56 protein-coding genes and 1 riboswitch (1 of these 57 running past the window's edge) are annotated in these 57407 nt (G+C 65.0%); of the genes, 31 read left to right on the forward strand and 25 right to left on the reverse strand.

Annotated features, from left to right (window positions below):
• Nucleotides 1-25 precede the first annotated feature (25 nt).
• The gene (locus tag MAB_RS18555; protein WP_005080743.1) at nt 26-895 is read left to right on the forward strand and encodes a purine-nucleoside phosphorylase; all 870 of its coding nucleotides are present in this window, start codon (nt 26-28) and stop codon (nt 893-895) included.
• Nucleotides 892-2505: a phospho-sugar mutase gene (locus MAB_RS18560; protein ID WP_005080741.1), complete on the forward strand. Its 1614-nt coding sequence runs from the start codon at nt 892-894 to the stop codon at nt 2503-2505. The genes MAB_RS18555 and MAB_RS18560 overlap by 4 nt, the downstream gene beginning before the upstream one ends.
• An 11-nt stretch (nt 2506-2516) precedes the next feature.
• Here MAB_RS18560 and upp read toward each other — a convergent pair whose 3' ends face one another.
• Nucleotides 2517-3158 carry a uracil phosphoribosyltransferase gene (gene upp, locus MAB_RS18565; protein WP_005116009.1) on the reverse strand — a complete coding sequence of 214 codons (642 nt, stop codon included), beginning with the start codon at nt 3156-3158 and terminating at the stop codon, nt 2517-2519.
• A 280-nt stretch (nt 3159-3438) separates the two neighbouring features.
• Here upp and MAB_RS18570 point away from each other — a divergent pair, with 280 nt between their 5' ends.
• The 7 genes from MAB_RS18570 (at nt 3439) to MAB_RS18600 (ending at nt 9690) form a co-directional block, all read left to right on the forward strand.
• Entirely contained in the window at nt 3439-3765 is a 327-nt protein-coding gene (locus MAB_RS18570; RefSeq protein ID WP_005070331.1) for a type VII secretion target, read from the forward strand.
• A 2-nt stretch (nt 3766-3767) separates the two neighbouring features.
• On the forward strand, nt 3768-5120 hold the full coding sequence (locus MAB_RS18575; RefSeq protein WP_005056137.1) for a C40 family peptidase: 1353 nt from the start codon (nt 3768-3770) through the stop codon (nt 5118-5120).
• Nucleotides 5095-5448, forward strand: coding sequence for a hypothetical protein (locus tag MAB_RS18580; RefSeq protein ID WP_005098393.1), 354 nt, complete (start codon nt 5095-5097; stop codon nt 5446-5448). Before MAB_RS18575 ends, MAB_RS18580 begins: the two co-directional genes overlap by 26 nt.
• Nucleotides 5448-5789, forward strand: coding sequence for a YbaB/EbfC family nucleoid-associated protein (locus MAB_RS18585; protein ID WP_005056134.1), 342 nt, complete (start codon nt 5448-5450; stop codon nt 5787-5789). Before MAB_RS18580 ends, MAB_RS18585 begins: the two co-directional genes overlap by 1 nt.
• Nucleotides 5790-6229: 440 nt before the next feature.
• Nucleotides 6230-7204: a GAF domain-containing protein gene (locus tag MAB_RS18590; RefSeq protein WP_005080737.1), complete on the forward strand. Its 975-nt coding sequence runs from the start codon at nt 6230-6232 to the stop codon at nt 7202-7204.
• Nucleotides 7205-7267: 63 nt separating this feature from the next.
• Nucleotides 7268-8266, forward strand: a complete 999-nt coding sequence (locus MAB_RS18595; protein ID WP_005080736.1) for a GAF domain-containing protein — start codon at nt 7268-7270, stop codon at nt 8264-8266.
• Nucleotides 8267-8361: 95 nt separating this feature from the next.
• Nucleotides 8362-9690: a hypothetical protein gene (locus MAB_RS18600; RefSeq protein ID WP_005111962.1), complete on the forward strand. Its 1329-nt coding sequence runs from the start codon at nt 8362-8364 to the stop codon at nt 9688-9690.
• Nucleotides 9691-9697: 7 nt separating this feature from the next.
• On the opposite strand, the gene MAB_RS18605 is transcribed toward MAB_RS18600, so the two are convergent.
• The 3 genes from MAB_RS18605 to MAB_RS18615 are packed head-to-tail and all read right to left on the reverse strand — an operon-like array spanning nt 9698 to nt 12470.
• Entirely contained in the window at nt 9698-10786 is a 1089-nt protein-coding gene (locus tag MAB_RS18605; protein WP_005080733.1) for an adenosine deaminase, read from the reverse strand.
• The gene (locus MAB_RS18610; RefSeq protein WP_005111964.1) at nt 10783-12072 is read right to left on the reverse strand and encodes a thymidine phosphorylase; all 1290 of its coding nucleotides are present in this window, start codon (nt 12070-12072) and stop codon (nt 10783-10785) included. Before MAB_RS18610 ends, MAB_RS18605 begins: the two co-directional genes overlap by 4 nt.
• A complete protein-coding gene (locus MAB_RS18615; protein WP_005056128.1) occupies nt 12072-12470 on the reverse strand; it encodes a cytidine deaminase in 399 nt (132 codons plus the stop codon). Before MAB_RS18615 ends, MAB_RS18610 begins: the two co-directional genes overlap by 1 nt.
• Nucleotides 12471-12813: 343 nt before the next feature.
• Between MAB_RS18615 and sdhC the strand changes: the two genes are divergently transcribed.
• The 5 genes from sdhC to MAB_RS18640 all read left to right on the forward strand — a co-directional run bounded on the left by sdhC (nt 12814) and on the right by MAB_RS18640 (nt 16901).
• On the forward strand, nt 12814-13152 hold the full coding sequence (gene sdhC, locus MAB_RS18620; RefSeq protein ID WP_005056127.1) for a succinate dehydrogenase, cytochrome b556 subunit: 339 nt from the start codon (nt 12814-12816) through the stop codon (nt 13150-13152).
• Nucleotides 13149-13631: a succinate dehydrogenase hydrophobic membrane anchor subunit gene (locus tag MAB_RS18625; RefSeq protein ID WP_005080729.1), complete on the forward strand. Its 483-nt coding sequence runs from the start codon at nt 13149-13151 to the stop codon at nt 13629-13631. The genes sdhC and MAB_RS18625 overlap by 4 nt, the downstream gene beginning before the upstream one ends.
• 25 nt (nt 13632-13656) lie before the next feature.
• Complete coding sequence (gene sdhA, locus MAB_RS18630; RefSeq protein ID WP_024571046.1) at nt 13657-15411, forward strand: succinate dehydrogenase flavoprotein subunit; 1755 nt, start codon at nt 13657-13659, stop codon at nt 15409-15411.
• 1 nt (nt 15412) lies between these two features.
• Complete coding sequence (locus tag MAB_RS18635; RefSeq protein WP_005056123.1) at nt 15413-16195, forward strand: succinate dehydrogenase iron-sulfur subunit; 783 nt, start codon at nt 15413-15415, stop codon at nt 16193-16195.
• Between the two features lie 106 nt (nt 16196-16301).
• The gene (locus MAB_RS18640) at nt 16302-16901 is read left to right on the forward strand and encodes a carboxymuconolactone decarboxylase family protein (RefSeq protein WP_005111966.1); all 600 of its coding nucleotides are present in this window, start codon (nt 16302-16304) and stop codon (nt 16899-16901) included.
• Here the strand turns inward: MAB_RS18640 and MAB_RS18645 are convergent.
• Together MAB_RS18645 and MAB_RS18650 are read right to left on the reverse strand one after the other, a co-directional pair.
• Nucleotides 16898-17806, reverse strand: a complete 909-nt coding sequence (locus MAB_RS18645) for a sigma-70 family RNA polymerase sigma factor (RefSeq protein ID WP_005111969.1) — start codon at nt 17804-17806, stop codon at nt 16898-16900. The two genes, MAB_RS18640 and MAB_RS18645, sit on opposite strands and share 4 nt — an antisense overlap.
• Before the next feature lie 25 nt (nt 17807-17831).
• Nucleotides 17832-19523: a tetratricopeptide repeat protein gene (locus MAB_RS18650; RefSeq protein WP_005088368.1), complete on the reverse strand. Its 1692-nt coding sequence runs from the start codon at nt 19521-19523 to the stop codon at nt 17832-17834.
• 195 nt (nt 19524-19718) lie between these two features.
• On the opposite strand from MAB_RS18650, the gene MAB_RS18655 reads away from it, so the two are divergent.
• Entirely contained in the window at nt 19719-20747 is a 1029-nt protein-coding gene (locus MAB_RS18655) for an SMP-30/gluconolactonase/LRE family protein (protein ID WP_005080724.1), read from the forward strand.
• 65 nt (nt 20748-20812) lie between these two features.
• Nucleotides 20813-22102 carry a D-alanyl-D-alanine carboxypeptidase family protein gene (locus tag MAB_RS18660; protein WP_005056119.1) on the forward strand — a complete coding sequence of 430 codons (1290 nt, stop codon included), beginning with the start codon at nt 20813-20815 and terminating at the stop codon, nt 22100-22102.
• Here MAB_RS18660 and yhjD read toward each other — a convergent pair.
• From yhjD to MAB_RS18675, 3 genes are all read right to left on the reverse strand, one after another.
• Nucleotides 22099-23127: an inner membrane protein YhjD gene (gene yhjD, locus MAB_RS18665; protein ID WP_005080722.1), complete on the reverse strand. Its 1029-nt coding sequence runs from the start codon at nt 23125-23127 to the stop codon at nt 22099-22101. The genes MAB_RS18660 and yhjD overlap by 4 nt on opposite strands.
• Before the next feature lie 19 nt (nt 23128-23146).
• Nucleotides 23147-24169 carry a tryptophan--tRNA ligase gene (gene trpS, locus MAB_RS18670; protein ID WP_005111973.1) on the reverse strand — a complete coding sequence of 341 codons (1023 nt, stop codon included), beginning with the start codon at nt 24167-24169 and terminating at the stop codon, nt 23147-23149.
• Nucleotides 24170-24233: 64 nt separating this feature from the next.
• Complete coding sequence (locus MAB_RS18675; protein WP_005080720.1) at nt 24234-25055, reverse strand: exodeoxyribonuclease III; 822 nt, start codon at nt 25053-25055, stop codon at nt 24234-24236.
• A gap of 153 nt (nt 25056-25208) precedes the next feature.
• Between MAB_RS18675 and MAB_RS18680 the strand changes: the two genes are divergently transcribed.
• Nucleotides 25209-26087 carry an alpha/beta fold hydrolase gene (locus MAB_RS18680; RefSeq protein ID WP_005080717.1) on the forward strand — a complete coding sequence of 293 codons (879 nt, stop codon included), beginning with the start codon at nt 25209-25211 and terminating at the stop codon, nt 26085-26087.
• Between the two features lie 80 nt (nt 26088-26167).
• Here the strand turns inward: MAB_RS18680 and MAB_RS18685 are convergent, their stop codons facing one another.
• Nucleotides 26168-28405: an NADP-dependent isocitrate dehydrogenase gene (locus MAB_RS18685; RefSeq protein WP_005077471.1), complete on the reverse strand. Its 2238-nt coding sequence runs from the start codon at nt 28403-28405 to the stop codon at nt 26168-26170.
• Nucleotides 28406-28599: 194 nt separating this feature from the next.
• Nucleotides 28600-28747, forward strand: a riboswitch (SAM riboswitch).
• A gap of 172 nt (nt 28748-28919) precedes the next feature.
• On the opposite strand from MAB_RS18685, the gene MAB_RS18690 reads away from it, so the two are divergent.
• The 4 genes from MAB_RS18690 to MAB_RS18705 are packed head-to-tail and all read left to right on the forward strand — an operon-like array spanning nt 28920 to nt 32928.
• A complete protein-coding gene (locus tag MAB_RS18690; protein WP_005080715.1) occupies nt 28920-30281 on the forward strand; it encodes a bifunctional o-acetylhomoserine/o-acetylserine sulfhydrylase in 1362 nt (453 codons plus the stop codon).
• Nucleotides 30278-31432, forward strand: a complete 1155-nt coding sequence (gene metX, locus MAB_RS18695) for a homoserine O-acetyltransferase MetX (protein ID WP_005080712.1) — start codon at nt 30278-30280, stop codon at nt 31430-31432. Before MAB_RS18690 ends, metX begins: the two co-directional genes overlap by 4 nt.
• 24 nt (nt 31433-31456) lie before the next feature.
• Nucleotides 31457-32194 carry a class I SAM-dependent methyltransferase gene (locus MAB_RS18700; RefSeq protein ID WP_005056110.1) on the forward strand — a complete coding sequence of 246 codons (738 nt, stop codon included), beginning with the start codon at nt 31457-31459 and terminating at the stop codon, nt 32192-32194.
• Nucleotides 32195-32250: 56 nt separating this feature from the next.
• Entirely contained in the window at nt 32251-32928 is a 678-nt protein-coding gene (locus tag MAB_RS18705; RefSeq protein ID WP_005080710.1) for a hypothetical protein, read from the forward strand.
• Nucleotides 32929-32932: 4 nt separating this feature from the next.
• Here MAB_RS18705 and MAB_RS18710 read toward each other — a convergent pair whose 3' ends face one another.
• The 3 genes from MAB_RS18710 to MAB_RS18720 are packed head-to-tail and all read right to left on the reverse strand — an operon-like array spanning nt 32933 to nt 34807.
• A complete protein-coding gene (locus MAB_RS18710) occupies nt 32933-33262 on the reverse strand; it encodes a DUF3017 domain-containing protein (RefSeq protein WP_005080708.1) in 330 nt (109 codons plus the stop codon).
• Nucleotides 33259-34104 carry a bifunctional methylenetetrahydrofolate dehydrogenase/methenyltetrahydrofolate cyclohydrolase gene (locus tag MAB_RS18715; protein ID WP_005056107.1) on the reverse strand — a complete coding sequence of 282 codons (846 nt, stop codon included), beginning with the start codon at nt 34102-34104 and terminating at the stop codon, nt 33259-33261. Before MAB_RS18715 ends, MAB_RS18710 begins: the two co-directional genes overlap by 4 nt.
• A gap of 52 nt (nt 34105-34156) precedes the next feature.
• Nucleotides 34157-34807 (reverse strand): nitroreductase family protein, encoded by a 651-nt coding sequence (locus MAB_RS18720; protein ID WP_005080706.1) that lies wholly within the window; start codon nt 34805-34807, stop codon nt 34157-34159.
• Between the two features lie 89 nt (nt 34808-34896).
• On the opposite strand from MAB_RS18720, the gene MAB_RS18725 reads away from it, so the two are divergent.
• Both MAB_RS18725 and MAB_RS18730 read left to right on the forward strand, forming a co-directional pair.
• The gene (locus MAB_RS18725) at nt 34897-36075 is read left to right on the forward strand and encodes an NADH:flavin oxidoreductase (RefSeq protein ID WP_005080704.1); all 1179 of its coding nucleotides are present in this window, start codon (nt 34897-34899) and stop codon (nt 36073-36075) included.
• 10 nt (nt 36076-36085) lie between these two features.
• Nucleotides 36086-36403: a hypothetical protein gene (locus MAB_RS18730; protein WP_005070367.1), complete on the forward strand. Its 318-nt coding sequence runs from the start codon at nt 36086-36088 to the stop codon at nt 36401-36403.
• A 23-nt stretch (nt 36404-36426) separates the two neighbouring features.
• Here MAB_RS18730 and MAB_RS18735 read toward each other — a convergent pair whose 3' ends face one another.
• The gene (locus tag MAB_RS18735) at nt 36427-36837 is read right to left on the reverse strand and encodes a winged helix-turn-helix transcriptional regulator (protein WP_005080703.1); all 411 of its coding nucleotides are present in this window, start codon (nt 36835-36837) and stop codon (nt 36427-36429) included.
• Nucleotides 36838-36923: 86 nt separating this feature from the next.
• Between MAB_RS18735 and MAB_RS18740 the strand changes: the two genes are divergently transcribed.
• The gene (locus tag MAB_RS18740; protein ID WP_005080700.1) at nt 36924-37517 is read left to right on the forward strand and encodes an NAD(P)-dependent oxidoreductase; all 594 of its coding nucleotides are present in this window, start codon (nt 36924-36926) and stop codon (nt 37515-37517) included.
• 93 nt (nt 37518-37610) lie between these two features.
• Complete coding sequence (locus MAB_RS18745) at nt 37611-40196, forward strand: ATP-binding cassette domain-containing protein (RefSeq protein WP_005091701.1); 2586 nt, start codon at nt 37611-37613, stop codon at nt 40194-40196.
• A gap of 15 nt (nt 40197-40211) precedes the next feature.
• On the opposite strand, the gene MAB_RS18750 is transcribed toward MAB_RS18745, so the two are convergent.
• The 3 genes from MAB_RS18750 to MAB_RS18760 are packed head-to-tail and all read right to left on the reverse strand — an operon-like array spanning nt 40212 to nt 42125.
• Entirely contained in the window at nt 40212-40766 is a 555-nt protein-coding gene (locus MAB_RS18750) for a pentapeptide repeat-containing protein (protein ID WP_005080696.1), read from the reverse strand.
• Nucleotides 40767-40825: 59 nt separating this feature from the next.
• Complete coding sequence (locus tag MAB_RS18755; protein ID WP_005080692.1) at nt 40826-41176, reverse strand: VOC family protein; 351 nt, start codon at nt 41174-41176, stop codon at nt 40826-40828.
• Between the two features lie 25 nt (nt 41177-41201).
• Complete coding sequence (locus MAB_RS18760; protein ID WP_005080689.1) at nt 41202-42125, reverse strand: helix-turn-helix domain-containing protein; 924 nt, start codon at nt 42123-42125, stop codon at nt 41202-41204.
• Nucleotides 42126-42175: 50 nt separating this feature from the next.
• Here MAB_RS18760 and MAB_RS18765 point away from each other — a divergent pair, with 50 nt between their 5' ends.
• Nucleotides 42176-42637, forward strand: a complete 462-nt coding sequence (locus MAB_RS18765; protein ID WP_005080688.1) for a tRNA (cytidine(34)-2'-O)-methyltransferase — start codon at nt 42176-42178, stop codon at nt 42635-42637.
• Here the strand turns inward: MAB_RS18765 and MAB_RS18770 are convergent.
• Nucleotides 42634-45915: an error-prone DNA polymerase gene (locus MAB_RS18770; protein ID WP_021268755.1), complete on the reverse strand. Its 3282-nt coding sequence runs from the start codon at nt 45913-45915 to the stop codon at nt 42634-42636. The genes MAB_RS18765 and MAB_RS18770 overlap by 4 nt on opposite strands.
• 151 nt (nt 45916-46066) lie before the next feature.
• Between MAB_RS18770 and MAB_RS18775 the strand changes: the two genes are divergently transcribed.
• The 3 genes from MAB_RS18775 to MAB_RS18785 all read left to right on the forward strand — a co-directional run bounded on the left by MAB_RS18775 (nt 46067) and on the right by MAB_RS18785 (nt 48459).
• Nucleotides 46067-47044 (forward strand): alpha/beta hydrolase, encoded by a 978-nt coding sequence (locus MAB_RS18775; RefSeq protein WP_005091697.1) that lies wholly within the window; start codon nt 46067-46069, stop codon nt 47042-47044.
• A gap of 63 nt (nt 47045-47107) precedes the next feature.
• Nucleotides 47108-47707 (forward strand): TetR/AcrR family transcriptional regulator, encoded by a 600-nt coding sequence (locus MAB_RS18780; RefSeq protein ID WP_005080680.1) that lies wholly within the window; start codon nt 47108-47110, stop codon nt 47705-47707.
• Complete coding sequence (locus MAB_RS18785) at nt 47704-48459, forward strand: nucleotidyltransferase domain-containing protein (RefSeq protein ID WP_005094416.1); 756 nt, start codon at nt 47704-47706, stop codon at nt 48457-48459. Before MAB_RS18780 ends, MAB_RS18785 begins: the two co-directional genes overlap by 4 nt.
• A gap of 80 nt (nt 48460-48539) precedes the next feature.
• Here MAB_RS18785 and MAB_RS18790 read toward each other — a convergent pair whose 3' ends face one another.
• From MAB_RS18790 to MAB_RS18800, 3 genes are read right to left on the reverse strand one after another with little or no spacing between them, the layout of a single operon-like run.
• Nucleotides 48540-49034, reverse strand: coding sequence for a hypothetical protein (locus MAB_RS18790; protein WP_005094418.1), 495 nt, complete (start codon nt 49032-49034; stop codon nt 48540-48542).
• Entirely contained in the window at nt 49031-49543 is a 513-nt protein-coding gene (locus tag MAB_RS18795) for a PH domain-containing protein (protein ID WP_005080674.1), read from the reverse strand. Before MAB_RS18795 ends, MAB_RS18790 begins: the two co-directional genes overlap by 4 nt.
• A complete protein-coding gene (locus MAB_RS18800; RefSeq protein ID WP_005094420.1) occupies nt 49540-49989 on the reverse strand; it encodes a hypothetical protein in 450 nt (149 codons plus the stop codon). Before MAB_RS18800 ends, MAB_RS18795 begins: the two co-directional genes overlap by 4 nt.
• A gap of 129 nt (nt 49990-50118) precedes the next feature.
• Here MAB_RS18800 and MAB_RS18805 point away from each other — a divergent pair, with 129 nt between their 5' ends.
• Both MAB_RS18805 and MAB_RS18810 read left to right on the forward strand, forming a co-directional pair.
• Nucleotides 50119-52131: an SDR family oxidoreductase gene (locus MAB_RS18805; protein ID WP_005094422.1), complete on the forward strand. Its 2013-nt coding sequence runs from the start codon at nt 50119-50121 to the stop codon at nt 52129-52131.
• A 230-nt stretch (nt 52132-52361) separates the two neighbouring features.
• Nucleotides 52362-53393: a nucleoside hydrolase gene (locus tag MAB_RS18810; protein ID WP_005094425.1), complete on the forward strand. Its 1032-nt coding sequence runs from the start codon at nt 52362-52364 to the stop codon at nt 53391-53393.
• 9 nt (nt 53394-53402) lie between these two features.
• Here MAB_RS18810 and MAB_RS18815 read toward each other — a convergent pair whose 3' ends face one another.
• The 4 genes from MAB_RS18815 to MAB_RS18830 form a co-directional block, all read right to left on the reverse strand.
• Entirely contained in the window at nt 53403-55013 is a 1611-nt protein-coding gene (locus MAB_RS18815; protein WP_195158026.1) for a DNA polymerase Y family protein, read from the reverse strand.
• Nucleotides 54991-55683, reverse strand: a complete 693-nt coding sequence (locus MAB_RS18820) for a hypothetical protein (RefSeq protein WP_005094429.1) — start codon at nt 55681-55683, stop codon at nt 54991-54993. Before MAB_RS18820 ends, MAB_RS18815 begins: the two co-directional genes overlap by 23 nt.
• A 173-nt stretch (nt 55684-55856) precedes the next feature.
• Entirely contained in the window at nt 55857-56504 is a 648-nt protein-coding gene (locus MAB_RS18825; RefSeq protein ID WP_012296686.1) for a LuxR C-terminal-related transcriptional regulator, read from the reverse strand.
• A protein-coding gene (locus MAB_RS18830) for an ATP-binding protein (protein ID WP_021268753.1) crosses the window boundary here: on the reverse strand, nt 56501-57407 show its 3' portion. 371 nt of this gene lie beyond the right edge of the window; only the last 907 of its 1278 coding nucleotides appear in the window; its start codon lies off the right edge, out of view — the gene reads right to left on this strand; its stop codon occupies nt 56501-56503. The genes MAB_RS18825 and MAB_RS18830 overlap by 4 nt, the downstream gene beginning before the upstream one ends.

A 57407-nucleotide genomic window follows, 5' to 3' on the forward strand; every position in this document is an offset into this window, starting at 1 on the left:
CCCATCATGGTTAGGCTCCGTAGCTGTGACCGATGAGGCCCCCGCACGCGGGAGGTACCCCCAGCCCGCGCGACGAGTCGACGACGCCGATGACCGGCTAGCTCCCGACGATGCCGCAGCCCTGGCCGCCGCGGAGATCGCGACCCGTACCGGCGTCCCGGCCCATCGTGTCGCGGTGGTCCTCGGATCCGGCTGGGCGCCGGCGGCCGGGGAACTAGGCACCCCCGCAACCACGATTCCCATGGCGGAGCTGCCCGCATTCAGCCCACCGAGCGCGGCGGGGCACGGCGGCTCGGTGTTGTCGGTGCCGATCGGCGGTAGCGACGAGCGGATGCTGATCCTGCTGGGCCGGATCCATGCGTACGAGGGCCATGATCTGCGTCATGTGGTGCATCCGGTGCGCACGGCCTGCGCTGCCGGCGCGCGGACGATCATTCTCACCAACGCGGCGGGAGGTCTGCGCGAGGATTACGCGGTGGGCCAGCCGGTACTGATCAGCGACCATCTCAACCTGACGGCCCGATCACCCCTGGTGGGTGCACAGTTCGTCGACCTTGTCGACGCGTACTCTCCGCGACTTCGGGCCTTGGCCCGGGAAATCGACGACAACCTCACCGAGGGGGTGTACGCAGGCCTACCGGGTCCGCACTACGAGACTCCCGCGGAAATCCGCATGCTGCGCACGCTGGGCGCGGATTTGGTGGGCATGTCGACGGTGCAGGAAACCATCGCGGCGCGGGCGGCCGGGGCCGAGGTGCTGGGGGTTTCCCTGGTGACCAACCTCGCGGCCGGAATGACCGGCGAATCCCTGAATCATGAGGAGGTGCTGGCGGCGGGCCGAGCGTCGGCCACCCGCATGGGCCAACTTCTACGCGCGGTGATTGGTCGGCTATGACTGTGGCAGCAGAAACGATCCAGGAGTGGATCGACCACGACCCGGATCCCCAGACCGTCGCCGAGCTGCGCGCGTGCTCCGAAGACGAGCTTGCCCAGCGTTTCTCGGATCCACTGGTGTTCGGCACGGCGGGCCTGCGCGGCCCCGTGCGCGGCGGCCCGAATGGAATGAACCTGGCGGTGGTGTTGCGCACCACCTATGGGCTGGCCAAGGTCCTCAAGGATCGATGCCTGGGCGGCTCCACCGTGGTGGTGGGCCGCGACGCCCGCCACGGATCCGAGAAGTTTGCGCTAGGCGCGGCCGAAGTCCTTGCTGCCGAAGGATTCACGGTGGTGTTGTTACCCCGTCCGCTGCCGACGCCGGTGCTGGCCTTCGCGGTGCGGCAGGTGGATGCGGCGGCAGGCATCCAAATCACCGCATCCCATAATCCGCCCGCGGACAACGGCTACAAGGTGTACTGGTCGGGCGGAGCCCAGATCATCTCCCCCACCGATCGTGAAATCGAAGCGGCAACGGCGGCAGCGCCTTTCGCCGATCAAATTCCCCGCACCCCGGTCGAGCCCACCGGCGAGTCCTTGATCGATGCCTATGTTCAGCGCGCCGCGACGGTGCGCCGCGGCGCGGGCAACTTGCGTGTCGTCCTCACCGCACTTCACGGGGTCGGTGGCGCCACCGCCGTGGCCACCCTGAACGCCGCGGGCATCACCGACATCCACCTGGTGGACGAGCAGTTCCAGCCGAATCCGGACTTTCCCACTGTCGAGTTTCCGAATCCGGAAGAACGAGGCGCCTCCGACGCGGTGCTGGCCCGGGCCGCCGAGGTGGACGCGGCCCTGGCGATCGCCCTCGATCCCGACGCCGATCGATGCGCCATCGGAGTCCCCACCACCACGGGTTGGCGCATGTTGTCTGGAGATGAAACCGGTTGGCTGCTGGGCGATTACATTCTTTCCACACAACCGGATTCCTCGATTCCTCCGGTGGTTGCCAGCACGGTGGTCTCCTCACGCATGCTGGCGCGCATCGCGGCATCCCTCGGCGCCCGCCATGTGGAAACCCTTACGGGGTTCAAATGGCTGGTACGCGCGGCAGATTCCGATCTCGTCTATGCCTATGAGGAAGCCATCGGTCATTGCGTGGATCCGGTGGCGGTCCGCGACAAGGACGGCATCTCGGCGGCGGTGCTCGCCTGCGACCTGGTCACCCATCTACGCGAGCTCGGCACCAGTGTGGAGGAAAAACTCGAGAACCTTGCGATCCGGCATGGCATCCACGTGACCTCTCAGGTGTCACGGCGCATGGACTCACTCGAGGACATCGAAGCGATGATGACCCGACTGCGCCAGAACATCCCCGCTGCCTTGTCCGGATTTCCCATCACCGCGGAAGATCTTCTGGAGCGACGCGGCCAGCAGCGCACCGACGCGGTGGTCCTCTCGGGCGAGATCGGCGGGTCGTCCATCCGTCTGGTACTCCGGCCGTCGGGAACCGAACCAAAAGTCAAGTGCTACATCGAGGTCCGCGAACCCGTGATCACCGACCCCACCGTGGCGCGGATCTGGGCCGGGGTGGTGGTCTCCGAGCTGGAGGCTTACGCCCGGAACATCTGACGCGGCCCGAGCTATCGGGGCCCGAACTGGCGATCACCGGCATCGCCCAACCCGGGCACGATGTAGGCGGCGTCGTTGAGACCCTCGTCGATCGTGGCAGTGAACAGCCGCACGGACGTCGACGGGCCGAAACGCTCAGCGCACTCTTGGATCGCCGTCACACCCTGCGGAGCCGCGACCACACAGAGCATGGTGATGTCGGCGGCACCGCGCGCGTGCAATAGCTCGAGTGTGTAGACCATCGATCCGCCGGTAGCGAGCATCGGGTCCAGCACGAACACCGGCTGCGCCGAGAGGTCCGCCGGAAGCGATTCCAGATACGGAGTGGGTTGCCAGGTGTCCTCATCGCGCGCCATCCCCACGAATCCCACACGCGCCTCGGGGATGAGGGCGTGCGCCTGATCGACCATGCCCAGTCCCGCCCGCAGAACCGGCACCAGCAACGGCGGATTGGCCAATCGGTAGCCCGTTGTCTCCGCCACCGGCGTGCGCACCGTCGACGACTCCACCGGCACCGAACCGGTGGCCTCGTAGACGAGCATCAGGGTCAGATCTCGCAGCGCAGTCCGGAAAGCCGCGTTGTCGCTGCGGGCATCGCGAAGGGTGGTCAACCGGGCCGCGGCAAGCGGATGCTCAACTACGTGCACATGCATGGACCGACCCTAAAGCAGCAAGCATCGATCCCCATCACCGCGGGTGTGACGGGCATCACCGCGAACGCTCAGTGGGCGGATATCTCAGTATCGTTCCCAGCAAAGCCGAGCAAGCTATGCTGAGCAGGTAATACGACGGGGTGGCCACGTTGCCGAAAAATCTTTCAAAAAGTTTGAGAAAGATGGAACCGAATCGCGACTACACCCGTCGTATCCAAGTACAAGGCGAAAACTGCCCGAAAACAGGCGGTAGCCGAACCACCGAGGAGATGGAGGGGACATGCCAGAGGAATTGTCGGCCGATACAGATTTGTTGCGCGGCGTTGGCGGCGTACAGATGGGCATGGGCGGAACGCTCGCGGCGGTGGGCACCGCTGTCAGCATCTTTCCGGTCGCCGCGCTGGCCCCTGTCTTTGGCCCGATCGGCGCTCACTATCTGGGCGCCTTCGCGATGACCTCGGCCAAGCAAGGGCTCGACGTCGGTCAGCTCGCGATGAACGTCACCGAGTCCGGCGTGACCACCAACGTGGCGAGCAACGGCTATGACGACGCCGACGACAACATCGGTAAGAACATCAGTGCCACCGTCGAGGGAATCGAGGCCTGACCATGGTTGAGACAAGTCCAATCTCGCCCAGCCGCTTGTCCGAGGCTGTCAACACCAACTACCCGGATTTCTCCAACAATCCCTTCTCTTCCGGCTTGATCGGGCCAGCCATGGACATGGCGGGCACCGTCGGTCCCGGCCAGTTCAAGGAGGGCCAGGACCCCAGCAAGATGCTGGAAAGTGGCATGCAGGTCATGCAACAGGTCATGCAGCAGGGCCTGCAGGCGGGTAGCTCACTCATCGGCTCCTTCGCCGGTGCCGCCGCTCAGGCCCTGGGACAGTTCGCCGGCATGGCGGGCCAGGCACTCAGCAGCATGGCCACCCGCAGCGGCGCCATGGGCGCCAACGTGGGGCAGGCATCCGAGTCGACGGCTCGTGCTACCAGCCTGATCACCGAGGCTCTCCAGGAGTTCCAGCACACCTCGGAGGCATTGACGCCGTTGCTCTGGGTTCCGGGTGTTGCCGCGGAGCTCGCGGAGGCGGCCAGCCGATGCACGGCGCGCGTTGCCGAGCACACCGCGCAGCTCGAGGGTGAGCTCGCCGGACAAGCCGGCGAACTCACCGGCATGGCGGGCGCCGACATGGGCAACCCCGCCACCCCTGCTTCGGGGAGCGTCCAGCCCGCCATGTCGGCCATGCAGGGCGGACTTCAGGCCGGAACACAGGCCATGTCCGGTGTCGCAAGCGGCGTCACCCAGACCATGAGCTCGATGGGCCAGGGCCTCGGCCAGATTCCGCAGGCTCTCACCGGTCTGCTCAGCGGTGCCGGTGGCGGTAGCGGTTCCGCCAGCGCGCTGGCGGGCGGCTCGGGACTGAACGGCATTGCCGCGGGCGCCCTGGCCAACCCGTTCGGAGCGGGCGGCGGCCACGCCTCCAGCACCGCCGGTGGTACCTCCAGCGGGTTGGGCAGCGCCAACGCCAGCGCGGCCAAGATGCTGCTCGACCCGCGCAGCATGGGCAAGGGCGTGCAGCTGTTCCTCCCGGACGGCAGCACCAGCCAGGCTCCGAATGCCGCCGCCGCCGAAGCCGTGCGCAAAGCGCTCAGCCAGGTGGGTGTGCCCTATGAGTGGGGCGGCACCAAGCCCGGCGTCGGCCTGGACTGCAGCGGCCTGACCCAGTGGGCCTACGGGCAGTCCGGCGTCGATATCCCTCGCCTTGCCCAGGAGCAGGGCGTGGGCGTCAAGGTCGATCAGGGATCGGTGATGCCGGGTGACCTCGCGGTGTGGGATGGCCACGTCGCCATGGTGATCGGCAACGGCATGATGGTCGAGGCCGGTGATCCGGTCCAGATCTCCCCGATCCGAACCACCAACGCCGGACAGGGATTCCATGGATTCTACCGACCCACTTCCTAGTTCGGGAGTGCCGCGGCCCGAGCCGCGTGCGAGCATCGATATGACAAATCGTGCTCGCACGCTGCGGGTCAAGGTCTCCGAATTCGGCCTGCCGCTTGAGGTTCACATCGAACCCGACATGCTCAGTCGCGGCGCGTCGGCACTGGCACAGGAGATCAAGAACCTGTGCGAACTCGGTGCCGCGCGCTGCGGCGCGGCACGGCGCGAGGAGCTTGCCGAAAGCGGCATCCCTGACTACCTACTCGACAGGATCGGCCTGGCGACGCCAGCTCAAGTCGCCGATATAGAACTGCGGCAGTCCGAAGAGCAGATGGAACGGAGATCCTGATGACCGAACCTGACCTCACCTTCTTCCGGGCGCTCGAACAGCAGTACCAGGAGACCATGACGCGGGCCCGCGCCGGCGGCCATATCCTGAACAGCGCTGTCGAGGAGTTGAAAGGCCTTCGGGGATGGGCCCGTTCGGCGCAGGGGCATGTCGAGGCGGAAGCCAACGGCAACGGTGCGCTGACCAACCTGAGACTCGACGACTCCGTCACCAAGCTATCGCCCAAGATCGTCGGGCAGATCGTGGTGGCCACCGCGGCCGCGGCCGCGGGGCAGGCGTTCGATCATCGTGAACGCGTGCTGGCGCAGCTGCTGGTGGACCTCAAGAATCCGCAGCCGTAACCGATTACGAGTCATAACGGCGCAGGCTCGCTGCACTGCGGGCCGGAGCGGACGCGGGCCCACCCCTACACCCCAACGCCTTACGTCGACTCTTAAGTCGTTGGGCCAGTACGGCATTGGAGGACCAGGTGGGCACGTGGGCACCAAAATACTACGGTCGCCGTCACACCTACCGACCCCTCGTTTGCGCACCGGTAGGTGCTCGTGGCGACCAATTCGATGGGCTGTGTGCGCGGCCTTGAGACCGCCGGGCATAGCCCATCGACGCTGCGGGCACGGCCCGAAGACACAGGGTCCGTACTTAGCCCGCCGATCGCGGGAGCCAGCCGAAAATATCGCGTCTGACCTGGTCTTCGCAACCTTTTGGGAATACTGGGCCCCCTTGCCCAGCGGGCGGCGCTGCCGGATCGGCGCATGTCCTGCGCTGATAGCATCCGAATGTGGCGCGCGAGTGGCTGCTCCTGGAAACACTCGGTGACGAGCCAACTGTCATCGCATCCGGCAGCCAGCCACGGAACATGGTGCCCCTGAGCACATTCCTGCGCCGCAATCGTAATCTCGGCCTGCTTCGCCGAGTCATCACCGCCGCGACAAAAGCAAACAAGGCCCTCACCATCGGCCCACCCGATTCGGACTCGGTCATCGACGTCCGCCCGGTCGCCATGCCCGACGGCAGGGTGCACGGCGTATGGCTGTGGACGGGATCGACGGCGCCTCACACCGTCCCGCCCGCCGAGGGCGGTGCGGTGGTTCTCAACGCCGATACCGGCGTCCTGCGCATCAGCGACGGCGCCGCGTTGGCCATGGGAATCGCCGCGGACGAACCACACGACGAAATAAGCATGCCCGAGCTCTACCGCTATCTTTCGCCCAATCCCGGCGAGACGGACGTCCTCGGGCTGATCGTCACCGCGACGGAGGGCATGACCTACAGCGCCACCTGGCCCGGCGTGGACAGCGACGGAAAGCCCACGTTGTGCCACTTCGCAAGCCGGCTGGTGCTGGAGCCCAATGGTGACGGCGTCCCCGAGCGTCTGGGGCGCGCGATCAACTTGCGAGTGGGCCAACCTGCCCCGCCGGTACCGCTGCTCGAACAACAAGTCCTCGAAGCCGCCAGCGAACCTGGCGCGTATCGCGCCCTGGTCATGATCGCGTCACGCAAGTTACTCAAGTGGATCGATCCGCCTGCGCCCGAATGGCATTGGGAGTTCGACCCACTAGGCCGCGCGAAAGTTCACCCCGACGATGAGGCGAACCTGAACTTCATGATCGACAACTCCGTCTTCGGCGCCACCGAGGCAGTGATCAGGTTCCGTTGCCATGACGACAGCTGGGAATCACTGCACTGCGCCACCCAAGTGGTCCGCCTCAACGAGAATGCGACCGTCGCACTGATCACCTTGCGTCGCCGTTAGCCGACCACACCGGGCCGAAATAAGGGACCGCGCGACGTCGCCGAAAATTGCTAACATCCGCGCATGTCACGCGATTGGATGCTGCTAGAGACCCTGGGCGACGAACCCACGGTCATAGCCATCGGATCGCAGGCGCGCAACCTGGCGCCGCTCGAGTCCGTGCTGCGCCGCAACCGGCACCGGCCGCTCATCGAGGCCGCGATCGCCGACTGCCGGCGCACAGGTGAGGTCACGGCAGCCTTCACGCCCGCGCGTGATCGCGTCGTGCACGTGCATCCGATATCCATGGACAAGGCCAACATCCACGGCGTGCACGTCTGGTTCGGCCCGGTCGACGTCGACCCGCCGCCACGCCCCCTGGCCGGGGCCTGTCTGGGCGACCTGGATACTTCCCTGACGACGCTGACCGCGGAATACTTCGAGGTCATGGGTTTCGACCCGCAGAACAGATCCGAGCGGCAAGCCATTGCCGAAGGGCTGGCGCCCGTGCTGCCGAGCCCGCGGAACACCGAGCTGATGGCACACGTGGTGAACCCTGAACTTGATTCCACCTTCTGTGGGACCTGTCTGGCGGCGGACCACCAGGGGAACACCTTGCAAGTGCACTACGCCGGGCGGGCATCCAAGGAGACCGATCCGGCGGGAGCGGTGGCTCGCATCAACAGAATCATCTGCACCCGGGTGGAGAATCGTCCTGCCGAGCCTCGGGTGGGATTGGCGCAGCAGATTCTGGAAGCGGTCGCCACGCCTGGCGTGCACCGGCTGTTGATGAATGTCGACACCTTCGCCGTACTCAAATGGATTGACGAGCCGTACCCGGATCTGGCGTGGCGTTACAACCCGGACCGGCCCGAAACCATCCACCCCGACGACGAAGCGTCGGCACGGCGGATGCGCGACGAGCTGCGGGCCGGCTCAACCACCGGAGTGTTGCGGGTGCGGGCCATCTCCGGCGGGTGGTTGCGACTGCGTGCGTCTGCGACGAAGTTCGCATTGCGCGACAACGCTTTTGCCGCACTTGTCACCCTGGCACCAGCGCCCGCGGTAGATGCGGAGGCATAGTTCACCGGCGCCCGAGCGACTCTTGTTGCCTCGGTCACGCCGATTCTGGCGGTGGGTCTTTCCCTCGGGCCGCGCCTTCTGGCTAGGCTTGCCGCATGGCTGCTGACATCGTTCCCATCGAACTCGGGCTCACCGAAGGTGACGTAGTCACCCTGTGGGCCCCGCGGTGGCGCGACGCCGGAGACGAGTGGGAAGCGTTTCTGGGCAAGGACGACGATCTATACGTGTTCGAGTCGGTCGCCGATCTGGTGGCCTTCGTCCGGACCGACAACGACAACGACCTGGTCGATCACCCGGCGTGGTCCACACTGGCATCGCTGTCTGCCGACGAGCTGGAGCCGGACGACGACAACCGCTACGACCTGATCGGTGTACCCGAGCTGGTTGCCGACAAGCCCACCGAGGACGCTGTCGACACCTTGCGCGCCACGCTGGCGATCGTCGCGTCCATTGGCGCGGTCTGCGAGCTGGCCCCCATCAACAAGCTCATCAACGGCAACCCGGTGCTGGGCACGCTGTCGGGCGGGGCCGAAAGCTTCACGGGTAAAGACGGATTGAAGCGGTGGAACCAGATCGGCACCATCGTCGGCAAGTCATGGGACTCCGTGATCGACGCCATCGACGAGATCGCCGCAACACCCGATGTCGACGAGGAACTCTCCGCTGCCGCGGACGCCGAGCTGCTTGCTGCCGCCGAGAATGCCGTCGATAAGGACGACGACCTCGAGGACGACGACGAGCTGGACCTTCTTGACGAGGATTCGGACTCGGACGACGAGAGTTCGGACGACGCCGAGGACGAGTCCGACGATGCGGCCGAAGACGACGACACCGAGGACGAAGACACCGCGGATGACGACGTCGTCCTCGGCGGCGACGAGGACTTCTGGCTGGAGGTCGGTATCGACCCGATCCAGATGATCACCAACTCGGGGACCTTCTACACGCTGCGCTGCTACCTGAACGACGAGCCGATCTTCTTGGGACGCAACGGAAGAATCAGTGTGTTCGGCTCCGAGCGGGCGCTGGCCCGGTACCTCGCCGACGAACACGACCACGATCTGGCCGATCTGAGCACCTATGACGACATCCGCACCGCCGCCACCGACGGATCACTGCGGATCGATATCACCGACGACAACATCTATGTGTTCACCGGCCTCGCCGACGACCTGGAAGACGGCGTTGACGAGGTGGACCGGGACCAGCTGGAGCTGGCCGTGGAGCTGCTGACCGACGTCGCCGAATACTCCGAGGATGACAGCGTCGACGCGGAGTTGGACAGCGACACCCCGCTGGGCAAGCTGGTCGGGCATCTGCTCGAGCCCGAAAAGCACGACGAACCGAAGGGCCCGTTCGTCGACGCCGCCGAACGTTGGCGCACCCTGGAGCGGGCGATGGAGGCGCGGCTGCGGCGCGAATAGTGCGCCGCTAGCCGATCAGGACCGCGTACCCGGGCTTGATCACGTCATCGATGATGGCCAACCGCTCATCGAACGGGATGAAGGCGGACTTCATCGCGTTGATGGTGAATCGCTGCAGATCGCTCCAGCCGTACCCGAACGTCTCGACCAGGCGCAGCATCTCGCGGCTCATCGTGGTGTCGCTCATCAGCCGGTTGTCGGTGTTCACCGTCACCCGGAACCGCAATCGCGCCAGCAGATCGAAGGGATGGTCGGCCAGGCTTTCGACAGCACCGGTCTGCACATTCGAACTCGGGCACAGTTCTAACGGCACCCGCTTGTCGCGCAGCAGCGAGGAGAGTCTGCCCAAATGTGCCGTGCCGTCGGGGCCGATGTCGATGTCGTCGACGATGCGCACCCCGTGGCCCAGCCGGTCGGCACCGCAGAAGGCGATCGCCTCATGGATCGAGGGCAATCCGAATCCCTCGCCGGCATGGATCGTGAACCGGGAGTTGGCGTTCCGCATGTACTCGAAGGCGTCCAGATGACGGGTCGGCGGATATCCGGCCTCGGCGCCGGCGATGTCGAACCCGACGGCACCCCGGTCGCGGAACTTCACGGCCAGCTCGGCGATCTCCCGTGATCGCGCGGCGTGCCGCATCGCGGTGACCAAGGTACGCACCTTGATGCGCTTGCCCGCGGCACTGGCTTGCCGCTCCCCGTCGGCGAACCCGGCCAGCACGGCATCCATGACGTCGTCAAGAGTGAGGCCAGCGTCGATGTGCAGCTCCGGCGCAAAGCGGACCTCGGCGTACACCACGCCATCGGCGGCGAGGTCTTCGACGCATTCGGCGGCCACGCGATGCAGCGCGGACGCCGTCTGCATGACACCCACCGTGTGTGCAAAGGTCTCCAGATACTGCTCCAGCGAGCCACTGTCGGCGGCGGTCCGGAACCATGAGGCCAGGGCGGTTTCGTCCTGCGCCGGCAGGTTTTCGTACCCGGTTTCGCGGGCTAGGTCCAGGACGGTGCCTGGTCGCAAACCCCCGTCCAGATGATCATGCAGTAGCGCTTTGGGAGCCTGGGTGATTGACACCAAATCAAGTTCGGCCGTCACACCGGAAGTCTATCGATGATGAGGGGGGTAGCGGTCGGTGCCGCACCGATCTCCCACCCACCTTCCAGCGCGTCGAGCGCGGCGGGCAATCGCTCCTGGGTGTCGGTATACAGCGTGAACAGTGGTTCTCCGGCTACCACCGCCTCCCCCGGCCGACGGTGAATGCGCACCCCGGCACCGTGCTGCACCGCCTCCCCCGGGCGGCTGCGTCCGGCACCTAGGCGCCAGGCCGCGATCCCGACAGGCATCGCGTCGATACGGCGCATGACACCACCGACCGGGGCCAGCACGGTCTCCTGACACTGCCCCAGCGGTAGTGGCACGGCGAGGTCACCGCCCTGCGCGTGGATCATCGTGCGGAACACGTCCATGGCGGTGCCGTCGGTCAGCGTCGCGGCCGGATCCTTGCCGTCGATCCCGGCCGCCGCAAGCATCTCGCGGGCCAGCGTCACGGTGAGCGCGACAACATCCTCGGGCCCTCCCCCAGCCAGCACGTCGAGCGATTCCTGCACCTCGACCGCGTTTCCCGCGGTGGCTCCCAATGGGGTGTCCATCGCGGTCAGCAGGGCGCTGGTGGCCACCCCGTGCGCGGTACCCAGATCGACCATCGCCGAGGCCAATTCACGAGCGCGCTGTTCGGATTTCATGAACGCGCCCGCGCCGACCTTGACGTCCAGAACCAGCGCGGCGGTACCTTCCGCCAGCTTCTTACCCATGATCGACCCGGCGATGAGCGGAATCGACTCGACGGTGCCGGTGATATCCCGCAGCGCGTAGAGCTTTCGGTCGGCGGGCGCCAATGACGCCCCGGCCGCGCAGATCACCGCTCCCACGTCGGAAAGCTGCTGACGTATCTGGTCATTGGAGAGATCGACACGGATACCCGCAACGGATTCGAGCTTGTCGAGGGTGCCGCCGGTGTGTCCGAGGCCACGCCCGGAAAGCTGTGGAACTGCCGCTCCGCAGGCCGCGACCACCGCGACCAGCGGCAAGCTGATCTTGTCGCCCACTCCGCCGGTGGAGTGCTTGTCGACGGTCGGCCGGGACAACCCGGACAGGTCCAGCCGCTCGCCGGACGCCAGGATCGCCGCTGTCCACGCCGCCGTCTCGGCGCCGTTCATGCCGCGCAGATAAATCGCCATCAGCAGAGCCGCGACCTGTTCCTCACCGATGTCGCCGCTGGTGTACTGGCCAATCAGCCAATCGATGGCGGCCGGGCTCAGCTCCGCGCCGTCCCGCTTGGTGGCGATGATCGACGGCATATCGAAGGCATATGTATTTGCCATCAGATGCGCCCCCGGTCCAAGTCGTCGGGCCCGAAGGCATCCGGTAGCAGCTGCGCCAGGCGTCGCGGACCATCAGCATGGTCGATCAGCAGGTCCGGACCACCATGCTCGAGAAGTAGCTGACGACACCGGCCGCAGGGCATCAGCGGCTCACCGCGGGAATCAACGCAGGAGAGCGCCATCAACCGCCCGCCCCCGCTGGAGAACAGGGCACACACCACAGAACACTCCGCACAGAGACCTAGCCCATATGAGACATTCTCCACATTGCAGCCGGAGATCACCCGGCCGTCGTCGACGAGCGCCGCGGCACCCACCGGATACTTCGAATACGGCGCGTATGCGTGCTTGGTCACGGCATATGCCTTGTCCCGCAATTCATTCCATTCGATTTTCACGACCCGGAGACCTCCCTGTCGACCCCACGAGAGTCGCATCGGCTCATCATTTGCTCGTGCAAGGTTTACCTAACTTACTTTGGAGTACGGTGCATTTCGGCGCAATTTCACGCTTATGCGATTTCGGTGCCACATCGGATTGGGTTTAGAGTTCGGATGACGGTTCGCCGACCACCGTTGGGCCATCGGATGCGCGTCATGGACGCCCCCATTCACCGCACCGTTTGGCCCCAGTCCACCATTGGTGTTGGAGGCCCACGTGACGACTGCGACGCCCGAGACGGCCAGCTCTGGCCGCGAAGGTAATCGCCTCAAGCGATCGCTATACCGTGGTGATCCAGGAATGTGGTCCTGGGTCCTGCATCGCATTACCGGTGCCACGATTTTCTTCTTCCTCTTTGTCCACGTCTTGGATACCGCGCTCGTGCGGGTTAGCCCCGAGTCCTACAACTCGGTGATCGAGACCTACAAGACCCCGATCGTGGGCCTGATGGAGCTCGGTCTGGTCGCGGCGGTGCTGTACCACGCGCTGAACGGCGTCCGAGTCATCCTCGTCGATTTCTGGTCCAAGGGCCCGCGTTATCAGCGCCTGATGCTGTGGATCATCGGCGCGGTCTGGTTCGTGGTGATGGTTCCCGCAGTGACCCGGATTCTCATGCACATGGCGGAGCGTTTCCTATGACAACTCCTCAGACCGGTTCGCACACGAGCGTTCGCGCCAGCGGCCGCCCCGCTCCCGTGCTGGAGCGCAACTATGACCGCCCTGCGGCACTGGACAATCCGCGCGCACCCCGACGGGGTTCGGGCATGCCCAACTTCGAGAAGTACGCGTGGATCTTCATGCGGCTCTCGGGCGTCGTCCTGATCTTCTTGGCGCTGGGCCACCTGTTCATCATGCTGATGTGGGACAACGGCGTGTACCGCCTCGACTTCAATTTCGTGGCGCAACGCTGGGCAAGCCCGTTCTGGCAGACCTGGGACCTGCTGATGCTGTGGCTGGCTCAGCTGCACGGCGGTAACGGCATGCGCACGATCATCGCCGACTACACCCGCAAGGATTCGACCCGGTTCTGGCTCAATTGCTTGCTGGCACTGTCGATCATCTTCACGGTTGTGCTCGGCACGTACGTCCTGCTGACCTTCAACCCGAACATCGGTTAGGGGCTTTTTCACTATGGGTTCCCCCATCATTCAGGAACATCGGTACGACGTTGTCATCATCGGCGCGGGCGGTGCGGGTATGCGCGCCGCCGTGGAGGCCGGACCCCGAGCTCGTACTGCGGTACTGACCAAGCTGTACCCGACACGTAGCCACACCGGGGCAGCCCAGGGCGGCATGTGCGCCGCGCTGGCCAACGTCGAAGAAGACAACTGGGAATGGCACACCTTCGACACCGTCAAGGGTGGCGACTACCTCGCCGACCAGGATGCCGTGGAGATCATGTGCAAGGAGGCGATCGACGCCGTCCTCGATCTCGAAAAGATGGGTATGCCGTTCAACCGGACACCCCAGGGCAGAATCGATCAGCGCCGCTTCGGTGGCCACACTCGCGATCACGGTAAGGCGCCGGTACGCCGGGCCTGCTACGCCGCTGACCGCACCGGGCACATGATCCTGCAGACGCTGTACCAAAACTGCGTCAAGCACGATGTCGAGTTCTTCAACGAGTTCTACGCACTGGACATCGCACTCACCGAGACGCCGAACGGCCCGGTGGCCACCGGCGTCGTCGCCTACGAGCTGGCGACCGGCGATATCCACGTGTTCCACGCCAAGGCAATTGTTTTCGCCACCGGCGGCTCGGGCCGTATGTACAAGACCACCTCCAACGCGCACACCCTGACCGGCGACGGCCTGGGCATCGTGTTCCGCAAGGGACTTCCGTTGGAGGACATGGAATTCCACCAGTTCCACCCGACAGGCCTTGCCGGCCTGGGAATTCTGATCTCCGAAGCCGTCCGTGGGGAGGGTGGCCGTCTGCTCAACGCCGACGGCGAGCGCTTCATGGAGCGCTATGCCCCCACCATCGTTGACCTCGCGCCTCGCGACATCGTCGCGCGGTCAATGGTTCTCGAAGTGCTCGAAGGCCGCGGCGCCGGACCGAACAAGGACTACGTCTACATTGACGTGCGTCATCTCGGTGCGGACGTGCTGGAAGCCAAGCTGCCGGACATCACCGAATTCGCGCGCACCTACCTGGGCGTCGACCCGGTGACCGAGCTGGTTCCGGTGTACCCCACCTGCCACTACGTGATGGGCGGTATCCCGACCAACATCCACGGCCAGGTGCTACGCGACAACGACAACGTGGTTCCCGGCCTGTACGCGGCCGGCGAATGCGCCTGCGTGTCGGTGCACGGCGCCAACCGGCTGGGCACCAACTCGCTGCTGGACATCAACGTGTTCGGTCGGCGGGCGGGCATCGCCGCGGCCGAGTACGCCGAGGCCCACGACTTCATCGATCTACCGGAGAACCCGGCGACGATGGTCACCGAATGGGTGGCGGACGTGCTGTCCGAGCACGGCGACGAGCGGGTGGCCGACATCCGCACCGAGCTGCAGCAGTCGATGGACAACAATGCCGCGGTGTTCCGTACCGAAGACACCCTCAAGCAGGCGCTCAACGACATCCACGCGCTGAAGGAGCGGTACAGCCGAATCACGGTGCACGACAAGGGCAAGCGCTACAACAGCGACCTGCTTGAGGCCATCGAGCTCGGCTTCCTGCTCGAGCTCGCCGAGGTGACCGTGGTGGGCGCGCTCAACCGCAAGGAATCGCGTGGCGGCCACGCCCGCGAGGACTACCCCAACCGCGACGACACCAACTACATGCGACACACCATGGCGTACAAGCAGGGTGCCGAGCTGCTGTCCGACATCCGGCTGGACTACAAGCCCGTTGTCCAGACCCGGTACGAGCCGATGGAACGGAAGTACTGAGATGACTGCGGTTATCGAGAAAGCCGAAGCAGGCGACCCGCCGCTGCCTCCGGTCCCCGAGGGCGCGGTCATGGTGGATCTGAAGATCCAGCGTTTCAACCCCGAGGATCCCGACGCCGCGGGATGGCAGACGTTCCGGGTACCCTGCCTGCCCACGGACCGGCTGTTGAACCTGCTGCTGTATGTGAAGGGCTACCTGGATGGCACCCTGACCTTCCGCCGGTCGTGCGCACATGGTGTGTGCGGTTCGGACGCCATGCGGATCAACGGTGTGAACCGGCTGGCCTGCAAGGTGCTGATGCGGGACCTGCTGCCCAAGAATCCCAAGAAGACGCTCACCATCACCATCGAGCCGATCCGCGGCCTTCCCGTGGAGAAGGACCTCGTGGTCAACATGGAGCCCTTCTTCGACGCCTACCGCGCGGTGAAGCCGTTCATGATCACCAGCGGCAACCAGCCCACGCGCGAGTACATCCAGAGCCAGACCGACCGTGCGCGCTTCGATGACACCACCAAATGCATCCTGTGTGCCTGCTGCACCACCAGCTGCCCGGTGTTCTGGAGCGACGGAAGCTACTTCGGCCCGGCCGCAATCGTCAACGCACACCGGTTCATCTTCGACAGCCGCGACGAGGCTGCCGCGGAGCGCCTGGACATCCTCAACGACGTCGACGGGGTGTGGCGCTGCCGCACCACGTTCAACTGCACCGACGCCTGCCCGCGCGGCATCGAGGTGACCAAGGCGATCCAGGAGGTCAAGCGCGCCCTGATGTTCGCGCGCTGACCGAGATCTACCCCCGCCGGGTGTGAGCATTCACCGCTCATGCCCGGCGGTTTTTTCTGCCCGGGATGCCCTGTCACACATCTGGGTGCTGCCTCGTCATACGAGTATGACCACTACATCACGTATCGCTCCGATCGCCCCACCGAACGCCTCGCTGCTTACCCGCTTCATGTACCGGGTGACCAAGCGGCGCTATGGCCAAGTGCCCGAGCCCTTTACGGTGATCGCCCATCATCGCAAGCTAATGGTGGCGGCCGCCGTGCACGAGCAGATGCTGGGCAGCGCATCGCAGGTGCTGCCGACGAGCGTGCGGGAACTTGCGGTGTTCTGGACCGCTCGCACGGTGGGCTGCTCATGGTGCGTCGACTTCGGCTCCATGCTGCAGCGCCTCGACGGCTTGGATGTGGACCGTCTCAAGGCTATCGACGACTACGCGACCTCACCGCTCTACACCGAGGACGAACGGGTCGCCATCGCGTACGCCGATGCCATGACCGGCAACCCGCACGACATCACCGACGAACAGGTCGAGGATCTGCGGCGCCGGTTCGGCGATGCCGGGGTCATCGAACTGACCTATCAGATCGGTGTCGAGAACATGCGCGCCCGCACCTACGCAGCATTGGGAATTACCGAGCAGGGCTTCAACTCCGGTGATGCCTGCCGGGTTCCCTGGGCCGCCTCCCCTGACCCGATGGGCACCTAGGCCTCACGCAGCGGAGTGCCGGAGAACTTGTCGGGATTGCTCACATCCCAGACCGCCAGCACCCGCCCGTCGCGCACGGTGAACGCGCTCACCCGGGGCAGCACCGGTCTGAAATTCGGATCGGTGTCTGTCTCGGTCAGGTACATGCCGAACTGCCCGTTCACCAACGCCGGGTTGATCGCCTGCGTCATCTGTGGGCCGTAGCGCTCCATCAGCCCGAGCAGGAAACGCGCCACCTTGTCGGGGCCGTGTATCACGCGCACCGCGGTCGGAGCCTTGCCGTCGGAATCACCCGTCATCGTCACATCCGGATGCAGCAGCCGCACAACGGCTTCCACACTCCCGGACATGAGGGCCTCCAGCAGCTCGCCCACCACCTCGTTGTGTTCGGCATCGGCCACCGGCTCAGGGGTGGCGGTCACCATGCGCCGCGCACGCGAGGCCAGCTGACGCGCAGCCGCATCGCTGATGCCGAGGATGTCGGCAATCTGCTTGAACGGTACCGAAAATCCGTCATGCAGAACGAAGGCGACCCGCTGATCGGGTGCTAGCCGATCCAGCACCACCATGGCAGCGAAACGCGCGTCCTCGCTGGCCACCAACGCCGCCAGGGGATCATCGCCGTCCAGGCCGGTGACCACCGGCTCCGGAAGCCATTCCCCCACATAGGTTTCTCTGCGGTAGACGGCCGATCTCAGCCGATCCAAGCCGAGCCGAGAGACCACCGTGGTCAACCAAGCCGCCAAGTCCTCGATCTCCGCGGTCGTGGAATACAGGCGCAACCAGGCATCCTGCACGATGTCTTCGGCGTCGGCGACACTGCCGGTGAGCCGGTAGGCCACCGCCTGCAGTCGCGGGCGCAACGCCTCGAACTCATCGGTGCGATCGCCTGCTCGAACCACCATGGCTTCAGCCTAGGCCTTGCCGTGATTACGGATTGGGATCGCTCAAGCAATAGGCGACGCCCGGTGCCGGAACGGGAAACGTTTCCATTGTCTGGCTCGGCGGACAGACCAAAGGCCCTTGACCATCAACTCGTTTCTCAACTTTGAGGTGCGCCCGGGGATCGCCGCAGGGCACGTTCTTCGCAGAGAGGTCAAGTGTCCTACCTGAACCGTAGCCGGGCCACTGGTAGCACATTGCTTCCCGAAGATTCTTTGCCAGGCACGGTGTTGAGAACGCTGATCCTCCAGATAAATACTGGTAATAGGCAGCGTTCGGACATGTTGGCGTTGACAGGGTCGCCACCCGGAATACCGCACGAGGGTCGGCGCAGTCTGTGATGGTGATCGGTGACCATACGCGGTCGCCCGTGGCCTGGGCGCACCGTCCGATCTGGAGCTGTCTGGCGTAATCACCCGCGCTGACATGGGAATTGTTGGTGGCGGGCAGTGGATTATGATGCGCTCCGCTTGCGACGCAGGCAACGGCCCGGACCAAGACGAACCCGACAATGAAGATCATCCAAATCCTGGACCTGATCTTGCGTTGTTGCGGAGTTTGCGACTTCCGAGGCGGGTTCCCCATGGAGCCCAGCTGATTATCCAGATATGCATCCCACCTCGGGCCCGGCTTATCCGAGAGGCTGCCTTGACAGAGCTTGAGTACCCACTTGATCCCGATCCATGCTAATCCCGCGACCAGCCCAACTCCCGGAATGAGCACCAGTGCTACACCAACCATCACAGCGGGATGTCGCGTTACGAGCCAAAGGATCGGCAGCGCGCTGGCGACCACAATCCATCCAACAAACCAGCCGACCAGCTTCACGGTCCTTGCGAACATGGCGCGCAGTGACGAACGCACCCTCAACAGGGCCTCTGTCAGTAGTAGCAGGCTCGCAGCTGAAAATCCGACGGGCAGGGCCCTGGACCACCAGGTCTCTGGGAGCCAATCAACGGCCAGAATGATCGTCGTGCTCCCGCTGGGGACAGTGAGTACCAGCGGAAGCAGCAACGCACGATGGAGCGCTGTCGCCACTACCAGCCGAACGTTCGGAGCGCGTTGCGGGTCAATCTGTAGCGCCCGGCGCATCGTGCGGAGTCCAGAGCTTCGCAACGAACGCATGGCTTCGTCCCGCGCCAGCTCCGTCATGGCTGTCGTGTCTTCCGGGTCCAGCTCAAGCGTTTTGCGCCAAGCTCTTTCGCGGATATCGCGATACTCGGGTTCGGTGTACAGAAAGCCGATGATCCGATGAAACGCAGGCTCCTCCGGCTGCAGTGCTACGGCACGTTCGGCAGCTTTACGCGCAGCCTCCTGCTTTTTCGCCTTCGTTTCAGAGCCTGATAACGCACGGCCAGCGGCGTTGTTGAGCACGACTGCGAGCTGGTAATAGTTCCAGGCGTCCTCGGCACCCAGTGCCACTGCGCGCCTGGCGGCCCTAGTTGCCTCGGCAGACTTGCCCAATCCGGTGAGTACGATAGCGCGCAACCTGTACAGATAGTCCCATTCTGGACTCTCGGCGACCAGCCGGTCCACCACCGGCAGCGCGACCCTTTCTTGGTCTGCGGCAATCAGACAGCGGACAAGCAGAATCCGCAGCGCCGTGTTGTCAGGATCCGCCGCCAACGCCTCTTCAACGTAACGTTTCGCATCGGCTGCGCGGCCGATGTCGAGAAGCATCTCGACATGTTGATACCCAGAAATAACTGCTCCGCTTCAGCTACTACCCGAAACCACAGAAAGCCTGATTGTACATGATTTACCGGTATTTCACCTAGGGCTGGCAAATAATACAGGGAGGCGATGAGGTCGAGCGCCGCAGCGATTTGAGGCGTCCGGACATTACTCAAAGGCCGGTAGGCCCATACTCTTCCGATGGCCAAGCCGTCGATCGATCCCGTCCGCTGGCAGCCGCCCGGAGTGCGGGCGCTATCCCTGGAACCGCAGCCACTACCCCGGCTGAGCATCGTGGCGCTGCCCGGCCACGGCCCCGAAGACGTAGTGGCCGATGCCGCCGGCAACATCTGGGCGGGGGTGGCGGACGGGAGGATCTTTCGCATCTCGCCGGACGACACGGAGGGCGCGGCAGTCACGCATGTCGCCACCACCGAGCACCCGCCCCTGGGCCTGCACATCGCACGCGACGGCCGGGTGCTGATCTGCAGCCGCGACAAGCTCCTGGCCCTGGACCCAGCCTCCGGAAAGATCGAGCCGGTGGTCACCAAGGTCGACGGGCCCCCGCTCATCTTCTGCTCCAATGTCACCGAATCTATGGACGGGACAATCTATTTCAGCGAATCGACGGCGCGCTTCCCGTTCGAGCAGTTCATGGCGGCCATCCTGGAGGGCCGTCCTACCGGGCGAGTGTTCCGGCGCGACCCGGACGGCACCGTGACCACCATCGCCACCGGACTGGCCTTCACCAACGGCGTCACGATCACCGCCGACGGGTCCGCCTTGATCATCGCCGAAACCGTCGGTCGCCGGGTGAGCAGGTATGCGCTCACCGGCCCGGCCGCCGGCACACTCACACCGATCGTGGAAGAGATTCCGGGCATGCCCGACAACATCAGCACCGGCGCCGACGGCCGGATCTGGATCACTCTGGCCAGCCCGCGCAACGCACTCGCCGAATGGTTACTTCCCCGATCGCCGGCAATCCGCAAGGTGCTGTGGCGGCTGCCCGATGCCCTGCTCCCCGGCACCGATACCGATCCGTGGGTCATCGCCGTGAACCCCGACACCGGCGATGTGTTGGCCAACATCACCGGCAAATCGCGGGATCTGCGTACCGTCACCGGGGTCGTCGAATCGGGCGGACGGCTGTGGATGGGCTGCATCGGTTCATCGGCGGTGGGCCACATCAGCCTGGCGGATATCGCGTCGTCCAGCAGCGGCCCATAAGTCACATCCGACACAGGCGTAACATCCCCCAGTTCAGAGTGGTGTTCGCTTACTGTGGCAAGGCGATGACCACCTGGACTCCTGCGCCCGACCGCCGCCCGTCGCCGCGGACCGCCGTGACGCGCCTCGCCGCGGCCACCGCCGCCGGGTTGATCGTCGCCGTCCTCCCGCTGTGCGCGCCGCCGCTCGCGAGCGCCGAGCCCGGGTTCACACCGCCCGACACCAGCGGGTGCCCCTATAAGGTCGTCACCCCGCCTGCCGTCGACACTTCCGAGGTACCCAAGGCCGGCGGCGACCCGCCCGCTCCACTGCCGGTGCCGGCCAAGCCCATCGGCGGCGAGATGCTCGGACGCTGCGATGTGATCACCCCGGACGGGGCCGGGCCCGTGCCCAACGACATCTCCGCGGAATCATGGCTCATCGCCGATCTGAACACCGGGAATGTGGTGGCCGCCAAGGATCCCCACGCCCGCCATCGCCCCGCCAGCGTCATCAAGGTGCTGGTGGCCATGGAAGCCATCAACAACCTGAACCTCAATCAGGCAGTGGTAGGCACCCAAGAGGACGCGAACAGCGAGGGCACCCGGGTCGGCGTCGATGTCGGCGGCACCTACACGGTCCGCCAGCTCCTGACCGGTCTGCTGATGAACTCGGGCAACGACGCCGCGCACGCACTAGCGGTTCAGCTCGGCGGAATGGATGAGACCGTCGCCAAGATCAACGACATGGCGCAGAAACTCGGCGCACGAGATACCCGGGCGGCCACCCCCTCAGGTCTCGACGGCCCCGGCATGAGCACCTCGGCCTACGACCTCGGCCTGTTCTACAAATACGCGTTCGCCGACCCCACCTTCGCCGACCTGGTCTCTGCGCCCAAGGCCACGTTCCCCGGCCACCCCGCCAAACCCGGTGAACGCGATGACCATCCGGCCTATGAGATGACGAACGACAACAAGCTGCTGTACAACTACCCGGGCGCGCTCGGCGGCAAGACCGGCTACACCGACGACGCCCAGCAGACCTTCGTCGGCGCCGCCGAACGTGATGGCCGCCGGTTGGTGGTCACCATGCTGCGCGGCACTCGGCTGCCGATCGCACCGTGGGAGCAGGCGGCACACCTTCTCGACTATGGGTTCTCCACGCCGCGCGACGCCTCGATCGGCAAGCTCGTCGATCCAGATCCGTCACTGTTGACCAAACCGCATGCCGACGACACCCCCTCGGCGCAGGCCGCGGGTCTGCCCGCCGAGGCGATCAACAGCGTCCCGGTCCGGGTGGGCGTGACGATCATCGGTGCGATGATCGTGTTCGGACTCATCCTCGCGGCGCGCTCACTCAACCGCCGACAGGCTTAGTCGCCGCCGCGCCCCAACCAGGAAATCCCCAGCGCGCCGATGACTCCCGCCCCGAAGGCGGCGATCACTCCCAGCTTGGATGGCCGCTCGACCGTCTCGACCCGGGTGGTGATGACCACGGGCTCGGGCGGCGGCACGTGTGCCAATGGCCGGTTCTCGTCGGAGGTGGCCGCCCACGCGGTGGCATACAGCAGCAGACGCGCCGTGATGTAGGCAAACACCATGATGCCCAGTACCGGCCCGAACGTGGACCCTGCCGGTCCGTGCATGATCACGCTCAGGTAGATCGAGGCGACCTGTTTGAACAACTCGAAACCGATCGCCGCGATGAGCCCCGCCCGCACCGAACTCGAGAACGGCAGCCGCTCCCGGGGCAGCCGCGCGATCATCCAGGTGAACAACGCCCACGAGAGCACCGTCGCTATCGCGATGGTCACGACCTTCAACAGAACCGACGGGATGGCGACGTCATGCAGTCCCATCCAGCCGAGTATTCGCAGGATGGTTTTCTCGTCGCCGACGGCGGTCACCGCGATGGTGAGGGCGAGCGCTACAAACGTGGAACCGAGCGCGAGTAAATCCGACAGCTTGCCCTTGACGAAGTTCTCCGAGTCGTTGGGCTGTTCCCACATGGCACTGAGCGCCGCCCGCACGTTGGCCATCCAGCCCAGTCCGGCCCAGGCCGCGGTGGCTAGACCTGCGATACCCAGGCTCGTGCGCGAGGCGATCGCCGTGTCCATCAAATTGATTAGCTGGTTGCCCACCTCGCCGGAGATGGCCCCGCTGATGCGCCCGCGTAGCTCCGCAATCGTGTCCGGCCGCCGCGACAGCACGAACCCCATGACGGCGAAGGCGACCATCATGAGCGGAAACAGCGCGAAGACGGTGAAGTATGTGATTCCCGCGGCGAAGAAGTTGCCGTTTACCTTCCCGTACCGCTCCTGCATGCGCATGATGTGGTCGAACCAGGGAAATCTGGCGCGATAGCGGTCAAGGATTCCAGGCTTGTCGTCTTCAGCCACCACTCACCGCCTCTGCTGTTAACTACCTCGCGGGCCGGACAAACCCTATCCGGTCATAGACCTCGGTGAGAGTCTTCTCCGCCAGCTCCCGGGCACGCGCCGCACCGGAAGCCAGGATGTCGTCGAGCGCCGCGGTGTCGCTGAGCAGCTCATTCGTCCGGTCACGGACCGGTGTGACGAATTCGATCAGCGCCTCGGCCGTGTCTTTCTTCAGGTCCCCGTACCCGCGCCCGGCGTACCCGTCCACGAGAGTCTCGATATCGGCTCCGGTGAGCGCGGACTGGATGCTCAGTAGATTGGAGACACCCGGCTTGGCGTCCCGATCAAAGCGGATCTCACGGTCGCTGTCGGTCTGTGCCGACTTGACCTTTTTGGCCGAGACCGCCGGTTCATCGAGCAGGTTGATCAGCCCGGCGGGAGTGGAGGCCGACTTGCTCATCTTGACCGTCGGGTCCTGCAGGTCGTAGATACGGGCCGCGTTCTTCGGCACGAACGTCTCCGGCAGCACGAATGTCTGGCCGTACCGGCCGTTGAATCGCTGCGCCACATCCCGAGTCAGTTCGAGGTGCTGACGCTGGTCGTCACCCACCGGCACCACATTGGTCTGGTACAGCAGGATGTCGGCCGCCATCAGCACCGGATAGGTGAACAGGCCTACCGTCGTGGCGTCGTTACCCTGCTTGGCCGACTTGTCCTTGAACTGCGTCATCCGGGCAGCTTCCCCGTAACCGGTCAAACACCCCAGTACCCAAGCCAATTCGGCGTGTGCGGGTACGTGGCTCTGCACGAAGATGGCGCTCTTGGCCGGGTCGACGCCGAGTGCCACGTACTGTGCGACCACCGCGCGGGTGCGCCGCCGAAGTTCCTCGGGGTCTTGGGCGACCGTGATCGCATGCAGGTCGACGACACAGAACAGCGCCTCGTACTCGTGCTGCAACCGCACCCACTGCTGCACCGCACCCAGCACGTTTCCGAGGTGAAGAGAATCGGCGGTGGGCTGAATACCGGAGAACAGGCGTCCCCGGGCGGCGGTTTCGGCAGTCATAGTGCATCCATCCTGGCATGCCCGGTCAAAGCGATTCTGGCTGCCGCTCTGGCCGCAAGGCGCCCTACCGGTACTCCACCGTCACCGGGGCGTGATCGGACCAGCGCAGCGCGTAGGCATCGGCCCGCTCGACCCTCGCCGAATGTGCCCGTCGCCCAAGATCGGCCGTGGCCAGGTGATAGTCGATGCGCCACCCGGCATCGTTGTCGAAGGCCTTGCCGCGCCACGACCACCAGCTGTACGGCCCGTCCACATCCGGATGCAGTAGCCGGAAACTGTCTACCCAGCCGGCCTCGAGCAACGAGCCCACCCATGCCCGCTCCTCCGGCAGGAAGCCGGCCTTCTTCTGATTTGCCTTCCACGCCTTGATATCTCGTTCGGTATGGCCGATGTTCCAATCGCCGCAGATCACCGTATCCCGCCCACTGGCGGCCAGGACGGCCATCCGCGCGCCCACGGCGGCCATGAAGCGCTCCTTCTCCTCCTGACGAGCGGTGCCCGCCTCACCGGTGGGCAGATAGATGCTCGCGACGGTCAGGTCGCCGATCTCGGCCTCCAGGTACCGGCCCGACTCATCGAATTCGCCACCGTCGGCGTCCAGGGCCACCCGGGTGGAGGCCGCCGGAACGCGGCTCAGAATCCCTACGCCGCTGCGTCCCTTCACGCTGGAGGCGGCACTCACCACCTGCCACCCGGCGGCCAGGGCTGGGGCCAGCGCCTCCCGCAACTGGTCCTCCTCGGCGCGCACCTCCTGCAGACACACGATGTCGGAGCTCGTCTGCTCCAGCCAGGGCAGCAGTCCCCGATTCTCCGCGGACCGCTCCTTGACGGCCGCACGAATGCCATTGACGTTGATGGTGGTGACGGTGATCTTCTGGGCGCTCATCGGTCGCCGACGATAGTCGAGCGCCCTGACAGTGATGAGCCGCTGGGGCGAAGAACAACCAGCACTGCGGAGTAGGCGAAGAAGACGGGGCACGGTAAATTGACGCAACAGACAGTAATGTCAACGCAGATGTTGGCGCACTAGGAGGACCGCATGCTGGAAGCCATCTTGTCGAAGCCGTCAAACCGGCGTGCACCCATCGAGATGGGTGAGGGTGAGCCGGTCCTGCTACTGCATCCGTTCATGCTGTCGCAGTCGGTATGGGAAACCGTTGCCGAGCAGCTCGCCGACGCCGGGTACGAGGTGTTCGCGCCCACGTATCCGGGACACAACGGTGGCGGCCCGATGCCCAAGCTGCCTCCGTTCTCACAGCGGTCGGTCGACGTGTACCTGGACCAGATCGAACAGATCATGGATCAGAAGGGCTGGGAGACAGCACATCTGGTGGGCAACTCGCTGGGCGGCTGGATCGCCCTGGGCCTGGCACTGCGCGGCCGCGCCCGCAGCGTCACCGCTATCGCGCCGGCCGGTGGCTGGACCAAGTACTCGCCGCTGAAGGCGGAGATCGTGGTGAAGTTCGCGGCCATGCTGCCGTGGCTGGCATTCTCGCGGCTGCTGGGGCGCCGCGCGGCGGGGCTGCCGTTCGCGAAGTTCGCCACTGCGCGCATGCTGTGCGGCGAGACCGAGGCGCTGAGCCTGCCGGACTTCCACAGCATCTTCGAGGACATCACGCACTGCCCGGCGTATTTCGCGTCGCTGACGTCGATCCTTCCCGCACCGGGTCTGGAGAACCTCGACACCATCTCGGTGCCGGCCCAGCTGGTGCTGTGCGAGAAGGACGAGATCGTGCCCCCGGGCCGCTTCGGCAAGCTGATCGGCGAAGGACTGCCGGGCAACGCACGGCGGATCACGCTGGCGGGCATGGGCCATGTGCCCATGCTGGAGGCGCCCGGTCAGGTCACCGAAGTGATCACCGACCTCATCGATCCCTTGGTTTCGGCCAAGCGCAGCGCCGCGTCCGACGCCGGATAGCAACACGTAAACGCCGACACGCCGCGTTCTGCGCGCCCCTCTCGGGAAACGCGTCAGAACGCGGCGTGTCGGCGTTGGTTCTAGACCTCGACGGACGCCAGGGCGGCGTTGAACGTCTGGCTCGGCCGCATGACGGCGTTGGTCTTCTCGGGGTCCGGTGCGTAGTAGCCACCGATATCGGCCGGGCTGCCCTGCACGGCGGCAAGCTCGGCCACAATCTGATCCTCGTTCTCGACCAGCTGCTTGGCCAGCGGTGCGAACAGCTCGGCCAGTTCCACGTCTTCGGTCTGCGCGGCCAGCTCGGCCGCCCAGTACAACGCCAGATAGAACTGGCTGCCACGGTTGTCGAGCTCGCCGGCCTTGCGGGACGGACTCTTGTCGTTCTCCAGCAGCTTTCCGGTCGCGGCATCCAGCGTGGTGGCCAGAATCTTGGCCCGGGCGTTCCCGGTCTTGATGCCCAAGTCTTCGAGGCTGACGGCCAGTGCCAGGAACTCACCGAGCGAATCCCACCGCAGATGGTTCTCCTCGACCAGCTGGCTCACGTGCTTGGGCGCCGACCCCCCGGCGCCCGTCTCGTACAGTCCGCCTCCGGCCATCAACGGCACGATGGAGAGCATCTTGGCACTGGTACCCAGCTCCAGGATCGGGAACAGGTCGGTGAGGTAGTCGCGCAGGATGTTGCCGGTCGCGGCGATGGTGTCCTTACCGCGGATCAGTCGCTCCAGGGTGTACCGCATGGCCCACACCTGAGGCACAACCTGAATCTTGAGGCCCTCGGTGTCGTGATCCTGCAGGTATTCCTTGACCTTCTTACGCAGTTCCACCTCGTGCGGACGCTCGGTGTCCAGCCAGAACACCACGTTCATCCCCGACTCGCGCCCCCGCGTGACGGCGAGCTTGACCCAGTCCTGAATAGCGGCATCGGTGACGACCGGCATGCGCCAGATATCGCCCTCTTCAACGTTCTGTGTCAGCAGTACCTCGCCGGTGTCGATGTCGACGATGTCGGCGACACCGGCCTCGGCGATCTCGAAGGTCTTGTCGTGGCTGCCGTACTCCTCGGCCTTCTGCGCCATCAGACCGACGTTGGGAACGGTGCCCATGGTCCTCGGGTCGAACTGGCCGTGGGTCTTCACGAAGTTGATCATCTCCTGGTAGATCCGGGAGAAGGTCGACTCGGGGTTGACGGCCTTGGTGTCCTTGAGCTTGCCGTCGGCGCCGTACATCTTGCCGCCGGCCCGAATCATGGCCGGCATCGAGGCGTCGACGATCACGTCGCTGGGCGAGTGGAAGTTCGAAATACCCTTGGCCGAGTCCACCATGGCCAGCTCCGGCCGGTGCTCGTGACAGGCGTGCAGGTCGCGGATGATCTCCTCGTGCTGCGACGCGGGCAGGGCCTCGATCTTGCTGTACAGGTCCGACAATCCATTGTTGACGTTGACGCCCAGCTCGTCGAACAGCTTCTGGTGCTTTTCGAAGGCGTCCTTGTAGAAGATCTTGACCGCGTGGCCGAAGACGATGGGGTGGCTGACCCGCATCATGGTCGCCTTGACGTGCAAGGACAGCATCACACCGGTCTTGTAGGCGTCTTCGATCTGCTCCTCGTAGAAGTCGCAGAGCGCCTTCTTACTCATGAACATGCTGTCGATGATGTCGCCCTTGCCCAGCTTGACCTCGGGCTTGAGCACGACGGTGTCACCGCTCTTGGTGGTCAGCACCATCTTCACCGTGCGGTCGCGATCCAGCGTCAGCGACTTCTCTCCGTGGTAGAAATCGCCCTCCTTCATGGTGGCGACATGCGTGCGCGAGGCCTGCGACCACTCGCCCATGCTGTGCGGGTGCTTGCGGGCGTACTCCTTCACCGCCTTCGGGGCGCGACGGTCCGAGTTGCCTTCACGCAGAATGGGATTCACCGCACTACCGAGACACTTGGTGTACCGCGCCTTGATCTCAGTTTCTTCTTCGTTCTTGGGGTCCCCCGGGTACTCGGGCAGCTTGTAGCCCTTGCCCTGTAGTTCCTTGATCGCGGCCAGCAGCTGCGGCACCGACGCACTGATATTCGGCAGCTTGATGATGTTGGTTTCCGGAAGCTGTGTCAGGCGGCCCAGCTCGGCCAGGTTGTCCGGAACACGCTGGTCTTCGGGAAGGTACTCGGAGAACTCGGAGAGGATGCGTGCGGCAACGGAGATGTCACTGGTTTGGACGTCGATACCCGCCGGCCCGGCGAATGCCCGGATGATCGGCAAGAAGGAGTACGTCGCGAGCAGCGGCGCCTCGTCTGTCAGCGTGTAGATGATGGTCGGCTGCTGCGCACTCATTAGTCACTCCCGGCATCGTTGATCGGACTTGTTGGTCGGTCAAAATCTCAGGTACCCCGTGGGTCACACGGATGCCCTATTCAGTATCACGTCGCCTTCGAGCCTAGGCGGGCGGACGGCCTGTGATCGCGCTCCCATATGCGCTTCGACTACCTGGTGGCAACCATTCGGTGAATTGCGATACGCTGCTAAGCGGTCATGAGTACCAGCGTCAAGCCCCGGCTCGCTGGTCGGCAACCCTCCAACCGCGGTGGGGTGCCCCGGGTGATGACCAGGTTGAGTAGCCGACTGGGCTGTCAGAGGTTGATGACGGAACAGTCGGCCACACGGCAAGCGCGGGTCCGATGGCGGGCCCCGAGAAGACAGGTTGGCCCGATGGAGTATTCGTCACCCGGGGGTAGGTCCCTGCGTTCCTGTTGTCGGTTCCGGTTGTTCTTCGCGCCAGCGGCTCATCAGCACTGTCGCTGTTGCCCCCAGCCCTGACTGCCCTACCCGACTACCCCAGGAGAGCGCCATGACCGATATCGATCCCACCACAGCAGACAGTCGCTCGGACAAGCCTCGCTCCGCCCAGTGGGCGTTCGAGACCAAGCAGATCCACGCGGGCCAGTCCGCCGACGCGGCAACCAACGCGCGGGCCCTGCCGATCTACCAGACCACCTCCTACGTCTTCAACGACACCGCGCACGCCGCGGCGCTCTTCGGGCTGTCCGAAGAGGGCAACATCTACACCCGCATCGGCAACCCCACCCAGGATGTCGTCGAGCAGCGCATCGCAGCCCTGGAAGGTGGCGTGGCCGCGCTGCTACTTGCCTCCGGACAGGCGGCGGCGACCCTGGCGATCGTGAACATCGCACAGGCCGGCGACAACATCGTCTCCAGCCCGCGCCTGTACGGAGGCACCTACAATCTGCTGCACTACACGCTGCCACGACTGGGCATCTCGACTACCTTCGTCGAAGACCCCGACGATCTGGAGTCGTGGCGCAACGCCATCACCCCGGATACCAAGGCGCTGTTCGCCGAGTCGATCTCCAACCCGCAGAACGACATTCTCGACATCGCCGGCCTGTCGGAGATCGCGCACGCGGCAGGCATCCCGCTGATCGTCGACAACACCGTCGCCACCCCCTATCTGATCCAGCCGCTGGCACACGGGGCCGACGTCGTGGTGCATTCGGCCACCAAATACCTTGGTGGACACGGCAATGCAATCGGCGGCGTGATCATCGACGGAGGTACCTTCGACTGGACCCAGGGTCGCCATCCCGGATTCACCACCCCCGACCCGAGTTACCACGGCGTGGTGTTCGCCGATCTGGGCGCGCCGGCCTACGCACTTAAGGCGCGTGTGCAGCTGCTGCGCGACCTCGGTCCCGCCATCTCGCCATTCAACGCATTCCTCATCGCTCAGGGTTTGGAAACATTGAGCCTGCGCGTGGAGCGGCACGTGGCGAACGCACAGCGGGTGGCCGAATTCCTTGTCGCACAGCCGGAAGTCACTCGCGTCAACTACGCCGGGCTACCCACATCTCCATGGTACGAGCGCGCGAAGGCCTTGGCCCCCAAGGGAGCCGGTGCCGTGCTCGCATTCGAACTGGACGGTGGTGTCGAGGCTGCGACCACCTTCATCGATTCCCTGACCCTGCACAGCCAGGTCGCCAACATCGGTGATGTGCGTTCGCTTGTCATCCACCCGGCCACCACAACGCACGGACAGCTCTCCCCTGCCGAACAGGTGGCCTCCGGGGTCACGCCGGGACTGGTCCGGTTGGCCGTCGGCATCGAGGGCATCGACGACATCCTGGCCGACCTGGAGTCCGGATTCACGGCCGTACGCAGGCTCAAACAACCCGCGGCGGTGGCATCATCGTGACCATCGAACAGCAGCTTCCGGTCCCCCACATCGCCCTACCCCAGGGCGATGAGATCGCCTATGTACCAATAGGTTCGATCACTCTGGAAAGCGGTGCTGTGATCGACGACGTGACCATCGCGGTACAGAGCTGGGGCGAGCTCTCACCCCGGCGCGACAACGTGGTGTTCGTGTGCCACGCGCTCACCGCCGATTCTCATGTGGTCGGACCCGCCGGGCCCGACCACATCACCGGCGGCTGGTGGGAGGGGATCATCGGCCCGGGCGCGGCGATCGACACCGATCACTGGTGCGCCGTGGCCACCAATGTCCTGGGAGGCTGCCGAGGCACCACCGGCCCCACTTCCCTCGCCCGCGACGGCAAGCCCTGGGGTTCACGATTCCCCGAAGTCTCGGTGCGCGACCAGGTGAACGCCGACGTCGCCGCCCTCGCCCAGCTGGGCATCACCGAGGTCGCGGCCGTCGTCGGCGGTTCGATGGGCGGCGCCCGTGCGCTGGAATGGGCTGTGATGCATCCGGATGCGGTTCGTGCGGCCCTGGTACTGGCAGTGGGCGCGCGGGCCACCGGCGACCAGATCGGCACGCAGAGTACGCAGATCGCCGCCATCCAGACTGATCCGGACTGGCAGGGTGGCGACTACCACGGCAGCGGACGCAGCCCCGGGAAGGGACTGAATCTGGCCCGGCGGATCGCGCATCTGACCTACCGCGGCGAGGTCGAATTGGACACCCGGTTCGGCAACGACCCGCAGGTCGGCCCGGACGGCCCCGAAGACCCCTGGGCGGATGGCCGATACGCGGTGCAGAGCTACCTGGAACATCAGGGCAACAAGTTCGTTCGGCGCTTCGACGCGGGCAGCTACGTCATCCTGACCGAGTCGCTCAACCGCCACGACGTCGGTCGGGGCCGCGGCGGTGTGGAGAAGGCGCTACGCGGCTGCCCGGTCCCTGTCGTGGTCGGCGGTATCACCTCCGACCGGCTCTACCCGCTGCGACTGCAGGAGGAATTAGCGGACCTGCTGCCTGGTTGTACCGGCTTGCGGGTGGTCGAGTCGGTGCACGGCCATGACGCATTCCTCATCGAGTTCGACGCGGTGAGCGAGTTGGTGCGGGAAACGCTCGCACTGGCCAAGGCAACACAGGCTTCGTAAACACCGAACCCAGAGGGAGCGCGAATGCCGGACGCACAGGCAGAACCATCGCTTTCGTTCGGTTCGCAGGCAGCCGCCTACGAACGAGGCCGGCCCTCCTACCCGCCCGAGGCTATCGACTGGCTGCTGCCTCCCGGAGCACACGACGTCCTGGACCTGGGCGCAGGCACCGGCAAGCTCACCACCCGCCTGGTGGAACGCGGACTCAATGTCGTAGCGGTGGACCCCCTCGCGGAAATGCTTGAGGTGCTGAGCAACTCACTCCCCGACACGCCCGCGCTGCTGGGCACCGCTGAGGAGATTCCGCTGCCCGACAACAGCGTGGATGCCGTGCTCGTCGCGCAGGCCTGGCATTGGGTGGACCCCGAACGCGCCATCCCGGAGGTGGCGCGGGTACTACGTCCAGGCGGACGGCTGGGCCTGGTGTGGAATGTACGCGACGAACGCCTGGGATGGGTGTCCGATTTGGGACACATCATCGGTCACGAGAACGCGGCGGACTCGGCAGACGTGGGCGCCCTGCCCGCTCCATTCACCGGGCAGGAACGTCATCAGGTCGAGTGGACGAATTACCTTACCCCGCAAGCACTTCTGGACATGGTCGCCTCCCGCAGCTACTGCATCACCGCCCCCGAGGCAGCCCGGAAGAAGACTCTGCAACAGGTTCGGGAGCTCCTGGCGACCCATCCGGCCCTGGCGCAATCGGCAGGCCTGGCGCTGCCCTATGTCACGGTGAGTATTCGGGCGACCCTGAATCGGTAACACCGGGTGCACCGATTCGCCGCGACGAACGCGGCCGGTGCCGCTACGGTGTACCCGTGCGTACGGATCGCCGCCTGTTGGCAGCCCTCTTTGTCACCACCACACTGCTGACCCCGCCGCTCGCCAGCTGTGGATCACACGGCTCATCCTCGAACGCCAAGAGCGAGTCCGAGCCCACTTCCAGCAGCGCGCCCGCCGAACGGCATACCCGGCAATTCATCCCCGAGCTGGGCATCTACATCAACACCCCCCATGACTGGGTGTCCTTCGCCGACGGAGTGCACAACAACAAGGGAATGGTGACCTACCAGGTCCGGCCCAAGTGGGAGTCGTCGGAGCTGGCTCAGTACGTGCGCATCCGCAAGCTGACGCCTCCCGACGACGACACGGCCGCTCCCGAGGTGAAGCGCTGGCTGGCTTCGTCCAACGCCGACGCGGTAAGCGACTTCGTCAAGACCCGCAAGTCGAAAGTCACTGCAGACAAACGAGATTCATGGGACGGCCCCAATCTGCCCGGAGCCTCGGCCAGCCTGGAACTGGAGAAACCGCCAGCCGCGGAGGGCAAACCTCCGGTCGCGGCGACGCCGAAGATCTACGTGGCATTCGTCGGTCAGGGCGATCAGCGTTGGCAGATCGCCACCACCAATGTCACCGGCGCCAACGGCGAACCGTCCGAGCAGTTCCTCGGCGAGCAGGCCGACTCCATCGCCCGCTCGGTGCAACTGCTGAAATGACGCCCTATCCGGTACCCAGCGGATCGATGGTCAGCGCCAGGTAGACCATCGCCGCCGCCACCGCACCGAGCGCACCGACATCAAAGGTCTTGCTGCGCACCGCCAATAGACCCGCAGTGTCGTCGGTCAGCACCAAGCGCAGTGCCGCCGCGATCCCGACCGCGATGCCGACGACCAGCGCGCCGCGCCGCCAACGATCGGCGATCACCAGCCCCAGCGCCGCCAGAAAGACCGCCGAGACCACCAGGATCGGCCACTGCTCACGGGCGAACCGCTGGATCGCGTCCAACGCTGTCGGGAGAAGACGCCGCGGCCCGGGTTGCAGGGCGGTCACGAACGTTCCGCCCGCTCGATCACATTGGTGAGCAAGAAGGCCCGGGTCAGCGGCCCGACTCCGCCGGGGTTGGGCGAGACGTACCCGGCCACGTCCCAGACATCCTCGGCCACGTCGCCGGTTAGCTTGTCGTCGACCCGGCTCACGCCGACGTCGACCACCGCGGCACCCGGCTTGACCATGTCCGCCGTCACCATGTGCGGCACACCGGCGGCCGCCACGATGATGTCGGCCTGCCGGGTCAGCGCGGCCAGATCACGGGTTCCGGTGTGGCACAGGGTGACTGTCGCGTTCTCCGAGCGCCGGGTCAGCAGCAGCCCGAGTGGACGCCCCACCGTGACACCGCGACCGATCACCACGACGTGTGCCCCGTCGAGCTTCACGTCATAGCGACGCAGCAGATACACGATCCCGCGGGGCGTGCAGGGAAGCGGGGCCTCCTTGCCGAGCACCAGCCGGCCCAGGTTCGTCGGGTGCAGGCCGTCGGCGTCCTTGTCCGGGTCGATGCGCTCCAGCGCCTCGTTCTCGTCAAGATGCTTGGGCAGCGGCAGCTGCACGATGTAGCCGGTGCAATCCGGGTTGGCGTTCAGCTCGTCGATGGTGGCGCACAGTGTGGCCTGATCGATATCGGCGGGCAGATCACGACGGATCGAGTTGAGGCCCACCTTGGCGCAGTCTGCGTGCTTGCCGCGCACATAGGCGTGCGAACCCGGGTCGTCACCCACCAGGATGGTGCCCAGCCCCGGTGTCTTGCCCGCCGCCTTCAGCGCCGCGGCACGAGTGGCCAGCTCCACAAAGATCTCATCGCGGGTGGCCTTGCCATCAAGTCGAGTCGCCGTCACACGGCTAGTATTCCTGGGCCTACAGCTCTTCGCGCAAGCGGCTCATCGCCCCTCACCACGTGTCCCAGTGCAGGACGTCGGCGAGTGGCTGACGCTTGGCAAGCCGGAAGTCGGTACCCACGGTGTATGCGATGGGGAACAAACCACCCTGGGTGACCTTGTCGAACGGGATACCCACGATGTCGGCGGTGCGCTTCTCACCGTCGTCCATCAGATGCAGCGTGGTCCAGGCCGATCCCAGACCGCGGTTACGCGCCGCAAGCATGAAGCTCCACACCGCGGGCAGCAGCGAACCCCACGAGGACGCGGCGCCTACCACCGGCAGATTGTCCAGGCGGCCCTCGATGCAGGGAATGAGGAACAGCGGCGAGCGCTCGAAGTTCTCGGCGAGATAACCGGCGGAGTCCACGACCTTCGCCTTGCGCTCTGCCCGGGTATCCCCCTCGGCGTAGGTGGCTCCCGCCCCCTTGGCGTACTTGTTCCAGCCCTCGCGGTAGATGTCGGCGATCGCCTTCTTCTTCTCGGCGTCCTCCACGATCACCCAATGCCAGCCCTGGTGGTTGGAGCCCGTTGGTGCCTGCATCGCGATGTTCAGACATTCCTCAACAACCGCGCGCTCGACGGGCTTATCGAAATCCAGGCGCTTACGCACCGAACGAGTGGTGGTCAGAACTTCGTCGGCCGACAGATTCAGGGAGGTCATATGACGAACGTACATCCACCGGACTTGCCTAAAATTAGGAGTCCACATCCAGAATTCGCCGGCCATGGGCACGGCGTAATCTGCCGCCCATGGGCAGTGACGCCGCAGGAATTCCCGACGTGCTGGCGCCCGCGCGGCTCGGTCCGATCACGCTGCGCAACCGGACGATCAAGGCCGCGACGTTTGAGGCCGCCTCCCCGGACGCCTTCGTCACCGACGATCTCATCGAGTATCACCGCAGGCCCGCGCTCGGCGGAGTCGGGATGACGACCGTGGCCTATTGCGCGGTCGCGCCCGAGGGACGTACCGAGTATGGGCAGGTATGGATGCGCGAAGAGGCCATCCCCGGGCTGCGCCGCCTCACCGATGCCATCCACGACACCGGCGCCGCCGTCTCGGCTCAGATCGGTCATGCCGGACCGGTGGCCAACGCACGGTCCAACGGATCCCCGGCCCTCTCCCCGATCCGGTTCTTCAATCCGCTGGGCATGAAATTCGCACGCCGCGCCAGCGCCTCCGATATCGACGGCGTCATCGCCGCCCACGCGAACGCGGCCCGGCTGGCAATTGAAGCGGGCTTCGATGCCGTCGAAATCCATTTGGGACACGGATATTTCGTGAGTTCGTTCCTGAGCCCGCTGTTCAACCGGCGCGGAGATGAGTACGGCGGATCGCTGGCCAACCGCGCCAAGGTAGCCCGCGCGGTGGTTCAAGCAGTACGCAAGGTTGCCGGCAGCCGCTTGGCCGTCACCGCCAAACTAACCATGACCGACGGCATCCGCGGCGGCATACCCATCGAGGAGTCTCTACAAACGGCCACCTGGCTACAGGAGGACGGTGGACTCGATGCCCTGGAATTGACCGCGGGCAGCTCCCTGGTCAATCCCATGTACCTGTTCCGTGGCGACGTGCCGATCCGCGAACTCGCCAAGGGCTTCCCCAAACCCATGGGTTGGGGCGTACGCCTGACCGGAAAGAAGTTCTTTCGGTCGTACCCCTATCACGACGCGTTCTTGCTCGAGGATGCCCGTCGGTTCCGCGCCGAACTGGACATACCGTTGATTCTGCTGGGCGGCATCACCGGTGGTGAATCGATGGACCTGGCCATGGCCGAGGGCTTCGAGTTCGTGGCCATGGGCCGCGCGCTACTCGCCGATCCCGACCTGGTGAATCGGGTGGCGGCCGACCGGGCATCTCATTCGCGGTGTACCCACTGCAATCAATGCATGGCAACGATTTTCAGCAAAACGCACTGCGTGCTCACCTAGCATCACTGTCATGATGACAGCGGCCGCGGGCCGGAAACCGGGGACTGCGGAGACCGTTGTCAGCTGGCTGTTGTGGGTGCTGGTGAGCGCGACGGCGGGCGTTGTCGCGTTCGCCTCGATCTTTCCGCTCGCCTTCAGCGGCGCGGCACCCGAACAGGCCGACGCGGCCGCCGCGGTGTTCGTCTGGGCGTTGTTCACCGTATGTGCGTGCGTGGCCGCACCGATAGTGATGGGCGTTGGCCACTGGCGTCATTGGCACATTTGGTACTGGCCGACGCTATGCGCGTTGGTCCTCGTCAGGACGCTCTTTTTGCTGCACAACCTCTGAACTTCACGCACGCCAGGACGTATTCACCCAATGGCTGTGTCTGTCGACGGCATGTCCCCGTCGTGGGCTTCCCGATTGCGGACGATGTGGGCCACATTGCGCTCCGCCCACGTCCGTAGTTGGTCGATGGGCTCACGCAGGGACAGCCCCAACTCGGTCAGCTGGTATTCCACCTTCGGCGGGACGGTGGCATAGGCCGTCCGTTTCACCAGCCCGTCACGGAGCATCGAACGCAATGTGGAGGTAAGCACCTTGCCGGTGACGCCGCCGATCCGATCTCGTAGGGCAGTGAACCGCATGGGTCCGTCGGCAAGGGCCGCGACCACCAGGACCGTCCACTTGTCCCCGATCCTGTCCAGCACGATCCGGGTAGGGCACTGCGTATCGAACAGGTTTCCCCACCAGTCATCCGTGGGCTGTGACGAGGGATACATTGAAAGCTCCATTAGTTACTTTGAGGTACCAAGTTACCATTGGATACCTTGGGGCGTCCACACAAATCGACGAAGGGACGTGCCCCATGAAGATCGCAATATTCGGAGCAACCGGAATGGTCGGCTCGCGCATCGCCGCCGAGCTACGCAGCCGCGGACACCAGGTGACCGGATACAGCCGCCGCGGTAGCGACTCCACGCGGGCAGGAACACTCACCGACGGCGCTCTGGTGGCAACGGTCGCCGCCGGACACGACGCCGTAGTTTCCGCGATTGGACCGAGCCGTTCCGGGGAACCGCACAGCGAATTCATCGAAGCAATCACCGCGGCCGCCGCCAACCTCCACGGCACCCGCCTGTTCGTCGTGGGCGGGGCAGGAACGCTCCGCGTCAACGGGGTACGCCTGGTCGACTCCCCCGAATTCCCCGAGCCATACCGCGCCGAAGCGCTGGCTCACGCCGCGGCGCTCGACACACTTGAGCAGACTGCGCAGGACGTGGACTGGGTCTACCTTTCCCCGGCGCCGCTCATCGAGCCGGGAAAACGCACGGGTTCATACCGCGTTGCAGGCGACGCCCCGGCCGGGCAGAGCATCTCGGCCGAGGATTATGCGGTCGCGGTCGCTGACGAACTCGAGCACCCGGCACACCGCCGTGAGCGTTTTACGGTCGCCAATTGACGCTGTGCACGAGCGCACAACTCTGTCCTAGAGCCGGTGAGCCCCGGCGCGGGAAGACTGACCACTGACTGTGAACCGATACAGTCGATAGCGATGACTGGTCGGGAAGCACCCACTCTCACGGTGGTATTCGACGGTGACGAGCGAAAGTTCGCGCCCGGGCACGATATTCATATCGGCCGCGATATCCACGCCGATGTACGCATCACGCACCCGTTGGTGTCGCGTATCCACCTGATAATCAGGTTCGTTGACGGTAAATGGATCGCCGAGGACCAACGCAGCCTCAACGGCATCTTTGTCAACGGCCGCCAGGTCGGCTGGGTCGAGGTGCGCGACGACACCGTGATCAACCTGGGCGACCCCGGGGGCCCACGGCTGACGTTCGCGCTTGGAGGCCTGGGGGGCGAGACACAGCTCGGCATCGCTCCCCCGACCATGCGTGGTTATGTCTCCGGCGCACAGCAGCAGGCCCCCTACACGGGCGCGCAGCAGCACGGCACCACCGGCCAGCCGTACCACAGCACGCAGCAGCACTATCCCACCGGCGGCTATCAGTCCGGCCCGCAGACCTACGGCCAGCCGCCCAGCCAGCAGCATCCGTACGGGGCTGCGCCTTCGGGCCCACAGACGTACGGAACCTCGGGACCGACCCGGCCACGCCAGCAGTACCCGTCGGAACCCACGCCGGTACCGGCGTCTTACTCCAATGAGCCCGTCGAGCCCTTCGGCACCCGGGCGATGCGCGCACTCGGGATCGGTGGCGCACCCAAGCCCACCCCCGGCGCGATCACCGTGGGCCGCGCCCCCGACAACACCATCGTCGTCAATGACGTGCTGGCCTCGCGTCACCACGCGTTGTTGCTACCCACTCCCGGCGGCCTGGAGATCCAGGACCTGCACACCATCAACGGCACCTTCGTCAATGGTGTCCAGGTGGAGCAGTCGTCGCTGCGCGAAGGCGACACCGTCACCATCGGTAACGTCGACCTGGTCGTCCAGGACGGCACGCTGGTCAAACCGACGACTGCCACCCGCGTCGGCGGCCTCGAAGTGCAGAGCATCGACTTCGTCGTCGAGGGCGGCAAGAAGCTGCTTGACGACATCAGCTTCTCGGCTGGTCCCGGCTCGTTGACCGCGGTCATCGGTCCTTCCGGGGCGGGCAAGTCCACCCTGGCCCGGCTGATCGTCGGCAACACCCAACCGTCGGCGGGCAAGGTGTCCTTCGAAGGGCACGGGGTGCACGCCGAATACGCCGTCATGCGAAACCGCATCGGCATGGTGCCGCAGGACGACGTGGTGCACCCGCAGCTCACCGTCAGTCAGGCGTTGCACTACGCCGCCGAATTACGGCTGCCGCCGGATACCACCAAGGAGGATCGCGAGCAGGTCGTGTCCCGGGTTCTCGAGGAACTCGAGATGACCAAGCACGCCGAGACACGCGTCGACAAGCTGTCGGGTGGACAGCGCAAGCGCGCCTCGGTGGCCATGGAGCTGCTGACCGGCCCGTCGCTGCTGATCCTCGACGAACCCACATCCGGGCTGGATCCGGCGCTGGACCGTCAGGTGATGAGCCTGATGCGCCAGCTCGCCGACGCGGGCCGTGTGGTCGTGGTGGTCACGCACTCGCTGACCTACCTGAGCTACTGCGACCAGGTGCTGCTGCTGGCGCCCGGCGGCAAGACCGCCTACTGCGGGCCGCCCCGCAGCATCGGTCAGGAGATGGGCACCACCGACTGGGCCGATATCTTCGCCAACGCCGCGGCCGATCCGGACGGGGTGCATCAGGCGTATTTGTCGCGGCATCCCGCCGCCAACAAACCCGCCACGGCGGCAAGCCCGCCCGGCGACCTGGGCAAGCCCCCCAAGACCAGCCTGCTGCGGCAAGTCTCCACGGTGGCACGCCGGCAGGGGCGACTGATCCTGGCCGATCGTGGGTACTTCATCTTCCTGGCGCTGCTGCCATTCGTCCTGGCGGGCTTGGTGTTGTCGGTACCCGGCAGCGCGGGATTCAACGTGGCACTGCCCGACAACCCGAACGAACCGGGTCTGCTGCTGGCGCTGACGAATCTCGGTGCGAGCTTCCTGGGCCTCGCGCTGACCATCCGCGACCTCATCGGTGAACGGGTGATCTTCCGGCGAGAACAGGCGGTAGGCCTGTCCGCCACGGCCTACCTACTCGCCAAGATCATCACCTACTGCGGCGCCGCCATCGTGCAGTCGGCGATCATGACGGCCGTCATCGTGATTGTCCGTGGCGGTCCCACGCAGGGCGCGGTGCTGTTGGGAAGCGCGAACTTCGAGCTGTGGGTTGCCGTCGCGGCCACCGCATGTGCGGCCACCGTACTGGGCCTGGTGCTGTCCTCGCTGGCGACCTCGGCCGAGCAGGTGATGCCCATGCTGGTGATCGCCACCATGACGCAGATCGTGTTCAGCGGTGGCCTGATCCCGGTGACCGGACGTGCCGGGCTGGAACAGCTTTCGTTCCTGTTCCCGTCGCGCTGGGGATTCGCGGCCACGGCCGCCACCTGCGACTTGCGCAAGCTGGTACCGGTGGGACCGCAGGACGAGTTGTGGAACCACGACGCGGGAACCTGGCTGTTCGATATGGGCATCCTGGGGCTGCTCTCGCTGGTGATGGCCGGGTTCGTACGCTGGCGCATCCGCCTGAAGGGCTGAGCGTCGCCGGGGCATCTAGCCCCCGTGCACGTCCAATCCGTGCGCGGCGGCGAACGCGATGGCCTGGGGCAGATCGACTTTGGCGGTGATCAGGGCCGCGGTGGTCCACAGCGTCGGGTCGATGCGCGCACCACGCAGATCGGCCCCGTCGAGTTTGAGGTTCTGGGTGCGGGCACCGGTGAAGTCGGCGCCATGCAGGTTTGCCTTGCGCATATCGGCGCCCACCAGGTTGGCCTCACGGAAACGGCAGTCCGACAGATCCATCTCGCGCAGATCGAGCCCAGCGAGCGAAGACAGCGTGAAGTCGGTTTCGGTGAACTTCGACGGCCGCACCCGACAATCGGTGAACGTGGAGCCCAGCAGGCTGCATTGCCGGAACTCCGAATGCCATAGCGAGGTGCGCCGGAAGGTGCAGTTCCGGAAGGCCGAGCCGACGTGCAGCGACTCGGTGAGATTGGCTCCGCTGAAATCGCATTCCGTGAAAACCACACGCTCGGTGTGCAGTTCGCGAAAGTCCTCGTCGTAGAAGGTCTCTGCGGTGATCTCACGATCTGTCCAGTGCTCGGCCATGACTGCCATCATGCCGGTCGGGTCCGACGAGCGGCCACGCCGCCGCAGGTGCCGCTCGATCAGGCCGTGTCATGGGCGGGCTGATGCAGCCCGAACCGCACACCCTGGTCGTCTCTGCAGAATGTGAACCTGCCAAAGCCAGGCTCCTCCGGCCCGGGGTCCTCGGCTTCGCCGCCGAGTTCGCGGACGGTCATGACTGCGGCGTCAATGTCCGCAACGCCGAAAAACACGTCGATCCGGCGGTCCTCGTCATCGTTGTGCAGACCGCCTCGCGCCCCTTCTGTTTCAAGCCAGGCCTGTCCGGATTCACCCATCGCATGCGGTTTCCAGCCGAAGAGCCGCACATAGAACTTCTGAGCGCGTAGCGCATCAGGCACGCCGATCTCGAAATACGTCGGTTCACCAGCCATCGTGGGGTTTCCTTCTCGATTGGATTCACAGGACAGTGCCGACGCTAGGCCCGCCGTCCACGCCCGTCTTGTACAAATGTTCGCCGTCGGCCGGTATCCGGTATCCCATCAGGTCTTCATGCCGCAGTGCGGCCCATTGCCGCGGCGAACACCCGGCGAGCACCCGGAAGTCTCTATTGAAATGCGCCTGGTCAAAGTATCCGCAAGCCAAGGCAATCGAGGAGAGCGAGCGGTGGCCCGGCTGGTTGAGCAACGTCATCGCACGATTGAAGCGAAGTACACGTGCGGCCGCTTTGGGCGTCAGACCGACTTGGCTGCGGAAACGCTGCGCCAATCGAGCACGGCTCCAACCAATCTCGTTCAGTATCTCGCCGATCCCCGCAGTTCCACCGGTGCGATTCAGTCGATGCCAGGCGAATTCGACCTCGGCGTCTGCTTCAGGACCTTCGGCCGCAGCACGCATGAACACCGAATCAAGCAAGTCGAAACGGCGCACCCAGTTGGGCTCAGCGGCAAGGCGTTCGGGCAGGTACCGGGCTTTCTTCCCGAACAATTCCTCAAGACTCACCACACGATTGCTCACTGCGTCCATCGCCAGCCCGGATACCCGGTGTAACCCGAGCGGCGTCAACCGCACCTCAATGCAGTGTTGCGCACCTGAATGCACGGTCGAGGACGGTCCCTGGCTGACACCCGCGACGAATGCCTGCCATATTCGTGGCGACGCGTGATCGGCCACGTCGGCAACGAGCAGCGGGGCATCGAGCTCGACGACAAGCACGGGCGCCACACCGGCAACCTCGCTGCGTTCGACAGGCCGGTGGGCGCGCTCCCGAAGTTCGGTATATCCGTGAGCGATACCGGACAGCGTGACATCGGCAGCCGCGGACACCGCCCGCCAGCTGGCATCGGCCGTGGTTCGGCCCTCGTACCGTGCCGGACTGCGCATGGTTCCATCGTGCCTCGGGTCACGCCGTTACGAGCAGGGATACTGTCACCGTGTTTCACATCCTTTTCCACGAACCCCGCATCGCCCCCAATACCGGGAACGCGATCCGGATGGTGGCGGGCACCGGGTGCGAGCTGCATCTGGTGCAGCCACTGTTCGACCTGTCCGAGGCCAAGGTGCGGCGTGCCGGTCTGGATTATCACGACATGGCGTCGGTGACGGTTCACGAAAACCTTTCCGCCGCGTGGAAAACACTGAAACCACAACGGGTATACGCCTTCACCGCACATGCCAGCGTCACGTATACCGATATCGCGTACCAGCCGGGCGATGTGCTGCTGTTCGGCCCGGAGCCCACCGGTCTGGATGCGGAGGTGCTCGCCGATCCACACATCACCGAGAAGGTGCGCATCCCGCTACTGCCCGGGCGCAGATCACTCAATCTGTCCAATGCCGCCGCCATCGCCGCGTACGAGGCCTGGCGACAACACGACTTTGCGGGCAGCGTCTAACGAAAGTCTCTCGAGGTGGAACGGATCTGAAGGTCCAGCGGTCGCAGCTGATCGGCCACCACGGAAACCGCGCCACTGGCGTTCTGCACCTGACCGCGGATGATCAATGCCCGTGCCGTGACTGCCAGCTTGCGATACCTTGCCCACAGACCCACCGAACACACCACGTTCACCATGCCTGTCTCGTCCTCGAGATTGATAAAGGTAACCCCGGCCGCCGTGGCCGGGCGCTGACGATGGGTGACTGCACCCGCCACCAGCACGCGTGACCCGTCAGGCACCCCGAAAAGCCCCTTAGCCGGGACCACCCCCATCGCATCGAGGCGCGCACGCAGGAATTGCGTGGGATAACTGTCCGGTGAAACACCGGTGGCCCACACGTCGGCTGCCGCCCGCGTCACCTCACCCATCTCCGGAAGCGCGGGGATGCGCGAAGACACCCCGACACCAGGCAGCCGGTCGGGCCGCTGGGCGGCGGCAGCACCCGCCACCCAGAGCGCCTCTCGCCGGGACATGTCGAAGCAGCCCAACGCACCCCCGGTGGCCAGGGCCTCGACCTGCGCTGTGGTCAACTGGATACGTCCGGTCAGATCGAGCAGAGAGACGAACGGGCCGCGCACTTTTCGTTCCTCGACGATGGCCTGCGCCAAGTCATCTCCGATGTGGCGGACGGCGCCCAGACCTATCCGCACTTCCAGCCCCGCATTCTCCAACGTGGCATAGGACAGGCTGGCATTCACATCGGGCCCGTGCACGGTGACACCGTGCCTGCGCGCATCGGCCACCAAGGACTGCGGCGAATAGAAGCCCATGGGCTGCGCACGCAGCAGGGCCGCGCAGAATGCGGCCGGATGATGCAGCTTGAACCAGGAAGAATAGAACACCAACGAGGCGAAACTCTGTGCATGACTTTCTGGAAATCCGAAATTGGCAAAGGCATAAAGCTTTTCGTAGATCCGATCGGCCAGCTCGCCGGTTATGCCGTGTAGGTTCCGCATACCCTCGTAGAACCTGTTACGTAGCCGTTCCATTCGTTCCGGCGATCGTTTAGAGCCCATCGCCCGGCGCAACTGGTCGGATTCGGCGGGGCTGAACCCGGCGACATCGACGGCGAGCTGCATCAGCTGCTCCTGAAACAACGGCACCCCCAGGGTCTTATCGAGCGCGGCCGCCATGGAGGGATGATCGTGCTGCCAATCCTTGTCGATTTTGTTGTACCGCCGGATATATGGATGCACCGAGCCCCCCTGAATGGGGCCGGGCCTGATCAGTGCCACCTCCACCACCAGGTCATAGAAACACTTGGGTTTCAGCCGGGGCAGCGTGGCCATCTGAGCCCGCGACTCCACCTGAAACACTCCCACCGAATCGGCGCGGGCCAGCATCTCGTAAACCGCCTGCTCCTTCAGATTGATATGAGCCAAGTCGACATCGATGCCCTTGTGCTCGCGAACCAGATCGATGCAATAGTGCAGCGCCGAAAGCATGCCAAGCCCGAGAAGATCGAACTTCACCAAACCCACTGCCGCACAATCGTCTTTGTCCCACTGCAGCACACTGCGGTTTTCCATGCGCGCCCATTCGACGGGCACCACATCGGCCAGCGGCCGATCGCAGATGACCATGCCACCGGAGTGGATGCCCATGTGACGCGGAAAATCCTTGATCTGCCTCGCCAGCTGAATCACCTGCGGCGGGATACCGTCAACCGCCGCGGCATCGGCCAGGCCACCCCAGTGGCCCATCTGTTTACTCCAGGCATCCTGCTGCCCTTGCGCGAACCCCAGCGCCTTGGCCATGTCCCGCACGGCCATGCGACCACGGTATGTGATCACGTTGGCCACCTGAGCCGCATACTCACGGCCATACTTGTTGTAGACGTACTGGATGGCCTGTTCCCGTTCGTCCGATTCGATATCGATATCGATATCCGGCGGCCCGTCACGGGCCGGCGACAGGAACCGTTCGAACAGCAGACCATTGTCCACCGGGTCCACATTGGTGACCCCGAGCGCATAGCAGACCGCCGAGTTGGCGGCAGAACCACGGCCCTGACACAGGATATCGCTGCGGCGACAGAACTGCGTGATGTCATGCACCACCAGGAAATAGCCCGGAAAATTCAGCTGCGCAATGATTTCCAGCTCACGCTCGATTTGGGCATAGGCCTTCTGCGCACCCGCCCGGGGACCGTATCGGCGCGCGGCACCCTCAAGGGCCAGATGCCGCAACCAACTGTCCTCGGTGTGGCCGGACGGGACGTCGAACGGCGGCAACTGTGGGGCAATGAGCCGCAGATCGAAGGCGCACTCCTCCCCCAGCTCGGCGGCCGCCGTCACCACCTCCGGATAGTGAGAAAACAATCGCGCCATCTCATCACCGGAACGCAGATGAGCCCCGCCCACCGGATCCAACCAGCCCGCGGCGTCATCAAGGCTCTTACGCGCCCGCACCGCCGCCATCGCCATGGCCAGGCGCCCGCTCTCGGGCGTCGCGAAATGTGCTGCCGTGGTGGCGATAACGCCGACACCGAAGCCCCGGGCCAACGCGGCCAGCTCCGCGTTGCGTTCGTCTTCGCCCGGGTGACCGTGTCTGTTGAGCTCTATGCTGACGCGATCGGCACCGAATCGGTCCACCAGATTGGCCAGCGCCCTCTCCGCAGCAACAGGACCGCCGCCCGCGAGTGCCCGTCGCACGTGACCCTTACGGCACCCGGTCAGGATGTGCCAGTGCCCTCCGGCCGCCTCGGTGAGTGCATCAAGGTCATAGCGTGGCTTGCCCTTCCGGTCTTTGGGCGTTCCACCCGACAGATGCGCGCCGGCCATCTGCCGCGACAACCTCCGATACCCCTCCTGGCCACGAGCCAATACCAGCAGATGTACCGAATCCTCGGTATTGCCCTGCCCCCCAAGAGATAGTTCCGCCCCAAACACGGTGGGCAGTCCCAATTCCTTGGCGGCTTCCGCGAAACGCACGACCCCGTAGAAACCATCGTGGTCGGTGATGGCCAGCGCCTTGAGATCCAGGCGTGCGGCCTCCTGCACCATCTCCTCCGGCAGGCTGGCACCGTCGAGAAAACTGAATGCCGAATGCGCGTGCAACTCCGCGTACGGCACGACCGATCGCCCGCGTTCCCGCGGTGGCGGTTCGTAAGGCTGTCGCTTTCGGCTCCATGCCGGCCCATCCCCACCGTCACCCGGTGGGGCGTGCGGATTGAGGCGCCCGTCGAGCACGCGCTCCATCTCCGCCCAGGTTGGCGGACCTTGTGACCAGCCCACTCCGACAGAATATCGAACATTTGTTCGATTCTCACTATTGTCCAGCCCGGATCTCAGCAAGGTAACTAACTAGATACATAAAATGTATGCTGATGGAGCCAGAACACTCCCAATAGACCAAAAGCACCTCACCGAGAACCCGGAGAAGCTAATGCCACATCACGGTAACTACACCCCCGAAAAGGTCACCTTCCCCTCGCATGGCGTGGACATCGTCGGTGTTGTCCACCGCCCCCACGGCGACGGCCCCTTCCCCGCCGTCGTGCTGCTCGGCCCCTATTCCTTCGAGAAGGAGCAGGCACCGATCCATTACGCCACCCGGCTGGCCGACGAAGGATTCCTGGCTCTGGCGTTCGATCCGCGCACCGTGGGCGAAAGCGGGGGCACCCCGCGCCGCCTCGAGAACCCGAAGATGAAAAACGAAGACGCGGTGGCGGCCATCGACTACCTACTCACCCGTGAGGACGTCGACGCATCACGCATCTTCGGGGCGGGTGTCTGCCAAGGCGGGCCCGAGATGCTGGATATCGCCTCATACGACAACCGGATCAAGGCCGTCGCCTCGGTGACAGGTTACTACCGAGACCACGAAACCGACCTGTTCATGATCGCCGCCGGTGTCAGCGAAAACCCGTTTGACCCCGCCACCGCGCCGACCACCGCACAGCTCGAATCGCTGCTTGCCGCCCGCCTCGAACGTGCCCGCGATGCCAAGGCGCGATACGAGCAGACGGGCGAGGTCATCTACGCGCCCCTGGTTTCACCCGATCTCGGCGACCCCGTCGCCGGATCCGATGCGGGATTACCCGGTCCGCTGGTGTGGAGCTGGTACGGATCGTGGACGCTCAAGGGCTGGGAGAACCGCTACGCGATCATGAGCGACCTCGACCACTTCGATTACAGCACTGCGCCCGGAGTCGCCACGCTGGAAAAGCCCGCACTGGTCATCCACTCCGATACCTGCATGAACCCGGCGGCCGCCCGACGCCATTTCGAGTCGATCCCCACCACCGACAAGAAGCTCATCTGGGAGAACGGCACCAATCACTTCCAGTACTACGACCAGCCCGACATCGTCGACCGCACCGTCGGACATATCGCCGAGTGGTTCAACAGTCACCTGGCCTAACGGGGGCACACCGGTTGGGCAAGCGGGCAAAACCGCTGCCCAACCGGTGTGCTGACGAAATCAATGGCGGACTACCTCTACGCTCATAGGGTGCCGCCCGACGCCTCTGCCACCAAGAAGCGGCTGCTCGACGCCGCGTATGCGGAGTTCGCGGAGCATGGGCTCGCCGGTGCCCGCGTCGATCGGATCGGCGCGGCAGCAGAGGCCAACAAGCGGCTGCTGTACGTCTACTACACCAACAAGGAGACGTTGTTCGACATCGTCGTCGCCCACTCCATCCAGCAGATGTCCGAGGCCGTCCCCTTCACCCCCGAAGACCTGCCGGGCTATGCGGGCGCATTGTTCGACCACCTGATCAAGCATCCCGAGCATCTGCGGCTGGCCACCTGGGCCCAGCTGGAACGACCCGCCGCCGGCCCGGCGGAAACCTCGGCGTATGCGGCGAAAGTCGCGGCAATCGCCCAAACAGGATTATCTGCCGGGGATGTGGAACCGGCCGATATCTTGGCTCTCACGCTCGGGCTGACCACAGCATGGCTCGGGGCGTCGCCGGCCCTGCGTGGTCTCGCGGCTTCCGAGCCCTTCTCCCCTGAGCGCCTGGCAACGCACCGCACCGCACTCATCGCGGCGGTCGAGGCCCTCGTCAGCGCCGCAGCCCGATGACCACATCCGACTCAGCTTTCCTGGGTTCCGTCGCCGACAACCTGGCCGCGCTACCGGCCGTCGAAGCGGTGACATTGGGCGGCTCCCGCGCCCAGGGAACTCATCGTCCGGATAGTGATTGGGATCTGGCGATCTATTACCGTGGTGACTTCGATCCCGAGGATCTCCGCCAGATCGGTTGGGAGGGTGATGTCTCCGAGATCGGCGCATGGGGTGGCGGGGTTTTCAATGGTGGCGCATGGCTTCACATAGACGGCCGCGATGTCGATGTGCACTACCGCGATCTTGCGGATGTCAAAGAACAGCTGGCGCGTGCCGAGCACGGCGAGTTCCATATCGAGCCGCTGATGTTCCATCTTGCGGGCATCCCGAGCTATCTCGTGGTGGGCGAACTTGCCATCAACAGAGTGTTGCACGGGATCCTGCCCTGCCCGGATTACCCTGCCGCACTTCGAGAGTCGGCACCCGATGTGTGGGAGAAGCGCGCCACACTGAGCCTGCTCTACGCCGAGAAGAATCACGCGCCGCATGGACGGGTAACCCAGTGCGCGGGACTGCTGGCGGTCGCGGCGATGGAGTACGCCCACGCGGCACTGGCCGCGCGCGGCGAATGGGTGACCAACGAGAAGGGCCTGCTCGACCGAGCCGGATTGTCCGGCGTGCACACGATTCTCAGCAGCCTGACCGATGATCCAGCGGCGCTGGATCGGGCATGCGCAGAAGTCCGCAAGCTCGGCTCAGCTGCCCGCTGACCCGACGGCCTGGGCCGGACCACTCCCGTGATCCAAAGCTGTCGAGATACAACAGAAAAGCGTTGCCGGAGAACATCTCATCAACCGTTTAGGCGGTCGGCCGCTGACCGTTTCGGCGGTTTCGGCGAGGACGCGAATCGCCGCATCCAGATCTCTCGCAGAGCCGATACGGTCAGTACGCCGATTGCCACCGCGAGCGGGCTGAGCGCCGGCATGGTCAGCGGTGGGCGCGTTGCCAACGCCACCAGAGCCAATGAGGCACACGAAACCACCACTGTCGCAAGCCCAATCCACCGCCGGACCACTGCCAACTCGGCCAGAGCGGCGGCGATCACGACAATGCCCGCAAGCTGAGCAAGAATCATCGGCCCATCCAGCCCCGCAGGCAGATACTCGGCGTATCGCGGCGACCTACTCGATCCCAACCCCTGCCCGAAGAGCTCGAGGTCTTCGACACTCATGAACCGCCAACCGCTGCCGAACGGTCGTCCCGCCGTCAACATGCCGACTACATAGACCCACCAGGCGCCGCTACCCACCACCCGGCCCATACGGAAGGTCTTGTCCCTGCTCATCGATAGACCGAAACCTCGTCGACTCTGACGAAGAGCCACTCGACCGCCTGCCGTGCGACGCCGGCCTCAAGCCCTACGAACCGCAGCTCACCTTGGTCCGCCCGAACTCGTATCGCAGCCAGCCCCAAAACACGCGCCAGCGGGTCTTGCCGCAGTTCCACCGTGCGTACCAGTGCCAGCGGTATGACCCAAAATGACCTATGCCACAACGTCTTCGACGTCACATACACCAGGGTGTCATCGAGCACGCCCCACCGATAGCTGCGGTAACGCTGTAAGGGCCGCAGCACCACCCAGGCCACCGCACATGCGATGCACACCAGCCCCGATATCGCCACAGCATGGTGCAGCGGAGTAGTCGCGTGCGCGGGCAGAGACGTGACGGTCCATGCCGCGCCGACGGCGAGAAGCACGGGCACCCATGCCAGCGCGTATTGAACGGCCCACAGCACGGGCGCCGACCGGCTGACATGAAATTCGGCCAGCGGCGCAGGCGCTACACCGATCACTGATCAACCCCCACAGCCGGAGCGAACCGGCGCATCCACACCTGGCGTATCGCAACGGCCACAAGCGCGAAAAACAGCACCCCGGTCGGCGACCAGGTGATCGTACGGTCGAATTCACCGAACGCATAGGCGATCAAGCCCAACGAGGCAAACGGAATCACCACCGTCCCCACAGCAATCCATCGCCGGACAATGGCCAACTCGACGACGGCCGCGACCACCACGGCGGCGAAGGCCACCCAGACCACCACCCCCACCACGGACTGGGTGGGCACATAGTCGGCATACCGACGTGGCGCACCGCCTGTGAGCGGCGTGTATGCGGTCCACCCGTAGTCCCAGCCCCGTGGACACAGTCCCCGGTTCACCAGAGCGGCAACCACGAATACCCACCAGGCAAGGTTGCCGGTAGCACGAGCGGCAGTGAACACCCGAATGTTGGACATTCCTGGAGTATCCCTTATGGCTAACTCGGCGATGACGAACTTGTCACACCTCGTTGACGAAACAGCCTAAAACGGCAACGATGAATCCAAACGGGTCGATAAGCGGCCTAACAGTCTCAGGGGTAGCGCGTGAAATACATCGTCACCGGCGGCACCGGCTTTATCGGACGACGGATTGTGACCCGAATCCTCGAGACCCAGCCGGCGGCCGAAGTCGCGATCCTGGTGCGGCGCGAGTCCCTGTCGCGTTTCGAAAAGCTCGCCGAACAATGGGACGACAGGGTGCAGCCACTGGTTGGTGATCTCACCCAGCCCGATCTCGGCCTACCCGCCGAGGGCGACCCGGTCACTGCCGATCACATCGTCCACTGCGCCGCGATCTACGACATCACGGTCGACGACAAGGCACAACGCGCCGCCAACGTCGAGGGCACTCGCTCGGTGATCGCATTGGCCAAGCGCACCGGGGCCATCCTGCACCACATCTCGTCCATCGCAGTCGCGGGAAGCTATGAAGGCGAGTTCACCGAAGACGACTTCGACGTCAATCAGGACCTGCCGACGCCCTATCACCAGACCAAGTTCGAGGCCGAATTGCTGGTGCGTTCGGAACCCGGTCTGCGGTACCGGATTTACCGACCCGCCGTCGTCGTCGGGGATTCCAGGACCGGTGAGATGGACAAGATCGACGGTCCGTACTACTTCTTCGGAGTCTTCGCCAAGCTCGCCAAGTTGCCCAGCTTTACACCCATGATGCTGCCCCGGGCCGGACGCTCCAACATCGTTCCCGTCGACTACGTCGTCGATGCCACCGTTGAGCTGATGCATCAGGAGGGACGCGACGGACAAGCCTTCCACTTGACCAATCCGGAAGTAACCTACCTGCGCGACATCTACTCCGGCATAGCGGCCGCCGCGGGCCTGCCACCCGTGCGCGGCTCACTGCCGCACGCGGTAGCCACGCCGTTCCTGCGCGCCCGCGGCACACTCAAGGTCTGGCGCAACATGGTGGTCACCCAGCTGGGCATCCCGCCCGAGGTCATCGACATCACCGAGATCATGCCCACCTTCATCTCGGAGTCGACGCAAGAAGCCTTGCGTCCCAGCGGCATCAAGGTCCCTCCCTTCGGCAGCTACGCGGGCCGGCTGTACCAATACTGGCGCAGGAACCTGGACCCCGAGCGGTACCGTCGCGACGACCCCGCCGGGCCGCTGGTGGGCCGGCACGTCATCATCACAGGTGCATCCAGCGGCATCGGACGCGCGGCGGCCATCGCCGTCGCCCGACGTGGGGGCACCGTGTTCGCGGTCGCTCGCGACGGGGAGGCGCTCGATCAACTGGTCGCGGAGATTCGTGAGGACGGCGGTAAGGCGCATGCGTTCCCCTGCGATCTCACCGATTACGCCGCTGTCGACGACACCGTGAAGAGCATTCTCGGCCAATTCGGCCATGTGGACTACCTGGTCAACAATGCCGGGCGCTCGATTCGCCGCTCGGTGGTAAACACGGTCGACCGATTCCACGACTACGAACGGGTCATGGCGATCAACTACTTTGGCGCCGTCCGGTTGGTGCTGGCACTCCTCCCTCATTGGCGGGAAAGGAAATTCGGGCATGTCGTCAACGTCTCGACGGCCGGTGTACAGACCCGCAATCCCAAATACGCGTCCTACATTCCGACCAAGGCGGCTCTGGATGCGTTCGCCGATGTGGTAGCGACCGAAACGGTATCCGACCACATCACCTTCACCAATATCCATATGCCACTGGTGAAGACGCCGATGATCACGCCCTCACACAAGCTGAATGTGGTGCGCGGCCTCACCCCAGAGCATGCGGCAGCCATGGTGGTGCGCGGTCTGATCGAGAAACCGACACGTATCGACCATCCGATGGGCACCTTCGCCGATATCGGGCAGTACCTCACGCCCAAGTTGAGCCGCCGGGTCCTGCATCAGATGTATCTGGCGTACCCGGATTCCAAGGCAGCCCGGGGACTTGAGCCGGTCGATGATCGCCGGGATCTTTCAACCTCTCGGCGCCGCCCGCGGGCTGCCAAACGTGTGGCGGCCGTGTCGCGGTTACGTGTGCCAGGCCCGCTGATGAAGGCGGTGCGCCTCATCCCCGGAGTGCATTGGTGATCTCCAGAGCCGCCCGGGTGCCCGCCTCGATGGCCCCGTCGAGATAACCCGGGTGGCCATTTGCCGTCTCCCGCCGTACTTCACCTTGCCCCATCCCACGCTCCTTGCTGACCGACCGGCACTGGATTCATCCCAACAGCAGATTAAGTCAGTCGTATGACTGTTACCATGGCACGCTCTGCCGCTTGTCGAATCCGTGCACAGAGCTAACCGGCGGTAGGTTGACGTCCATGGTTCCCGTTTTTGCCGACGTCGATACCGGAGTGGATGACGCACTGGGATTGATCTATCTCCTCGCTAGCGAGGATGCGGAGATTGTCGGTATCGCTTCTACTGCGGGCAATGTCTCGGTAGACCATGTTTGCGCGAACAATCTGGGCCTGCTGGAGCTATGTAAGGCACCACAGATTCCGGTGTCCAAAGGTGTCGCCGAACCATTGAGCGCGGCGCTGCGCACCGCGGAAGATACCCACGGCCCCACTGGGCTCGGGTATGCCTTGCTGCCGGAATCCACCCGCACACTCACCGATTACGACTCGGCCGAGGCCTGGGTGAAGGCCGCGCACGCATACCCCGGAGAGCTAGTAGGTCTGGCGACCGGCCCGCTGACCAATCTGGCGCTAGCCCTGCGCACCGAACCCGAGTTGCCCAAACTCCTCAAACGGCTTGTGATCATGGGCGGCTCGTTCGACTACCCCGGCAACACCACTCCAGTAGCGGAATGGAACGTCGTCGTGGATCCCGGTGCCACGGCGGAGGTGTACGCCGCGTGGGGAGCCGCGGGCGTACAAGAACTTCCGATCGTGTGCGGCCTGAATCTCACCGAAACGATCGCCATGACACCGGAACATCTGGTCAGGCTGGCCGATGCCGCCGGTGCCACCACCACCCCCCTGTCGGTACTCGACTCTCCGTCGAGCCGATCGGGAGCGAGCAACTCGTTGCTGCGTTTCATCGAGGATGCCGCGCATTTCTACTTCGAATTCCACATGAAGCAGGGCGAAGGCTTCCTGGCGCATATGCACGATCCCTTCGCCGCCGCGGTGGCGCTGGACCCATCACTTGTCCAAACCCGTTCCGCAACCGTCGATGTCGAGCTGACGGGGGATCTGACGCGTGCGATGACCATTGCGGACTGGAAGGGACAGTGGGGACAGCGGCCCAACGCGCAGATCGCGGTGGAGACCGATCCCGAAGTGTTCTTCCAGCGGTTCATCGAGCGCGTGAGCGTATTCGCGCGCACAGTCGATGACGCCCGCTGACCCCGTCCGTCATTCATATACACCCTCCACATACCAACGTTGCCTGCGGAAATGCAGGAGCAGCGCCTGGCCGCCGCCGCTACTTTCGAGCAGCACCTGGGCCCGTGCGGCCACCGAAACAGACGTCGGTTCCCGCTCCTCCCACCATCTCTCGTCGATCGGCCACGGCCCCGCCCACCAGCTCAGCTCCCAGCGCCCGTTTCCCCGCCGAACCCTCGCCGGTTCTCCCGAGAACATTCCCCGCCCGGTTACCGTCACCGGGGCGCCGTCGACATCCAACAACTCCACCGGTTCGTCGGATAACACCACCGGAGCCGGATCGGGCAGCTTTCCCGGCCATGGGGCACTGGGATCGGCTCGTGGTCTCAACTCATCACCCAAGGGCACCAAGGTAATTCGCTCCGCCGGGCCACGCCCACCACTGATCACTCCCACCTGTACCGACTCCTCTCCCAATAGGTCCTGAACCCGCGTCAGCGCACGACGTGCCCGCTGCCGTTCCTCAGCGCCCACCGCTCCCCACAACGTCAGCTGTAACGCCTCGGCGGTCACCACCTCGACCGGCTCGAGCCGCAACAGCGCCACCGGTCCGTCCAGACAGCGGCGCCGAGCAAGCCAGCCGTCAAGCTGCCAGCGCACCCGGTCCGCGGTCGCCTCCTCGGTGAGCGGTTCAGCACACCGCCATACCCGGGACAACTCCTGTCCATCCACCGTGACGGCATGAATGGCCAACCGGGAACAGGCCACTCCCGCCGAGGACAGCCTCTCGTGCAGTCTCACCGCCAGCGTTCGCCCCGCGAAAGCCGCCGCATCCACCCGATCGATCGGCGGATCGCAGGACAACTCGACCCCCAGTTCTGCCGGCACCGCATGCCCCGAGGGCGGACGTTGCGATTCGGCTCGCGCATGTCGATGCGCTTGCACCGCGTCATCATCGAACCGCGAGGCGACATCCGCCCGCGCCAGTTCCGCGAAAGCCCCGATGGTACGAATGCCCATGCGCCACAACAGGTCCACCAAATCTTCTCGTTGCGGGTGGCACAGACTGGGTTCAGCGGCCAGCTCTTTGACCGACAATGGGGCCAGAAACTGCGCATCGCCACCCGGCGGAACCAGCGCCGCGTGCCGCGCGGCATACACCGCCGTGGACATCTGATCGGCGATGCCCACCTGGCATTCGGCCCCGGCCACCGACACCGCGTCGGCCAGTCGTTCCGCCGCGGCATGCTCGCTGCCGAAATAGCGTGCGGCGCCGGTCACCGGCAGTGCCAGCAGTCCGGGACGCAGAATCTCTGCCCCCGGCACCAGATCGTCCACCGCCGCGATCATCGGTTCGAAGAACCGCGCGTCGCGGTCGGCGTCGGCCACCGCGATATGCAGCTGCGGACAACGCGCTTGGGACTCGCGCCGCCGCATACCCCGCCGTACTCCCAGCGCCCGTGCCGCAGCGGTGCATGCCGTCACCCTGTTGGCCAGAGTCACCGCCACGGGCCGAGTGGCGGGAAGATCTGCCATCGCCGCAGCGGCCACCGCAGGCCAGTCCGGACACCACATAGCCAGCACCCGTGGCGCTTTGCGCCGTTCTTTTCTCGGCTTTTCAGGCAGATCTGATCGCACCACGACTGCCACACACCTCCCGTCCGCCCCGACCACGTACCCGCACCGCCGTCCGCACCCCACGAATCCTCCCCAGGCCGCAGGCCGACACCCCGTCGTAACCGGTTATCTGCGCCTGCAACCGAACCGAGGCGCCCTCCCAGTCCCCGCCGACAGCCAACAGCGTGCACCCGTTGCTGTGCGCCCGGGCCACTATCGCGCGGGCCGACGTCGAGGTCACCTGGCGCCCTCCCAGACCCAGCACCACCAGATCCATCCCATCCATGAGCACCGAGGCCACCTCCACCGCGCTCAGGCCCGGGCGGGGAATCAACGCCAGGCGGCTCAGGTCCGCCCCCCGCTCCACCGCGGCCAACACGCTCACCTCGGGCATGCCCACAATCGCGGCATAACCGCCCGCGGCCGTCACCGAAGCCACCACCTCCAAGGGCAACGACCGGGCCCCACCGGCCACCGCGACCGTGCCGCGCCGCAACACATGACCTATCGACCTGGCCAGCGCATCGGAACCTGGCAGCAAAGACTGTGCATCCGGCAGCGCCTCCGGAAAGTGCCCCGCAGCGGACCGGTCCCCACCGACCTTCCCCGATATCGCCGCCATCTGCTGCCGAAGCTTTTGCAGCTGGTCAGCACGGTTTACCAGCGCTTCGTCGGCGGCCGCCACTGCCGTCACAACCGCACCTCCAGGCACACTTGAATAGAACATATGTTCGATGTCTGGAGTAAACACCCAGCCACCGACAACCGTCAAGGCAGCAGCTGGGAGCAGAAGCTATCTGCCGACACGCCGCATTGCGGCGGATTCGCACATGTTCGCCACAAGATGGCGTGTGGACGGACCGAGCGTCAGTCGAGCTGGCGGGTATGGGCCCAGCGCGTCAACGCGTTGCGGTTGGACTGCTGGGTCTTGCGCAGCACATTAGAGGCGTGAGTCTCTACCGTCTTCACCGAGATCACCAAATCCTCGGCGATCTCGCGGTAGGTGTATCCGCGGGCGAGGAGCCGCAGCACCTCAAGCTCACGCGGAGTCAACGAATCCAGTTCCGGATCCAGCGCCGGTTCCGGGGCATTCGATCGCCCGGTGAACGAATCGAGCACAAATCCGGCCAACCGTGGACTGAACACCGCGTCGCCACCGGCCACCCGGCGTACCGCATCGGCGAGCTCACTCCCCGAAATCGTCTTGGTGACATAGCCTCTGGCCCCAGCCCTGATCACCGCGATGACATCCTCGGCGGCATCGGACACACTGAGCGCCAGGAAAACAGGGCATACCGGTCCTATTGTTCCGTTGATGACGGCCACCCCACCGCCCGAGGGCATGTGCACATCGAGCAGCACCACATCCGGTGCACTGGAACGTATTCCGGCGACGGCCTCAACAACCGACCCGGCCTCACCCACGATCTCGATATCCGATTCACCGGCCAGCTCGGCCCGCACCCCGGACCGGAACACCCCGTGATCGTCGACCAGGAATACCCGCAACATCATTGCTCCTTCTCGTCGACATCGTTGGCCTTGTACGGCATAATAATTCGCACCTCGGTGCCCTTGCCGATCTCCGACTTGATCTGCACCTGCCCACCGCGGCGTAGCACTCTGGCCTTGATGGAGCGCGCGATGCCCTGCCGATCCTGCGGCACCTCCTCGGGATCAAACCCCTTACCCCGATCCCTGACGAAGACGCTGATCTGGCCGGGTTCCACCTCGGCATACAGGTTGATATCCGATTGCCCGGAATGCTTGGCCGCGTTCACCAACGCCTCGCGGGTGGCTCCGACCAACGCACGCCCGGTCTCGGGCTCCAGCGCCAGGTCGGCGTCACCGACTATCACCGGACTGACCGCCACGGTGTGCGTGTCCTCGACCTCGCCGGCCACCGCGCGCAGCTCCTGCGCCAGCGACGAATCCGACGCAGCCCCCGCAGAGAACAGCCAGCTGCGCAGCTCCCGTTCCTGACTGCGCGCCAGACGCAACACCTCACTGGGATTGTCGGTGCGCTTCTGGATCAATGCCAGTGTCTGAAGCACCGAATCATGCAGATGCGAGGCGATCTCATCACGTTCCTCGGTGCGGATACGGGCGGCCCGCTCGATACCCAGCGCACGCCACAACCGCAACCACAACGGCACCGTCAACAACACCGCGCCCACCAACGTGGCCGCGATGGCCACCAGCGAATCACGCAAAGAGGACAGGTCCACATTGCGCAGGACCACCACCGCGATCCCACCGAAGACCAGCGCCGCACCGGCGACTACCCGGACCAGCGTCAGCATAGACGGCCTGCCGGGCGCTCCTAATACCGCCAAACTTGGTCCCTGCGCATCAAATTCGCGCCACACCACCGCAAGCCCGGTCAACGCCAACACGGTCGGGAATACCAGCGACGCC

The organism is Mycobacteroides abscessus ATCC 19977 (genome assembly GCF_000069185.1).
GTDB lineage: Bacteria > Actinomycetota > Actinomycetes > Mycobacteriales > Mycobacteriaceae > Mycobacterium > Mycobacterium abscessus.

Excerpts from the sequence above, each read along its gene's own strand:
- MAB_RS18560 (WP_005080741.1), top strand. The coding sequence starts at position 892 with ATGACTGTGGCAGCAGAAACGATCCAGGAGTGGATCGACCACGACCCG.
- upp (WP_005116009.1), bottom strand. The coding sequence starts at position 3,158 with ATGCATGTGCACGTAGTTGAGCATCCGCTTGCCGCGGCCCGGTTGACC.
- MAB_RS18570 (WP_005070331.1), top strand. The coding sequence starts at position 3,439 with ATGCCAGAGGAATTGTCGGCCGATACAGATTTGTTGCGCGGCGTTGGC.
- MAB_RS18575 (WP_005056137.1), top strand. The coding sequence starts at position 3,768 with ATGGTTGAGACAAGTCCAATCTCGCCCAGCCGCTTGTCCGAGGCTGTC.
- MAB_RS18580 (WP_005098393.1), top strand. The coding sequence starts at position 5,095 with ATGGATTCTACCGACCCACTTCCTAGTTCGGGAGTGCCGCGGCCCGAG.
- MAB_RS18585 (WP_005056134.1), top strand. The coding sequence starts at position 5,448 with ATGACCGAACCTGACCTCACCTTCTTCCGGGCGCTCGAACAGCAGTAC.
- MAB_RS18595 (WP_005080736.1), top strand. The coding sequence starts at position 7,268 with ATGTCACGCGATTGGATGCTGCTAGAGACCCTGGGCGACGAACCCACG.
- MAB_RS18600 (WP_005111962.1), top strand. The coding sequence starts at position 8,362 with ATGGCTGCTGACATCGTTCCCATCGAACTCGGGCTCACCGAAGGTGAC.
- MAB_RS18610 (WP_005111964.1), bottom strand. The coding sequence starts at position 12,072 with ATGGCAAATACATATGCCTTCGATATGCCGTCGATCATCGCCACCAAG.
- sdhC (WP_005056127.1), top strand. The coding sequence starts at position 12,814 with ATGTGGTCCTGGGTCCTGCATCGCATTACCGGTGCCACGATTTTCTTC.
- MAB_RS18625 (WP_005080729.1), top strand. The coding sequence starts at position 13,149 with ATGACAACTCCTCAGACCGGTTCGCACACGAGCGTTCGCGCCAGCGGC.
- MAB_RS18635 (WP_005056123.1), top strand. The coding sequence starts at position 15,413 with ATGACTGCGGTTATCGAGAAAGCCGAAGCAGGCGACCCGCCGCTGCCT.
- MAB_RS18640 (WP_005111966.1), top strand. The coding sequence starts at position 16,302 with ATGACCACTACATCACGTATCGCTCCGATCGCCCCACCGAACGCCTCG.
- MAB_RS18645 (WP_005111969.1), bottom strand. The coding sequence starts at position 17,806 with ATGGTGGTTCGAGCAGGCGATCGCACCGATGAGTTCGAGGCGTTGCGC.
- MAB_RS18650 (WP_005088368.1), bottom strand. The coding sequence starts at position 19,523 with ATGCTTCTCGACATCGGCCGCGCAGCCGATGCGAAACGTTACGTTGAA.
- MAB_RS18655 (WP_005080724.1), top strand. The coding sequence starts at position 19,719 with ATGGCCAAGCCGTCGATCGATCCCGTCCGCTGGCAGCCGCCCGGAGTG.
- MAB_RS18660 (WP_005056119.1), top strand. The coding sequence starts at position 20,813 with ATGACCACCTGGACTCCTGCGCCCGACCGCCGCCCGTCGCCGCGGACC.
- trpS (WP_005111973.1), bottom strand. The coding sequence starts at position 24,169 with ATGACTGCCGAAACCGCCGCCCGGGGACGCCTGTTCTCCGGTATTCAG.
- MAB_RS18675 (WP_005080720.1), bottom strand. The coding sequence starts at position 25,055 with ATGAGCGCCCAGAAGATCACCGTCACCACCATCAACGTCAATGGCATT.
- MAB_RS18680 (WP_005080717.1), top strand. The coding sequence starts at position 25,209 with ATGCTGGAAGCCATCTTGTCGAAGCCGTCAAACCGGCGTGCACCCATC.
- MAB_RS18685 (WP_005077471.1), bottom strand. The coding sequence starts at position 28,405 with ATGAGTGCGCAGCAGCCGACCATCATCTACACGCTGACAGACGAGGCG.
- MAB_RS18690 (WP_005080715.1), top strand. The coding sequence starts at position 28,920 with ATGACCGATATCGATCCCACCACAGCAGACAGTCGCTCGGACAAGCCT.
- MAB_RS18700 (WP_005056110.1), top strand. The coding sequence starts at position 31,457 with ATGCCGGACGCACAGGCAGAACCATCGCTTTCGTTCGGTTCGCAGGCA.
- MAB_RS18720 (WP_005080706.1), bottom strand. The coding sequence starts at position 34,807 with ATGACCTCCCTGAATCTGTCGGCCGACGAAGTTCTGACCACCACTCGT.
- MAB_RS18725 (WP_005080704.1), top strand. The coding sequence starts at position 34,897 with ATGGGCAGTGACGCCGCAGGAATTCCCGACGTGCTGGCGCCCGCGCGG.
- MAB_RS18730 (WP_005070367.1), top strand. The coding sequence starts at position 36,086 with ATGATGACAGCGGCCGCGGGCCGGAAACCGGGGACTGCGGAGACCGTT.
- MAB_RS18735 (WP_005080703.1), bottom strand. The coding sequence starts at position 36,837 with ATGTATCCCTCGTCACAGCCCACGGATGACTGGTGGGGAAACCTGTTC.
- MAB_RS18740 (WP_005080700.1), top strand. The coding sequence starts at position 36,924 with ATGAAGATCGCAATATTCGGAGCAACCGGAATGGTCGGCTCGCGCATC.
- MAB_RS18745 (WP_005091701.1), top strand. The coding sequence starts at position 37,611 with ATGACTGGTCGGGAAGCACCCACTCTCACGGTGGTATTCGACGGTGAC.
- MAB_RS18750 (WP_005080696.1), bottom strand. The coding sequence starts at position 40,766 with ATGGCCGAGCACTGGACAGATCGTGAGATCACCGCAGAGACCTTCTAC.
- MAB_RS18755 (WP_005080692.1), bottom strand. The coding sequence starts at position 41,176 with ATGGCTGGTGAACCGACGTATTTCGAGATCGGCGTGCCTGATGCGCTA.
- MAB_RS18760 (WP_005080689.1), bottom strand. The coding sequence starts at position 42,125 with ATGCGCAGTCCGGCACGGTACGAGGGCCGAACCACGGCCGATGCCAGC.
- MAB_RS18775 (WP_005091697.1), top strand. The coding sequence starts at position 46,067 with ATGCCACATCACGGTAACTACACCCCCGAAAAGGTCACCTTCCCCTCG.
- MAB_RS18780 (WP_005080680.1), top strand. The coding sequence starts at position 47,108 with ATGGCGGACTACCTCTACGCTCATAGGGTGCCGCCCGACGCCTCTGCC.
- MAB_RS18785 (WP_005094416.1), top strand. The coding sequence starts at position 47,704 with ATGACCACATCCGACTCAGCTTTCCTGGGTTCCGTCGCCGACAACCTG.
- MAB_RS18790 (WP_005094418.1), bottom strand. The coding sequence starts at position 49,034 with ATGAGCAGGGACAAGACCTTCCGTATGGGCCGGGTGGTGGGTAGCGGC.
- MAB_RS18800 (WP_005094420.1), bottom strand. The coding sequence starts at position 49,989 with ATGTCCAACATTCGGGTGTTCACTGCCGCTCGTGCTACCGGCAACCTT.
- MAB_RS18810 (WP_005094425.1), top strand. The coding sequence starts at position 52,362 with ATGGTTCCCGTTTTTGCCGACGTCGATACCGGAGTGGATGACGCACTG.
- MAB_RS18825 (WP_012296686.1), bottom strand. The coding sequence starts at position 56,504 with ATGATGTTGCGGGTATTCCTGGTCGACGATCACGGGGTGTTCCGGTCC.